The organism is Mycobacterium venezuelense (genome assembly GCF_054919535.1).
The window spans coordinates 112,655-167,538 of the sequence record NZ_JBONDW010000018.1; the positions used below are offsets into that span (position 1 = coordinate 112,655).

Here is a 54,884-nt window from a genome sequence, read left to right on the forward strand (position 1 = left end):
CCATCCGGACCACCGTGGCCAACCAACGAGTCGGCTCGTCGGACCCGCTGTCCGGATCGAATGCCGTCAGCTCGACCGCCTCACCGGTCTCGGGTATGTGGCCGAGCTCCTGCAGAACCAGGCCGCCGATCGTCTCGTATTCGCCTTCGGGGGCGCGGAATCCGGTCTCGGCGGCGACCTCGTCGATACGCAGCAGGCCCGAGACCTGCCAGCCCTGACCGGCGGGCACGACGTCGGGTGTCGCGTCATCGTGTTCGTCGCGGACATCCCCGACGATCTCCTCGATGAGATCCTCGACCGTCACCATGCCCGCGGTCCCGCCGTACTCGTCGACCACCAGGGCGGTCTGCAACCCGTTGGCCCGGATCTGGGTCATCACGGCGTCACCGTCCAGCGTGGATGGCACGGTCGCGACGGGCAGGGCCAGGCCCGCCAGCCGGGTGCGGGCACGGTCGTCGAGCGGCACGGTGAACACCTGCTTGACGTGCACGACGCCGATGGTCTGATCGAGGTCGCCTTCGATGATCGGGAACCTCGAGAATCCGGTCTCGATCGCGGCGGTCATCAAGTCCGCGACGGTGTCGTCGGCATTGAGTGCCTCGATCTTGGACCGTGGCGTCATCAATTCCTCGGCGGTGCGCTCGCCGAACTGCAGCGAGCGGTCGACGAGCAGAGCCGTTGTCTGATCGAGTGATCCGGTGCGTGCCGAGTTACGGACGAGTGATACCAACTCCTGCGCCGAGCGCGCCGAGCGCAGTTCTTCGGCAGGCTCGATCCCGAGCCTGCGCAGAATCCAGTTCGCCGTGCCGTTGGTCAACCGGATCACCGGGGTGAACAACATCGAGAACAGCAACTGGAACGGCGCGGCGGCGCGCGCCGTGGGGACCGGCCGGGCCACCGCCAGATTCTTCGGCACCAGCTCGCCGAACACCATCGACAGCGATGTCGCGATCAGCACGGCCAGAAACAGCGAAAGACCACCGGCGAGGTTGGCAGGCAGGCCCATCGCGTCGAGGCCGGGTTGGATCAACCGTCCGACAACCGGCTCGGCGAGGTAACCGGTGGCCAGGGTGGTGATGGAAATACCCACCTGCGCGCCGGACAGCTGGAAGGACAGTGTGCGGTGCGCGCGCCGGACCATCTGGTCGCGGCGGTCACCGTCGCGGGCGTTCGCCTCGACCGTGCTGCGTTCGAGGGCCGTCAGCGAGAACTCGGCAGCAACGAACACTGCGGTGCCGACGGTCAGAAGCACGACCGCCAATATCGACAACAGCGAGAAAACCACGCTCGAACTCATCGGGATCTCACCTGCGGGGCGCCGGGCACCAGGCCCGGCCAACTAGGAGAGGGGTCGTCAGCTTCGGCGTTCAGGACTGATTGCTGCTCCGCCCGGAATCCCGGTTCAGAACCGGAGGCCTCAGTCGGTGCCTGCGGCACGTGAACCCTTTCGTTCGCGCCGGCCATCGGATCTGGCCGACCATGAATGCAGTGAAGCTCAATACTAACGCGAACGTAGCGGCCGACTGCCGCCAACCGTCGCGTTGTGCCTGCAAATCGGCGCCCTGTCATGCGGTTTACGCAGCCTAACCAAACTCGCGCGGGTAGGGTCATCCCATCCCGTCGGGCAGCCGAAGGCAGGTCCTCCATGACGTCTTTCCTGGCTCAGTCGAAGCCGGTTCTCCGCCTGGCCGGTGCGCTCGGTGCCGTCGCCGCCGTGTTCGCGCTGAGTGCGTGCGGATCGCAGCCGGCGGAATCGGCGGACAAGATCGTGGTGTATTCGGGCCGCAGTGAGGAGCTGGTCGCACCGCTGATCGAACAGTTCACCAACGACACCGGAATCGAGGTGGAGACCCGCTATGCCGGTTCCGGGGAACTGGCCGCGCAGCTGATCACCGAGGGCGACAAATCGCCGGCCGACGTCTTCCTGTCGCAGGACGCCGGCGCACTGGGAGCCGTCACCCAGGCCGGCCTCTTCGCGCCGATCGATGCCGAGACGCTCAAGGCGGTTCCGGACAAGTTCTCGGCTGCCGACGGCACTTGGGTCGGGGTGTCCGGCCGCGCCCGCGTCGTTGTGTACAACCCGACCCTCGCGCCCAACGCGCCGGACACCATCGACGGACTGCTTGCGCCGGAGTGGAAGGGAAAGATCGGGTTCGCGCCCAGTAATGCGTCCTGGCAATCGTTCGTCACCGGACTGCGGGTGATCCGCGGTGACGACGGGGCCCGGCAATGGCTTCAGGCCTTCAAAGCGCAGGAACCCAAGGCATATGAGAACAACGTCGCGGTGCGCGACGCGGTGGACTCCGGGCAGCTGCCGTTGGGCCTGGCCAATCACTACTACCTGTACGAGTTGATCGACGCGAAGGGCCCGCAGGCAGTGACCGCGCGCAACAAGTTCATGGCACCGGCGGATCCTGGCGGCCTGATCAACGTGGCCGGGGTCGGGGTTCTCAAATCCGCGCCGAATCCGCAAGGCGCACAAGAATTCGCGTCGTATCTGGTCGGCACGTCGGCGCAGGAGTACTTCGCGGGCGAGACGATGGAGTATCCCTTGATCGCCGGGGTGGCGCCGTCGGGTGAGATGCCACCGCTGAGTGACCTGCAGCCGCCTGCCGTCGATCTGTCGGCGCTGTCCGATCTGGAGGCCACCCAGGAACTGTTGGTGGAAACCGGACTGCTGACCAACTGACCCGATGAGCGGACGTGGCCGACGTGCTCCGGCGCCGTTGGTGGGTGCGGCGGCGCTGGTCGTCCTCGCCACGTTGGTGCCGCTGGTGTATCTGGGTGAGCGCGCCGCGGAGCGGGGTTGGGCGTTCGTCGTCGACGAACTGTGGCAGGCGCGGACCGCGGCGCTCGTGGGGCGGTCGCTGACCCTGGTCGTCGTGGTCACCGCGATCTGCGTCGTGCTCGGGGTGGGGCTGGCGGTGCTGGTGTCGCGGACCGATCTGCGCGGCAGGCGCGGACTTGCCGTCGCCCTCACGCTTCCGCTCGCCATACCGAGCTATCTGCTTGCCTACCTATGGGTTTCGGTATACCCGGCGGTCGAGGGATTCTGGGGTGCGTGCCTGGTCCTTGTGCTGGTGAGCTATCCGCTCGTGTTCCTCACGACCATGGCGGCGCTGTCGCGGGTGGACCCGGCGTTGGAGGAGGTGGCCCGTTCACTGGGACACGGCGGCCTTTCGGTGCTGTTCCGGGTGACGCTGCGGCAGGCCAGGGGTGCCATCACGGCAGGCGGCCTGCTGGTGGCGCTGTATGTGCTCAGTGACTTCGGCGCGGTGGCCGCGATGCGGTATGAGGCGTTCACGTGGGTGATCTACGGCGCCTACCGGTCCGGGTTCAACCCGTCGCGGGCGGCGGTCCTCTCACTCGTGCTGTTGGTGCTGGCGCTGGTGTTGGTGCTGGCCGAAGCGCGGGCCCGCGGGATCGCCGCATCGCGGATCGGTGGTGGCACCCCGAGGCCCGCGCCGCTCAACCGGTTGGGGCGGTGGTGGCCGCTCGCCGTTGTCGTCCCGGTCTCGGTGCTGGCCGCCGCGATCGGGGTGCCCAGCGTCGCGTTGGTGGGTTGGTTGTCGACCGCGGGCGCGCGGTGGGACGGCGGCGAGTGGGTGGCCGCGCTCGGCGCGACGATCTGGCTCTCGGTCATCGCGGCGGTGGTCTGCACTGTCGCCGCACTGCCCCTCGGTGTGCTCGCGGCGCGTTACCGCGACCGCGCGACCCGGGTACTGGAGGGTGCGAGCTATGTGGCGCACGGACTTCCGGCGATCGTCATCGGCATCTCGATGGTGTCGCTCGGCGTGTTGTTGCTGCGTCCGCTCTATCAGCACGCGCCACTGCTGATCCTGGCGTATGCGGTGCTGTTGGTGCCGTTGGCGGTCGGCTCGGTGCGGGCGGCCGTCGAGACGACGCCGGTGCGGCTCGAGGAGGTCGCACGGTCGCTCGGGCGCAGTCCGCTACGCGCGTTCGGGGCGGTGACCGCGCGTCTCTCGGTTCCGGGCATCGGAGCTGGCGCGGCACTGATCCTGCTGACGTGCATGAAGGAGTTGCCGGTGACCCTGCTGTTGCATCCGACGGGTGTCGACACGCTGGCGACGCGACTGTGGGGCTATAGCTCGGTCAGCGACTACGCCGCCGCCGCACCGTACGCCGCGGCCCTTGTGGTGTTCGCCGCCCTCCCGACTGCCGCGCTCGGATTGTTCAGCGCGGGCCGAAGCGGGGTCCGAAGTGACTGAGGGCGTGGCAGGTGTTGCAGCACTTGGGATTCACAAGTCGTATAGCAGGCGGCAGGTGCTCGCGGGTGCCGATCTCGAAGTGCCCGCCGGCACGATCACCGCCGTGCTCGGACCGTCGGGCTGCGGCAAGACCACACTGCTGCGCATCCTGGCCGGATTCGACGATCCCGATGCGGGAACGGTGCACATCGCGGGGCGGCCGATGGTCGGTCGCGGCCCGGTGGTACCGGCGCATCGGCGGCGGGTCGGCCTCATGCCGCAGGAAGGCGCGCTGTTTCCGCACCTGACGGTCGGCCGCAACGTGGCGTTCGGTCTCGAGGGCCGCAATGGGCTGGCTTCGGAGGTCGCGTACTGGCTCGACGTCGTCGGCTTGCCCGGCCTGGCGAATGCCCGCCCGCACGAACTGTCCGGCGGCCAGCAGCAGCGCGTCGCGCTCGCAAGGGCACTCGCTGCCCGGCCCCGTGTCCTCCTGCTCGACGAGCCGTTCGCCGCGCTGGATGCTGGGCTGCGGACCCGGGTGCGCGAGGACATCGCCGAAATCCTGCGCGGCGCAGGCACTACCGCAGTCCTCGTGACGCACGACCAGACCGAGGCGTTGTCGCTCGCGGATTCGGTTGCGCTGCTGATCGACGGTGCGGTGGCCCAACACGCCGCGCCTGGCGACCTCTATGGGCGGCCGGCCAACCTGGTAACCGCCCGATTCGTCGGCGCCACAGTCGAATTGGCCGGCACGTGCCGTGCGGGTGTGGCGCACACCGCGCTCGGTGCCCATCCGGTTCGCATCGAGGTGGCCGACGGACCGGCTGTCGTGGTGTTGCGGCCCGAGCAGTTACGGATGGGCCTGCCGGTCGGCGATACCGATGCCGGCAACACGGCGCGGGTGTGCGCGAGCCGGTTCTATGGCGCTGACACGGTCGTGCATGTCGCGCTGCGCGACGGAACTGCGCTGCGCTTGCGCAGCCCGGGGGACGCGCGCGTGGCCACCGACAGTGCGGTCACCGTCGAGGTGGCCGGCGACGTGCTGGCCTACCCGTCACCACCCGCTGGGTAACGGATGGCCTTCGGCGAATCCGGCGGCCGATTGCACACCGAGCACCACCTTCTCGTGGAGTTCGGCGAGGTTGGCGGCGCCGACGTAGGTGCACGTGCTGCGTACGCCCGACGTGATGTGATCGAGCAGATCCTCTACACCGCCACGCGCCGGGTCGAGGCCCATGCGGGAACTTGAAATGCCTTCTTCGAACAGCGCTTTGCGCGCCCGGTCGAATGCGCTGTCACCGGCTGTGCGAGCTGCGACCGCACGCTTGGAAGCCATGCCGTAGCTCTCCTTGTACGGCCGGTCGTCGCGGTCGTGCAGCAGATCGCCTGGCGATTCGTAGGTGCCGGCGAACCACGAGCCGATCATCACGTTCGACGCGCCCGCCGCCAGGGCCAGTGCCACGTCGCGCGGGTGCCGGACGCCACCGTCGGCCCACACGTGTGCACCGAGTTGTCTTGCGGCGGAAGCGCATTCGACGACAGCGGAGAACTGTGGCCGGCCGACTCCGGTCATCATCCTGGTCGTGCACATCGCGCCGGGGCCGACGCCGACCTTGACGATGGATGCGCCGGCACTGATGAGGTCGCGGGTGCCTTCGGCCGACACCACGTTGCCCGCCGCGAGCGGCAGGCCGAGATCGAGCGACGCCACTGCCTTGATGGCGTCGAGCATCTTGAGTTGGTGACCGTGCGCGGTGTCGATGACCAGCAGGTCGACCCCGGCCTCGGCGAGCGCCCTGGCCTTGGCCGCGACGTCACCGTTGATGCCGACCGCGGCGGCGATGCGCAGCCGGCCGGCGGCATCGACCGCGGGTGCGTAGATGCCTGCGCGGATCGCGGCGGTGCGGGTGAGCACCCCGGCCAGGGTGCCGTCGGGCTCTGTCATCACGGCCACGTCGATCGGCGCGTGCTCGAGCAGGTCGAACACCTCGCGGGGGTCGGTGCCGACCGGTGCGGTGATGAAGTCGGACAACGCGATGTCCCGAACGCGGGCGAACCGGTCCACGCCTGCGCAGGCGGCCTCGGTAACCAACCCGATCGGCCGACCTTCGAACACCACGACGGCTGCGCCGTGGGCACGCTTGTGCAACAGCGCGGTGGCGTCCGACACCGAGTCGTCGGGGCTCAGCGTCACCGGTGTGTCGACAACCAGGTCCCGGCTCTTGACGAACTCGACGGTCTCGCTGACCGCCGTGATCGGCAGATCCTGGGGCAGCACCACGATGCCGCCGCGCCGCGCGATGGTCTCCGCCATCCGCCGGCCGGCCACCGCAGTCATGTTGGCCACCACAACGGGGATCGTGGTGCCCGAACCGTCGACGGTCGAAAGGTCCACGTCGAAGCGCGACGCCACATCCGACCGGCCCGGGACGACGAAGACATCGTTGTAGGTCAGGTCATAGGGCGGTGTGTGCCCGTCAAGAAATCTCATCGCCACCGAGTCTAGTTGGGCGCCGCCCCGCCGAGCAGACACAGAGTCGCACGAACCAGGCCCTGGTAGCGCGATTCTGTGTCGGCTCGCGGTGGGAAATCAGGCGGGGACTTCGCTGCGGTCGCCGCTCCACAGGGTGTGGAACTTCTGGCCGGGTTCGGCGTCGATGCGGCCGTAGGTGTGGGCGCCGAAGAAGTCGCGCAGGCCCTGGGTCAGTGCGGCTGGAAGTCGCTCGGTGCGCAGTGCGTCGTAGTAGGACAGCGCCGAGGAGAAGCCGGGGATCGGGATGCCCAGCTGCGTTGCGGTCACCACGACGCGGCGCCAGCTGTCGATGGCCGATTCGACGGCGCTGCGGAAGTACGGCGCGGCGATCAGCGTGGCCAGGTCCGGCTCGACGTCGTAGGCCTCTTTGATCCGGTTGAGGAACTTGGCCCGGATGATGCAGCCGCCGCGCCAGATGGTGGCGAGGTCGCCGGGGGTGATGTTCCAGTCGTATTCGGCACTGCCGGCCTGGATCTGGTTGAAGCCCTGGGCGTAGGCGACGATCTTGGAGGCGTAGAGCGCTTGGCGCACGTCCTCGGTGAACTGTGCGGCGTCGGCCGGTGCGGCACCCAGGTCGCCGGAGGCCAGGCCCACGGTGGCCTTGCGCTGGGGCACCGAACCCGACAGGGCCCTGGCGAATACGGCCTCGGCGATGCCGGTGACGGGCACGCCGAGGTCGAGGGCGGATTTCACGGTCCAGCGTCCGGTGCCTTTTTGTTCGGCCTCGTCGACGATCACATCGACGAGCGGCTTGCCGGTCTTGGCGTCGGTCTGGCGCAGCACCTTGGCGGTGATCTCGACCAGGAAGCTGTCGAGGTCGCCTTTGTTCCATTCGTCGAACACGTCGGCGATCTCGCCGGCACTCTTGCCAAGGCCGTCGCGCAGCAGTTGGTAGGCCTCGCCGATCAACTGCATGTCGGAGTATTCGATGCCGTTGTGCACCATCTTGACGAAGTGCCCGGCACCGTCGGGGCCGATGTGGGTGCAGCAGGGCACGCCGTCGACGTGGGCCGAGATCTCCTCGAGGAGCGGGCCGAGGCTCTTGTAGGACTCGGCGGGGCCACCGGGCATGATCGAGGGGCCGTTGAGCGCGCCCTCCTCGCCGCCGGAGATGCCCGCGCCGACGAAGTGCAGGCCACGCTCTCGCATCGCGGCTTCACGCCGGATGGTGTCGGTGTAGAGCGCGTTACCGCCGTCGATGATGATGTCGCCTTCTTCCATGGCATCGGCGAGCTCGTTGATGACGGCATCGGTGGCCTCGCCTGCCTTGACCATGATCAGGACTCGACGCGGCTTTTCCAGTGCGTCGAGGAATTCGGCGATGGTCTCGCTGCGGACGAACTTGCCTTCCGACCCGTGCTCGGCCAGCAGCGCATCGGTTTTGGCCACTGACCGGTTGTGCAAAGCGACGGTGTAGCCATGGCGGGCGAAGTTGCGGGCGATGTTCGAACCCATCACCGCCAGGCCGGTAACGCCGATCTGCGCCGTGCCGGAAGTGCTCGTGTTGGTCATGCAGGAGCCTTTCGTTGTTTTGTTGTAGAGGAACGCCTGACCGGAACGGCCTTATCCCAGGCCGGAGAACAGGCGGTGCAGCTCGGTGAGCCAGGGCACGGCGACCGCGACAGTGGGGACGACGAGTACGGCTACTGCTGCCAGATATGCGATCGCGGACAGGACCAGACTGTTCGGTTTGCCGCCGAGGCGTCGCACACGGATCACGGTGGTTGGCCCGCCCGCGGCAAGCGCTCCGGACGGTGTGCGACCGCCCGCGCACGCGACAAGGGCGCGGGCCAGGGGAGTGGGTCCGGCGGTCCGCACCGCGGCGTCGTCGGCGAGGAGCTCGATCAGCAGGCGCACCGCGTCCAGCGCACTGGCACTGCGGACGAACCGTGGAAATGCGGCGTGCACGGCGGTGAACATCTCGAGGACGAGGTCGTGCCGCGCGCGCAGATGCGCACGCTCATGGGTGAGGATCGCGGTGACCTCGCTGTCGGACAACGTGTTCAGTGTCCCTTCACTGACCACGACCCGGCTGCGCACACCGGGCAGACAGTAGGCCAGCGGCTGCGCCACATCGAGGATGCGCAAGCCGCTGGCCGAGGTACAGAGGTGGGTCGGCACGGCGTCGCGTGACCGGCTCAGTAGGTCGACCATCATGCGGTGATGCGCCCGGCGCCTGCGGGTCGCCACGGCGACCTGGATCACCGCGACACACAGCCGGGCGCCGATGAGCAGGGTCAGGGTGAAGACGACGACATAGAGCAGCCACAGCGGCCAGCCGAGGACTTTGATCTCGCTCGTGATGGTCGCCGTCGGGCGCCCGTCCGGCCCGGGGACGAACAGCCGGCTGGCGATCGCGATGCCCGCGGAGAACGCCGAGAGCACGGCAGCCAGGGCGATCGACTGCCACAGCACGATCGCGGCGCGCGGCGCACGCAGCGGCCATGACGCCCGCGCCAACATCGCCGGCACTGGCCCAACCAGGGCCAGCGCGACGAGGGTGAAGGCCAGCGCGGACACGCCGTAAGTCTCTCTCAGGCGGTGCTGGAATTACCAGTCGGTGGCGGGATCCGGTGTTTGCTTTCGAGCTCTTGAAGCGCGCGCCGCAGCGCAGCGGCCTCATCGGCGCCGACTCGCTCGACGAAGTGCACCAGCGCGGCCTGACGGCTGCCGGAATCCGCGGCCTGGTCGAGGGCGTCGACCATCAGGCCGGCGACCAGTTCATCGCGGCCATGTGTTGGCGCGTAGCGGTGCGCGCGGTCATCGCGGTGCTGCACGACGAGGTTTTTCTTCGCCAGGCGCTGCAGCACGGTCATGATCGTGGTGTAAGCCAAGTCGCGGCGGGCGGCCAGCGCCTCGTGGACTTGGCGCACAGTTTGGGGTTCCGGCGCGGACCAGAGGTGATCCATCACCTCGCGCTCCAATTCCCCAAGACGCGTCAATTTGGCCATGTTCCGTTCACTCTCCTGAGCAGTAAGCCCAGCGTACTACGGGCTTACTACCGCGTGTCGTATCCATCGACGAGCAAGTGCTCCGCCGCCGTCGGCGGGCGTCTACTTCAAGGTCAACGACCATTCACGGGCCGGCTGTGAATCGAGTCACAGGGGGTGGCCCTCGATCATCGCGTGACTATAGTAAGGCTAACCTAAGTCACATTGGAGCCTTCGGAGGTGTCATGACGGTCTTGATCGAGGACCCGCTGATCGCGGGTATGGCCATCAAACGGGCACTGCCGCTGCACGAGTCCAGCCGGCGCCTGCGCGAGCTGTATCCGGAGTGTCCGCGGGTCTACGGTGTTGCCGTCATGGGTGACCTGTCGCGCCGGCGGTGGTGGCCGCTGGCCGAGGCGCTGAGCGGCGATCGGCTGCAGCTGATGTTCGACACCGCGATCGCCGAGACCGACAACCGCGCCGCGGTCGCGCAGCAGATGGCCGCCACGCTCGCGCACGTCGTCATCGGCCGCGTGGTGCCGCTGTTGGTGCTGGAGGGCCGCGCCTGGGACACCGGCTTGGAGAATCTGTGGGTGCATGTCGACTCGGAGGGCGCGATCGACTGGGTGGGCGTGGTCGATCCGATCCTGCGCGCGCTGCCCGACGATCCGCATTTCCGTGCCGGGATGACTCGCATTTCCGATGCCGCGCATGACGGCATCGTGGCGCTGCCGAGTGAGGCCGCGCTGACGACGTGGGTGGCGCACCGCAGTCATCGCGCTCTCGAGCCGCTGTTCGCCCGGTTGTTCGAGATCAGTGGCGGCGCGATGTCCGTTGCGGCCATGTGGCACATGGTCGGTGCGGCCGTCGTGAGCGCGGCCACGCAGGTACCGCTGCTTGCCAATTGCAGTGAACTGGTCAGCATGCGTCGCGGTCAGGCGGTGCTGGACGCCCTCGTCGGCTTCGGTCTGCCGGTCCGCGGCGCCAGTCGCGCAGGGAAGGTCTTGCTAAATTAGGGCAGCCTTGCCTATTCTTTCGGTACGAGGCTAACGGACCGCGCCGGAGTCCTGAGGGCTGCAGAGACCCCCGGTCCACTCGAGGGCGGGTCCCGTGCGAATTGCACGGGACCCGCCCGCATCTTTATGGCGGCCCGCCGTGTAGACACGAGGACTGTGACGACAGACGCGCCCGAAGGGCTGGGCAAGGGATTCGACACCGAATTGGGCCTGACCTATCTCGAGCTGACTCCCGACGGTGGCCGAGCCGAGCTCAAGATCCACGACAAGCTGTTGCAGCCGTGGGGCATCGTGCACGGCGGCGTCTACTGCTCAATCGTCGAGAGCCTTGCCAGCGTGTCCGGACACATCTGGCTGTCGCAGAACGGCGGTGGCACCGTCGTGGGCGTCAACAACAACACCGACTTCCTGCGGGCGATCGGATCAGGAACTGTGACAGCGGTTTCCACGCCGATCCACCGCGGACGCCGCCAGCAGCTGTGGCTCATCACGATCACCGATGAGAACGACCGGCTGGTGGCCCGGGGGCAGGTCCGGTTGCAGAACATGCCTGCCGCCTAGCTGCTTCGGTACGCCGCGCGCGGGTGCGGGCGGCGTGGCAGTATCGCCCACTATGCGTTTAACGCCGCATGAACAGGACCGGCTGCTGATCTCGTATGCCGCAGAGCTTGCCCGTCGTAGGCAGGCTCGCGGTCTTCGGCTCAATCACCCCGAAGCGGTCGCGGTGATCACCGACCACCTACTCGAGGGTGCGCGCGACGGCCGCTCGGTCGCCGAATTGATGGCGAGCGGCCGCGGCGTGCTGACCCGGGATGAAGTCATGGAGGGGGTTCCCGAAATGCTGGCCGACGTCCAGGTCGAGGCGACCTTCCCGGACGGCACGAAACTGGTCACCGTCCATCAGCCGATCGCTTGAGGTGGCTGCTCATGATTCCAGGTGAAATCCTGTTCGGGGACGGCGTGATCGAGATCAATCGCGGGGCTGACCGGCTGACCCTCGACGTCGTCAACACCGGCGACCGGCCGGTTCAGGTCGGCAGTCACGTGCATCTGCCGCAAGCCAACGCCGCTCTGGACTTCGACCGCACCGCAGCACACGGCCACCGGCTCGACATTCCGGCAGGCACCGCGGTTCGTTTCGAACCCGGTGTGGCCCAACGCGTCTCTCTCGTACCGCTTGCCGGGGCCCGTGAGGTGCACGGCATCAGCCTCAACCCGCCCGGCCGATTGGACCCCTCATGACCCAACTCTCCCGGGCCCGGTACGCCGCGTTGTTCGGCCCGACCGCCGGTGACCGGATCAGGCTGGCCGACACCGACTTGTTCGTCGAGATCACCGAGGACCGCAGCGGCGGACCGGGTCTCGCCGGTGACGAGGCGGTGTTCGGCGGCGGCAAGGTGCTGCGCGAATCCATGGGGCAGTCGCGGGCGACGCGTGCCGACGGTGCACCCGACACCGTCATCACCGGTGCGGTGATCATCGACTACTGGGGAATCATCAAGGCCGACATCGGTATTCGAGACGGCCGTATCACCGCTATTGGTAAGGCCGGGAACCCCGACATCATGACGGGCGTACATCCCGATCTCGTGGTGGGTCCTTCCACCGAGATCATCGCGGGCAACGGCCGTATCCTCACCGCGGGCGCGATCGACTGCCACGTCCACCTCATCTGCCCGCAGATCATGGAGGAAGCACTCGGCAGCGGCATCACCACGATCGTCGCCGGCGGGACCGGGCCGGCCGAGGGCAGCAAGGCCACCACCGTCACGCCCGGCTCGTGGCATCTGGCCCGGATGCTGGAATCGCTGGACTCCTGGCCGCTGAATGTCGCCTTACTCGGCAAGGGCAACACGGTCAGCGCCGAGTCGATGTGGGAGCAACTGCGCGGCGGCGCAGCCGGATTCAAGCTGCACGAGGATTGGGGTACGACGCCCGCTGCGATCGACGCGTGCCTGACCGTCGCCGACGCGGCGGGCGTGCAGGCCAACATCCACACGGACACCCTCAACGAGGCCGGATTCGTCGAAGACACTCTTGCCGCCATCAAGGGCCGGTCGATCCACGCCTATCACACCGAGGGTGCCGGCGGCGGGCACGCGCCCGACATCATCACCGTCGTCGGCCACGCCCACGTTCTGCCAAGTTCGACCAACCCCACCCGGCCGCACACCGTCAACACCCTCGACGAGCACCTCGACATGCTCATGGTGTGCCATCACCTGAATCCCGCCGTACCGGAGGACTTGGCATTCGCCGAGAGCCGGATCCGGCCGTCCACGATCGCCGCCGAGGATCTGCTGCACGACATCGGTGCCATCTCGATGATCGGCAGCGACGCGCAGGCGATGGGCCGGATCGGCGAGGTCGTTCTGCGCACCTGGCAGACCGCGCACGTGATGAAACGCAGGCGCGGTGCGCTGGAGGGTGACGGCGATGCCGACAACAACCGGGTGCGGCGCTACGTCGCGAAATACACGATCTGCCCGGCGATCGCGCACGGGCTCGACAGCGAGGTCGGTTCGGTCGAGGTGGGTAAGCTCGCCGACCTGGTGCTGTGGGAACCGGCGTTCTTCGGCGTCCGTCCGCATGCGGTGCTCAAGGGCGGCATGATCACGTGGGCGGCGATGGGCGATGCCAACGCGTCGATTCCCACGCCGCAGCCCGTGCTGCCGCGGCCCATGTTCGGCGCGGCTCCCGCGGCGGCCGCCGCGACCTCGGTGCACTTCGTCTCGCCGCACGCGATCGACGACGGACTCGCCGATCGCCTCGACATTCGGCGGAAACTCGTGGCGACCAAGAACGTTCGGCACGTGGGCAAGGCTCAGATGCCACTCAACGATGCGCTGCCGCACATCGAGGTGGAGCCCGACACGTTCACGGTGCGCATCGACGGCGAGGTGTGGCAGGAACAACCGGCAGCCGAGCTACCCATGGCACAGCGATACTTCCTGTTTTAGATGAGCAGTCTGGCAACACTTCTCACCCTGGCCGACTCGCGATTGCCGACCGGCGGGCATGTGCATTCCGGCGGCGTCGAAGAAGCCGTCACCAGCGGCCTGCTCACCGACCTGACGACATTGCACGCCTATCTGGTCCGGCGTATCCGAAGTCAAGGCCTGGTGGCCGCCTCGCTGGCCGTCGCCGTGCAGTCCGGTGCATTGACGCCCGAAGCCGCCGACGCCGAGACCGACGCCCGCACACCGTCTCCGGCGGCCCGCGACGCGTCGCGGGCTCAGGGCCGGGGATTGGTCCGGCTGGCACGGCGGGTGTGGCCGGGGGAGCGGTGGGCCGCAGTCGGCTCGCGGCCCCATCTTCCGGTCGCGGCCGGGGCGGTGGGCGCGGCGGCCGGGCTGCTTGCCGAACAGACCGCGCTTTCGGTGGTCTACACCACGATGACCGGCTCGGCGACCGCCGCGCAGCGCCTGCTCGCGCTGGACCCGGGTGACGTCGCCGCACTTACCTTCGAACTTTCCGCGCTGTGTGACTCGATCGCCGCAGAAGCCACAGCCGGGCCGGCCGACCTGTCCGATCCACTGCTCGACGTGCTGGCCCAGCGCCACACCGAACGCGAACGCCCGCTGTTCGTCTCCTGAATCACGAAAGGCCCCTCATGCCACCGCATTTCCTCGACGGTGAACCGCACAACCACGCAGAACGCCCGAAACGGGTTCGGCAACCCGGCGAGCCGTTGCGTATCGGCATCGGCGGCCCGGTCGGCTCGGGCAAGACCGCGCTGGTTGCCGCGTTGTGCCGTCAGTTACGCGAGGAACTGTCGCTGGCGGTGCTCACCAACGACATCTACACCACCGAGGACGCTGATTTCCTTCGTCGCCACGCGGTGCTGCCCGACGAGCGGATCGCCGCCGTGCAGACCGGCGGCTGCCCACACACCGCGATCCGTGACGACATCACCGCCAACCTCGACGCGATCGACGATCTGATCGAGGGCAACCCGGCACTGGATCTGATCCTCGTCGAATCCGGCGGTGACAACCTGACCGCGACATTCTCGTCGGGTCTGGTGGATGTGCAGATCTTCGTCGTCGACGTCGCGGGCGGCGACAAGGTGCCGCGCAAGGGTGGGCCGGGGGTGACTTACTCAGATCTGTTGGTGGTCAACAAGACCGACCTGGCACCGTTGGTGGGTGCCGATCTCGACGTGATGCGCCGGGACTCGGCAAAAGTCCGCCAGGACCGGCCGACGGTGCTGATTTCACTCACCGACGACCCGACGGCGGGCCCCGTTCTGTCCTGGGTCCGGGAACAGTTGGAGGCCGCTCGGGCGCAGTCGGTCTGATGCGTTCCGACGTCGTCATCGTCGCGCGCCCCGGCCGGGTGCCGCGCATCGAGGCCACCGGTGGGCTCACGGCCCGCTGCACCGAACCCGACACCGTGCATCTGGTTTCGACGGCGGCCACACCGCTCGGCGGCGACGTGCTCGCGGTGCGGGTGGTCGTCGAAACCGGCGCCAGGCTCCGAATCCGGACTGCCGCCGCGACGTTGGTGCTGCCCGGCGCGCATACGCTGCATTCTGAGGCGCACTGGGATGTCGAGGTAGCCGGCCACCTCGATCTCGATCCTCAGCCGACGGTCGTGGCAGGCGGTTCGCGCCACCGAACCACTACCCGGCTCCAGCTGGCCGACACCGCACATGTGCGGATACGCGAACGCATCCAGATCGGGCGATCGGGTGAGCGCGACGGATTCTGGTCCGGCGCGCTGCACGCCGACATCGTCGGCGACGCATCGACGCCGCTGCTTCGGCACCGGATCGAACTGGGGTGTGGGGCGGTCGGCGACGACGAATTGGCCGCACCGCGCGCGTGCATCAGTGAAATGCGTTATCCCGCATCATCATTCGACGGTGCAGGCACAGTGCTCGCGCTCGCGCGCGGCGGCAGTCTGGCCACCTGGCAAGGTGACCAGCTGCCTGCCGGTCGAGTGCGCTAGGACGCCGCCTTCTCGGTCTCCTGGACCGAGGCCGCGATCTCTTCGAGTTCCTCGATCCGGGTTCGGGCGTAGGCCTGCTGCTCGGTGATGGTGAGCTGGCCGCGCTTGGTGCTCAGGAACGTCACGGTCCACGACAGCAGCGTGACGATCTTGGTCTTGAACCCGACCAGATACACCAGGTGCAGTACGAGCCAGCACAGCCAGGCGAAGAATCCGGCGAACTCGACCTTGCCGACCTTGGCGACCGCCGAGAACCGCGAAACCGTCGCCATCGAGCCCTTGTCGAAGTACTCGAACGGGGCCCGGATCTTCTGGCTGGTGCCGCTGACCTCGCGCTTGATCAGCTTGGCCGCGTACCGGCCGCCCTGGATCGCGCCCTGCGCGACGCCGGGCACACCCTCGACCGCCGCCATGTCGCCGACCACGAACACGTTCGGGTGGCCGGGAACCGTCAGGTCTGGTTGGACCTTGACGCGGCCGGCCCGGTCGAGTTCGACACCGGACTGTTCGGCGAGATCCTTGCCGAGCGGGCTCGCCGACACCCCGGCCGACCACACCTTGCAGGCCGATTCGATCCGCCGGAGGCTGCCGTCGGAATCCTTGACCGTCAGACCGTTGCGATCCACGTCGGTGACCATGGCGCCGAGCTGAACCTCGACCCCCATTTTCTCCAGGCGTGCCTGCGCTTTCTTGCCGAGCTTCTCGCCCATCGGCGGAAGCACGGCAGGTGCGGCGTCGAGCAGGATCACCCTGGCCTCGGTCGGATCGATGTGGCGGAAGCTGCCCCGCAGGGTCTGATCCGCCAATTCGGCGATCTGCCCGGCCATTTCGACACCGGTGGGGCCCGCCCCGACGACGGTGAAGGTCAGCAGTTTCGCCCGGCGGACGGGGTCACTGGACCGCTCGGCCTGCTCGAACGCGCCGAGGATGCGACCGCGAAGCTCCAGCGCGTCGTCGATCGACTTCATTCCCGGCGCGAACTCGGCGAAGTGGTCGTTGCCGAAGTACGACTGCCCAGCGCCTGCCGCGATGATCAGGCTGTCGTACGGCGTCGAGTAGGTGTGGCCCAGCAGCACCGAGTCCACCGTCTGCTTCTCGAGATCGATATGGGTGACGTCGCCCAGCAACACCTGTGCGTTCTTCTGCTTGCGCAGGATCACGCGCGTGGCAGGCGCGATCTCGCCTTCGGAGATGATCCCCGTCGCCACCTGGTAGAGCAGTGGCTGGAACAGGTGATGGGTGGTGCGGGCGATCAGCTTGACGTCGACGTCGGCGCGCTTGAGGGTCTTGGCGGCGGTAAGACCGCCGAAACCCGATCCAATGATGACGACTTTATGCCGATCCGACGCCGTAGCTCCGGGATGGCTCATTGCTGCTCCTCGCGGACGTTTTCCCACTTGATACAACCGATAGGTTAGTCGGCACGATTCCGGTCAGCGCGGTGACGTAGGCAACCGCACTGAATGTTTACCCGGATATCAGCGGTTTCAACGCTTCGCCGACCGCGGTGACACCGCCGGGCACGTAGCCGCCGATGGTCACCGGACTGAGGATCACCCCGTCAACGCCGACGTCGAAGAGCTTGGTCTTGAGCTGTTCGGCAATCTGCTCGGGGTTGCCGAAAACCGCGCGTTGCTTGAACTCGTCCGGGATTGCGTCGGCGCTGATGTTCTCGCCGATCAACGCGATCACCAGCATGCTCGTCTCGAGCGTCGCGGGATCCCTGTCGATCTCCTCGCAGCGCTGCCGGATCACCTCAAGCTTGCGCGGCAGCTCGTCGAACTCCGCGATGATGTTGAGGTGGTCGAAGTGCCGCGCTGCCAGCGGGATGGTCTTCTTCTCGCCGCTGCCGCCGATCATCAACGGAATGTGCTCGCGGAAGCGGGGTTCGGCGAACGCTTCCTGCGTGCGGTAGTAGGCGCCGTCGACCGTCACGCGTTCGCCCTTGAGCATCGGCACGATGATCTGCAGCGCCTCGTCGAGTTTCTTGAACCGTTCGGTGAACGTGTTGAATTCGAAGCCGAGGCTGTCGTGTTCGAGTTCGAACCAGCCCGTGCCGATGCCGAGGATCGCGCGGCCCTGGCTCATCACGTCCAGCGTGGTGATGGCCTTGGCGAGCAGGGTCGGATTGCGGTAGGTGTTGCCGGTGACGAGGGTGCCCAGCTGCACCTTCTCTGTCGCGGTGGCCAGCCCGCCGAGCGCGGTGTACGCCTCCAGCATCGGCTGGTCGGGAGTGCCCAGCCCGGGCAGCTGATAGAAGTGGTCCATCACGAAGACGGAGTCGAAGCCTGCGTTCTCGGCTTCTTGAGCCTGCGCGATGACCGTCGGGAACAGTTCCTCGACGCCGGTGCCGTAGGAGAAATTGGGAATTTGGAGTCCGAGTCGGATTGTCACTTCTCCGACCCTAACGCGTTATCCCAAAGTCGCGAGCGCACCGCGGCTGACGTGCAGCGTCTGCCCGGTGATGTGGCGTGCCGCCGACGTACTCAAAAACACTGCGAGCCGCGCGAACTCGTCGGCGACCGACGGCGGCGTGGTGCCCAGCCCGTCGTAACCGGGCTCGGCGCTGCGGCCGGATGCGACCGCGTTCACGGTGATGCCGCGGGTGCCGAAGTAGTTCGCCTGTCCTGCGGTCCAGTCCGACAGCGCCGCCTTGACCGCGGCTTCCGCACTGCCTTCGCGGGGGCTCTCCGGCAGGACGTTGATGATCGAGCCGCCCGAGCGCAGATGGTCACCGACGATCTGCACCGTCAGCGCCGCCGAGACCACGGTGGCGTCGAGATTGTTGCGCCAGGCCGCGGCCAGGTCGGCCAGCGTGTAGGTGCGGGGATCCTTGGCCTCCCACAGCGGTGCGGGCACGTTCACCAGGGTGTCGAGGTGATGGGGGAACAGGGCGCGGGCCTCCTCGAGGCTCGCCGCGTCGGTGTTGTCGAACACGATCGACTCGACGTCGAGTTCCTTGGCGGCCACTTCGAGATCGTCGCGGCGGGCGCCTGCGATGACCACGTTGTGGCCGGCGTCCCGGAAGCCTGCCGCGATCGCGCGACCGAGTTCGGTATCGCCGCCGGTGACAAGCACCTCCGCCATGATGTACCTCCATGTACTGCCGGGATCGCCACGCCGGTTTGGAAGCGATCAACGACCGATGTTACTGGACAGTAGCTAGGTCGCGAAACTCGACGCGCCATGGCTAGTCCGGCGAGTTCGCCCGCGCGTGTGCAAGGGTTTCTCCAATGACGCAAACCAGTGCCCTGACCACTGCCGTCGTCGGCGTCATCGGACGTTGAGCACTTCGCCCGGCCTGCCGCGCTGGATCTATCTGCCCGCCGCGCTCGGCGCGGCGTTCGTGGTCCTGCCGATCGTGGCGATGGCGGCCCGCGTGGACTGGCCGCGGTTCTGGGCGCTCATCTCCAGCGACACGTCCACCGAGGCACTGCTGCTGAGCCTCAAGACCGCCGCCGCGAGCACCATGCTGTGCCTGGTGCTCGGCGTGCCGCTGGCGTTGGTGCTCGCGCGCAACGACGGTCGCATCGTGCGGCTCACCCGACCGGTGATCCTCTTGCCGCTGGTCCTGCCACCGGTGGTGGGCGGGATCGCGCTCCTCTACGCGTTCGGCCGGCTCGGCCTGATCGGGCGGTACCTGGAGGCCGCGGGCGTGCAGATCGCGTTCACGACGGCGGCCGTGGTGCTGGCCCAGACGTTCGTGTCGTTGCCGTTCCTCGTCATCTCGCTCGAGGGCGCCGCCCGCACGGCGGGGTCGGACTACGAGGTCGTCGCGGCGACGTTGGGTGCGCGGCCCGGCACGGTGTGGTGGCGCGTGACGTTGCCGCTGCTCGGGCCGGGTTTGGTGTCGGGTGCGGTGCTGGCTTTTGCGCGTGCGCTCGGCGAGTTCGGCGCCACGCTGACTTTCGCCGGTTCGCGGGAAGGCATCACGCGGACACTGCCGTTGGAGGTCTATCTCCAGCGGGAAAGCGATGCCGACGCGGCCGTGGCGCTGTCGGTGCTGTTGGTGGCGGTGGCGGCCGTGGTGGTGATCGGTCTGGGCAGCAGGCGGTTGCGCGCCGGAGGCTGGACATGAGCCGGCGTCTGCAGGTCCGCGCCGTCGTCGAGCGTCGCGACCTCGACGTCGACTTCGACGTGGCCGCTGGAGAGGTACTGGCGGTGTTGGGCGCCAACGGCGCAGGCAAGTCGACCACGCTGCACGTGATCGCGGGGCTGGTCGAGCCAGACACAGGCCACGTCCGGGTGGGCGAACGCGTTCTCACCGACACCGCGGCGGGTGTGCAGGTGGCCACGCATGACCGCCGAATCGGCCTGCTCCTGCAGGATCCGCTGCTGTTCCCGCATCTGAGTGTCGAGGCGAACGTCGCGTTCGGACCCCGCAGCCTGCGCCGCGCGTCGAGGACGGCCGCTCGCACCACCGCACACCGGTGGCTGGCCGAGGTGGATGCCGCCGAGCTGGCCGGGCGCAGGCCACGCCAGCTGTCGGGTGGGCAGGCGCAGCGGGTGGCCCTCGCGCGTGCGTTGGCCGCCGACCCCGACGTCCTGTTGCTCGATGAGCCCTTGACGGGATTGGACGTGGCGGCGGCCACCGCGATGCGCAAAGTCCTGCGTCGGGTGTTGACGCGGGACCACCGGTGCGCGGTGCTGATCACTCACGATCTGCTCGACGTGCTCACCCTCGCTGACCGGGTGGTAGTCCTGGAGGCCGGCAAAGTCGTCGAAAAAGGTTCGGTTGCAACAGTTCTGGCAACGCCCCGAAGCCACTTCGCGGCGCGATTCGCCGGTGTCAACCTGATCGGCGGCACCGCCGCGGAGGGCGGGGTGCTGACCACCGCGTGGAACGCGCATTGGCACGGAACCCCTGCTGACGATGTGGTGACGGGTGCGCCCGCGGTCGCGGTGTTCTCCCCGTCCGCCGTCGCGGTGTATCGCGACGAGCCGCATGGCAGCCCCCGGAACCTGATCGCGGTGACGGTCGCGGAGCTCGACAGCCGCGGACCTGGCATTCGGGTGCGCGCCGACGAGCAGCCGGATGGTGCCCCCGGACTCGCCGCAGACATCACCGCCGAGTCCGCAGCCGAGCTGAGCCTGGCGCCGGGGGAGCGGGTCTTCTTCTCGGTCAAGGCGCAGGAAGTCTCGGTCCATCCGGCGCCGTGAGTGGCGAGTAACGGAGCGCTGTCGGGCGCCGATGTTCCGGTCGGATTCGCCGACGTTAAGGTGTTGCGGGCCGCTGTTACGGGGCTCGGGCGTGGCGCCCGCGGCCTTGTCGTGCCAGCAATTTCGACAATTGCGTTGATGTGTGCGTTCTTCGCTCACAGCTATCGTCCAGTAAAACACTCTAAGAGCAACTCACACTTGCGTCACGGCGGTAACACGGTAGTTTCTTCCCCATGGACGAGTCGGACGCGATGTCTCATCGACGCAGAGGCCTGTCGAAGAAGCTGACCCTGGTTGCGATGACCGGCGCGACCGCGGTGGCCGTGGCGCTGCCGTCGGTCGCGCATGCGGAGCCCGTGCCACCGCCGCCTCCTCCGGCGCCGGGTAACACTTTCCTGCCGGCTCCGCCGCCCGCAGATCCGAACGCGCCTCCGCCCGCGCCTGCCGCACCCGGTGCTCCCGCGCCGGCACCCGCGCCTGCCGCACCCGGTGCGCCCGCTCCCGCGCCGCCGCCGGCACCCGCGCCCGGAGCCCCCGGTGCACCTGCGCCCGCGCCCGCCGATCCGAACGCGCCGCCGCCGCCGGCGCCTGAGCCCGGTCGCGTCGACAACGCCGCAGGCGGCTTCAGCTACGTCGTACCGGCGGGCTGGAAGGTCTCGGATGCCACGCAGCTGTCCTACGGGCAGGCGCTGCTGACCAGGATTCCGCCGGAGGGCACACCGGAGCCGCCGAACGACACCAGCGTGCTGCTGGGCCGGCTCGACCTCAAGCTGTTCGCCGGCGCCGAGTCGGACAACAGCAAGGCCGCCGTTCGTCTGGCCTCGGATATGGGCGAGTTCTTCATGCCGTTCCCCGGCACCCGGGTGAACCAGGAGACCGTGCCGCTCGACGCGAACGGAATGCCCGGCGTCGCTTCGTATTACGAGGTGAAGTTCACCGACGCCAACAAGCCCAACGGGCAGATCTGGGCCGGTGTGGTCGGCGCGCCGACGCCGCCGGGAACGCCACGCGGTCAGCGAGCGCCCGAGCGGTGGTTCGTGGTGTGGCTGGGCTCGGCCAACAACCCCGTGGACAAGGGTGCCGCGGCGGCGCTGGCCAATTCGATCCGGCCGTGGGCGCCTCCTCCGCCGCCGCCCGTTGACCCCAACGCGCCGCCACCGCCGCCCGCGGACCCGAATGCGCCGCCCGCGCGGCCGGGGGTGGGTGTTCCGGTTCCGGTCACCGACGCGCCGCCGGAGATGTTGCCCCCGGCCTGACCGGCCGGGGTCTTACGGCCCGACGTACGGCACGTTGCCGGCGAGGTTGTTGACATTGAGCAGGTAGCAGTTGGTGCCACCGAAACCCATTGCTCCCGCGGTCACGCAGCGCTGGAACGTGCCGTCCTGCGCGATCGGCCCGTCACACGTGGTGCCGCCGCCCCAGGGTGTCCAGCCGCCTTGGCATCCGGCACTCGCCGGTGACGCCGTCGCCAACGCGATGCCGCTCGCTGCCAATGCGCCGACCGCTAATCCGATCAGTGCCTTCATCGATGCCTCCTACGTCAAAGGCCTGGTGTTTGCTGGCAGCGCGCTGTGGCTAGTGTGACCAGTGGGGCATAAGGTGCTGATGTGAGATAGCCGCCGACGGATCAGCTTCGGCTGAACTGCTCGGTGCGGGCGGCCTGCCCGCATCGCGCACCGGTGCGTCTACGCTGCACATCGCAACCTTCCCAACCCGGCGGCGTCATACCCGGTCGGCGCCGCGCGTATCCACAGCGAGTTGCCAGATATTGACGAGGGTAGCCAGATAACGGCCCGGCGACAATGTGATATCGGTTTGCCAGGGCTGGGTTTCGCTGTCGGCGGACGGTCGGTGGACCGAACGCTGATCGTTCCCAATTCGCCGACTTAATTGTTTCCCAATTCGCCGACTTAATTGTTACGTTCGGCGGGTAGACCTGAGAAGTGGCTCAGCGAGCCCTGCTGGGCATACCCAGTGACAGGTAGGAGACCTGCAATGGATGTTTTGGCAGCTACGGAGATCCTCGCCCGTTCCACGACGTTGACCAGTGTGGGCTGGATCGGCTACATCATCATCGGCGCGATCGCGGGCTGGATCGCAGGCAAGATCGTCAAGGGCGGCGGCTCCGGGATTCTGATGAACATCGTCATCGGCATCGTCGGTGCGCTCATCGGCGGCTTCCTGCTGAGCTTCTTCCTCGACACCGCGGGCGGAGGCTGGTGGTTCACGCTGTTCACGGCCATCCTCGGATCGGTGATCCTCTTGTGGATCGTCGGCTTGGTGACCAATCGCACGTAGCCGCGCTGCGGTCATGACGACGGAGACCATGGCCGCATGGCAGGTGGTGCGGCCCGGCCCGGTCGAATCGCGACCGCTGCAACGCGTCACGCTCCCGAGGCCGGAACCCGCGGCAGGCGAACTGCTCGTCGCGGTTCGGTCGTGCGGTGTCTGCCGGACAGACCTGCACGTCGCCGAGGGTGATCTGCCCGTGCACCGGCCGCGGGTGGTACCCGGGCACGAGGTCGTCGGCGAGGTGGTCGCGCTCGGTCCCGACGCCGAAGGATTCAGCGTGGGAGACCGGGTCGGGATCGCGTGGCTGCGCCACACCTGCGGCGTGTGCGACTACTGCACCCGTGGTCGGGAGAACCTGTGCCCGCGGTCACGGTACACGGGCTGGGATGCCGACGGCGGGTACGCCGAATTCGCCACGGTGCCTGCGGCCTTCGCGCACAAGCTCCCGCAGGGCTATACCGATACCGAGCTCGCGCCGCTGCTGTGTGCCGGGATCATCGGGTACCGCGCGCTGGCCCGCACCGACCTGCCCGCCGGCGGGCGGTTGGGACTCTACGGCTTCGGCGGGAGCGCCCACCTGACCGCCCAGGTCGCTTTGGCGCAGTGCGCAAGGGTCCACGTGATGACGCGCGGCGAGCAGGCCCGCGACTTGGCGCTCGCGCTGGGCGCCGCCTCCGCGCAGGGCAGTGCGGACATGCCGCCCGAACCGCTCGACGCCGCCATCCTGTTCGCCCCGGTCGGGGATTTGGTGCTGCCCGCGCTGGCCGCTCTCGACCGCGGCGGCGTGCTGGCGATCGCGGGCATCCATCTCAGCGACATCCCGAGCCTGAACTACCAGAAGCACCTGTTCCAGGAGCGCGAGATCCGGTCGGTCACTGCCAATACGCGTGCGGACGCTCGAGATTTCTTGTCGTTCGTGGCCGACCATCGTGTCCAGGTCACCACGCCCGAGTACGCCTTGGACCGCGCCGACCAGGCCCTTGCCGACCTCAGCGCCGGCCGCATCGCGGGTGCGGCGGTGCTGTTGCCCTAGTGCTACCCCGCGTCCCGGGCCCGCGCCATCGTCACGCCCGCCAATGTCACGCTGGCGTGGCAATCGGCGCCAACAGCCACGCCAGCGTGACAAACGCCGGCCGAGAGCCGCTCAGAGCGCCGCGAGCGCAGCGCCCAGTCTGCCGGCCAGGTCGCCGCGGCCGTAGGCGTACAGCGGCCCCGCGCCGTCGCGCAGCAGCCGGACCAGCCGGGCCATGCCACGCGGGCTCACCGGCAACGGCGAGTGCAGACGCAGGGTGATGGCGTCGATGACCGGCTCGGCGGCTTCGATGTTCTTGCGGTGCAGTGGGATTCGCGAGGAGAACACCAGCCTGTGGTCCGCGGCGTCATGTACCGCGCGCCGCAGTGTGCGGGCGATGGCTTCCCGCTCGGCGATCGAGGTGAGCCGGGCGGCTCGCACCGCGATCGGGCTGCCCGGCGGTGTCGGGGCGCCGACGGCCAGGCGAGCGTCGAGCTGGCCGGCCCGGAGCCGAGCGACGAGGCGGCATCGCAACGAAGGCCGGGAGTCGATTTGTCCGTCGACGACGCGGTTGCGCGGGGTGGCTGGTGTCGTCGAAATTCGGTTGTCGTTCATCGCCGTTACCTCGTATTTTCGGGTTTGTCCGACCCGTAGATCGTGACTATCTAAAACCCTACGCCGGTCATGGGTGACCGGTCAAACGTTTTAGATAGTCACGTTGGACTAGACTGTGCTCATGACTCAATGGGCAGGCGACTCCGAGACCAAACCCGCTCCGGGTCCGCTGTCGCGTATCCAGGCCCTTGTCAACACCGTCGAATTACCGGCCGGACCTGACCGTCTCGCCGATGCTGCGGATGCGACGCCGTGGCTCGTCGCCAATGGGCTGCTGCGCGACGGCGCGACCCCGACGGAAGGTGAACTCGACCTACTGCGAGAGGTACGGGAAGCCTTGCGGGCTTTAATCGTTCACAATGCGGGTGGCCCGCCTCCGGCCCCGGCATCGCTTGCCGCCTTGCGTAACGTCGCGGCGGGAGCAGCGATCCGCGCCGAGCTAGGTGACGGCAGCTCCGTGGAGCTTTTCGCCGCCGGTGACACCGTCGCCGAGCGGCTCGTCGAGCTGTTGCTCGTGGTGCGCGACGCCCAGCGGGACGGGACCTGGGCGCGCCTCAAGGCCTGTGCGAACGACGAATGCGTCTGGGCGTTCTACGACCGTTCCCGCAACCACGGCGGTATGTGGTGCGACATGGCCGACTGTGGCAACAAACTGAAGAACCGCGAGTTCCGGGCGCGCAGGCGTGCCGAAAGCCGACGCGCTGCCGTCGGGTGACTCAGGTCGACAGATGCCAGACCAGCGCCGCCGCCAACGCGCCGACGCCGTTCAGCGACCAGTGCAGCGCGATGGGCGCGATGAGGCTACCGCTGCGCTTGCGCAGCCACGTGAACACGAATCCGGCGATCGCGGTGGCCACCACGGCCAGCACCACGCCGGCGATCATGCCGAAGACGCCGCCACCGAACAGCCGGGTGAAGCCGACGTTCTCACTGGTCAAGCCGAGTGAACTGGCGATATGCCAGAGGCCGAACAACAGCGATCCGCCTGCCGCGACCCCGCGAAAGCCCCAGGCCCGGTTCAGCGCTCCGTGCAGGACGCCGCGAAACGCCAACTCCTCGGGGATCACGGTCTGCAGCGGGATGATGACCATCGACGCGAGCAGCGCACCGGAGATGGTCGCGTAGTTGTCGTTCATGAACATCGGCCGAGTCCACGGCAGCATCGTCCCGATCGCGATCACCGAGACCACGAGTGCCACCGCCGCCAACGCATAGCCGACGCCGGCGCGCCAGTGCTCACGACCCAAACCCAGTTCGGCCCAGCCGAGTCCGCGAGCCCGCACCAGGATCAACAGACCGATCGCGGCCGCCGGGACGGTCGCGACGCTCGCCCATGGCGTCGTGAAGTGGGCGATCAGGTTGGTCAGCGTCAGGATGACGACGACGATGCCGATGTCGGCATAGATCCGGAAATGGTGCAGTGCCGACAGCTGAGCGACCAGCGGGTGAGGGTGCGCGGCCACGGCGCTCGGGTCAGACATAACCCCGGCAGTCTACCGGTAATCGGCAACAGCCCAGGTCAGTCGGCTTTCCACTGTGAATCCCAGGTCCAGCCCGAGATCGCGGGGTCGTCCTCGCCGTGTTCACGGGTGTAGCTGCGGGCGGCCAGCCGGGCGTCGACCATCTCCTGACGCAGGGTCGCGGCGCTCGCGGCAAGCCCCTCGACCCGGTCGATGACGTCCATGACCAGATGGAACCGGTCGAGGTCGTTGAGCATCACCATGTCGAACGGCGTCGTCGTGGTGCCACGCTCCTTGAACCCGCGCACGTGGAGCTGGTCATGGTTGGCGTGCCGGTAGGCCAGCCGGTGGATCAACCATGGATAGCCGTGGTACGCGAAGATGACCGGCTTGTCGGTCGTGAAGATCGAGTCGAATTCGCGGTCCGACAGTCCGTGCGGATGCTCGGACTCCGGTTGTAGGCGCATGATGTCGACGACGTTGACCACGCGGACTTTCACCTCGGGCAGCCGTCGGCGCAGGATGTCGGCCGCAGCCAGGGTCTCCAGTGTCGGGATGTCCCCGGCGCACGCGAGCACCACGTCGGGCTCGCCGGTCGTCGTACTCGCCCACTCCCAGATACCGATGCCGCGCGTGCAGTGGGCGACTGCTTCCTCCATGGTGAGATAGGTCAGCGCCGGCTGTTTGCCCGCGACGATGACGTTGACGTACTGGCGGCTGCGCAGGCAGTGGTCGGCGACCGACAGCAGAGTGTTGGCGTCCGGCGGCAGGTACACCCGGACGACCTCGGGCCGCTTGTTGGCGACGTGGTCGATGAAGCCGGGGTCCTGATGCGACGCGCCGTTGTGGTCCTGACGCCACACATGTGAGGTCAGCAGATAGTTCAGCGAGGCGATGGGCCTGCGCCATGACAGGTGCGAGCTGCTCGACAACCATTTGGCGTGCTGGTTGAGCATCGAGTCGACGATGTGCACGAACGCCTCGTAGCAGCTGAACAGACCGTGGCGGCCGGTCAACAGATACCCCTCGAGCCAGCCCTGGCACATGTGTTCGGAAAGCACCTCCATCACCCGGCCGTCGGGCGCGAGGTTCTCGTCGTCCGGGCTGGTCTCCGCTTGCCAGGCCTTGTCGGTGGTTTCGAACACCGCCGAGAGCCGGTTGGACGCGGTCTCGTCCGGGCCCATCAACCGGAACCGGTCGGGATTGCGCGCGATCACGTCGCGCAGGAACGTGCCGAGCACTCTGGTCGCTTCGGCGGTGCCGGTCGCCGGCTTGTCGACGTCGACCGCGTAATCGGTGAAGTCGGGCAGGTCGAGATCGCGCAACAGCAGCCCGCCGTTGGCATGCGGGTTGGCACTCATCCGGCGCTCGCCCGCTGGGGCGAGCGCACGCAGTTCCTCGCGCAGCACGCCGGTGTCGTCGAACAACTCCTCGGGGCGGTAACTGCGCATCCACTCTTCGAGCGCGGCCCGGTGCTCGGCGTTCGTGCGCGTTTCCGCGAGTGGCACCTGATGCGAGCGCCACGTGCCTTCGACCTTCTTGCCGTCCACGGTCGCCGGGCCGGTCCAGCCTTTGGGGGTGCGCAGGATGATCATGGGCCACAAGGGGCGGCCCGGCTCGCCGTCGAGGCGCGCCGCACGCTGGATCGCAGCGATCTGGTCGAAGGCCTCGTCGAGTGCGGTGGCCATCTGCTGGTGCACATTTGCCGGATCGTCTCCGGCAACGGTGATCGGCCGGTACCCGTAGCCGTAGAACAGCGATTCGAGCTCCTCCTGCGGAATGCGGGCCAACACTGTGGGATTCGCGATCTTGTAGCCGTTCAGATGCAGGATGGGCAATACCGCGCCGTCGGTGACCGGGTCGAGGAACTTGTTGGAATGCCAGCTCGTGGCCAAGGGGCCGGTCTCGGCTTCGCCGTCGCCGACGACGCACGCCACTACGAGGTCGGGATTGTCGAAAGCCGCGCCGTACGCGTGCACGAGTGCGTACCCGAGTTCGCCGCCCTCATGAATCGAGCCCGGCGTCTCGGCCGCCACGTGGCTGGGGATTCCGCCAGGGAAAGAGAACTGGCGGAACAGCTTTCGCATGCCCTCGGCGTCCTGGCCGATGCCGGAGTAGACCTCGCTGTAGGTTCCCTCGAGATAGGCGTTGGCCACCAGGCCGGGACCGCCGTGACCCGGCCCGGTGATGTAGATGACGTTGGAATCGCGATCGCGGATGATGCGGTTGAGGTGGGCGTAGATCAGGTTCAGCCCGGGAGTCGTACCCCAGTGGCCGAGAAGTCGAGGCTTGATGTGCTCGGGCGACAGCGGCTCGGACAGCAGCGGATTGTCGAGCAGATAGATCTGGCCGACCGACAGGTAGTTGGCAGCGCGCCAGTACGCATCGAGCAGTTCGAGTTCCTTGTCGGTCAGGGCCGGGGTGAGGGTCGCGTCGCTCATAGCTCCATGGTGACGGGTGCGGGTGAATAGTGCGTGCGATCCGAGTACCCGAACACACGCCGGATAACCAACACCCGGAGATACCCTGGCCGTCGTGCTGGGATTCGCGTTGCCACAGTTCGGTGAGTCGGCTTCAGCGGCCGCAGGCGAACTCGCCCGGTTCGCATCGACGGCCGAGCAGCTCGGTGCCGGCAGTCTGTGGGTCGGAGACCGGTTGCTCGCGGCCGTGACCCCCAGCGTCGGGTACGCCGGGGCCGCGACCGTTCCCGAGCAGTTCCGGGCCTGCCTCGACCCGTTCACCGCGTTGTCGGTCGCCGCCGCGGTTACCCGGTCGGCCCGATTGGGCAGCAGCGTCTTCGTCGCGCCGTGGTACCCGCCGGTGCAGTTGGCGCGCCAGCTCACCAGTATCGATGTGGTCAGCGGCGGCAGGCTGCTACCCGGATTCGGCATCGGCTGGTCGCCCGAGGAATATCAGGCGGCGGGTGCGCAGTTCGCCGGCCGCGGTGCCCAACTCGACGAGATCCTTGACGTGCTCGAAACGTTATGGACGACAACGCCGGTCGCGCACAACGGCGTGCGCTGGTCGGTGGCGGAATCGTGGGTCGAGCTCAAGCCGGTTCAGCGACCGCGGCCGCCGGTCTACCTCGGTGCGTTCACCACCGCGGGGCTGCGGCGCATCGGCCGTAGGGGAGATGGTTGGTTGCCCGCGGTGTTCGTACCCGGTGGGGTGAGGCCGGAGGCCTTGCGGCGCCAGCGTCAGTTGATCGATGCCGCAGCCGAGGCGGCCGGCCGGGATCCGGCCACGATCGCCACGCACGTGCGGATCAACGTGGCGGCCGGTAGCACCGTCGAGCAGGTCGCCGAAGCGGTGCGGTTGCTCGCCGACAACGGGTATCCCGACGCGTTCGTCGACCTCATGTACGTCGAAACCGGCACAGACGCCCTGCTGGACTGGGTCGAAAAGCTGGCCGGGTGACATCAAACGCTCTCTGGTGCAACGCTCTTCGCCGATTCGACGCCGCAGCGCCGACCGCGCGACCGGCGATTGGGCCCTTCGGCTAGTTTCTACTGCATGTCAATCGATCCGAGGACGCCGGTGCTGGTCGGCTACGGCCAGATCAACCAGCGTGAGGACAACCCCGATGTGGAGCCCGTCGACCTGATGGCCGCGGCGGCCAGGGCGGCGGTCGATCCGCGGGTGTTGCAGGCGGTCGACTCCGTGCGCGTGGTCAATCTGCTCTCGTGGCACTACCGCGATCCGGGTCTGCTACTCGCGCAACGCATCCGGGCAGAGAATGCCACCACCCGTTACACCGGGGTCGGCGGCAACGTGCCGCAGACCCTTGTCAACGAGGCGTGCCTGGACCTCATCGCCGGACACGCCGGGGTGGTGCTGATCGCGGGCGCCGAGACATGGCGGACCCGCACCCGATTGCGGGCCCGCGGAGCGAGGGCGGAGTGGACCCGTCAGGACGACTCCGTCCCGGAGGCGCCCGGCGCACACGAGGGTGTGCCGATGGCAGGCGATGCCGAGCTGCGCATCAACCTGGACCGCCCGGCCTTCGTCTATCCGATGTTCGAACAGGCGCTGCGCATCGCAGCCGGCGAAACGCCCGATCGGCACCGGCGCCGCATCGGCGAGTTGTGGTCGGATTTCAGCGCGGTGGCCGCCGGGAACGGCCATGCGTGGAGCCGGGACCGGTTGACCGCAGAACAGATTTCCGAACCGGGCCCGGACAACCGGATGATCAGTTGGCCCTACCCAAAGCTGATGAACTCCAACAATATGGTCGACCAAGGCGCCGTCCTCGTCCTGACCACGGCGGAGAACGCGACGTATCTCCAGATCCCCAGGGAACGTTGGGTTTTCCCGTATGCGGGGACCGACTCTCACGACACCTACGCGATCGGCGAACGGGCCGAGTTGCACCGCTCGCCGGCGATCCGGATCGCCGGGCGCCGGGTGCTCGAGCTCGCCGGGGTCGGGGTCGACGACATCGACCTGATCGACGTCTATTCGTGCTTCCCCTCAGCCGTCCAGGTCGCGGCCAACGAACTCGGGCTGCCGCTGGCCGATCCGTCGCGTCCCCTCACCGTCACGGGTGGCCTGACCTTCGCCGGGGGCCCGTGGAACAACTACGTGAGCCATTCGATCGCCACCATGGCCGAAAAGCTCGTCGCCAATCCCGGTACATGCGGCCTGATCACCGCCAATGGCGGATATCTGACCAAGCACAGCTTCGGTGTGTACGGAACCGAGCCGCCGCAGCATGAATTCCGTTGGGAGGATGTGCAAGCCGCCGTCGACGCCGAACCGGTCCGCAAGCTCGCGGTCGAGTGGTCCGGCACGGGCACCGTCGAATCGTGGACCACGCCGTTCAACCGCGAAGGGTTGCCGGAGAAGGTCTTCCTTGCCGTGCGCACCCCCGATGACGCGCGCACGCTGGCGCGCATCACCGACGAGTCGGAGGCGGCGGCAACTGTGGCAGAAGACATCGCCGGGGCGCAGGTGCGGGTGCACCCCGACGGCACTGCGACGTTGCTGTAGCTACTTGATCGTGTAACCGCCGTCGATCACCAGGTCGGCGCCGTTGATCATCTCGGCGGCATCGGACGCCAAGAAGACGGCGGCGGCCGCGATCTCGTCCGGGTAGGCGAAACGCCCGGTGGGTATCAGCTTCTTGAGTGCATCGCCCTTGGGTCCGTCCCAGGCGCGGTGCCCCAATTCCGTCAGCACCACGGTCGGCGAGATGGTGTTGACCCGCACGCCGCGGCCAGCCCATTCGGCGGCAAGGACTTTCGAGACCCCGACCACACCGAACTTGGAGGCGCAGTACGCCACGTGCTGATCGAGCGCGACGGTCGCGGCCTGCGAAGCCATGTTGATGATCGACCCGCCACCGGCCTGCAGCATGTGGTTACCCACCGCCTGGCACATCAGGAATGTGCCGCGCAGGTTGACCGCGATCGTGGTGTCCCAGTCCGCGAGCGACAGTTCCTCGGCCGGTGCCAGGCGCGCGATGCCCGCGCTGTTGACCAGGATGTCGATGCGCCCGAACTCTTCGACAACCGATTCGACCGCCTCGCGCACCGACTCGGGTTCGGCGACGTCGCAGTGAAATCCACGGCTGTCGGGGCCAAGCTCGGACGCGGCCTGCTCAGCGCCCGACGTGTTGAGGTCCAGAGCGGCGATGCGGGCACCCTTGGTGGCATAGGCCGCGGCGATAGCCGCGCCGATACCGGATGCCGCGCCGGTGACCAGCGCCGTCTTGCCGTCCAGCCGGAAGTCGAAGTCCACTGTGCGCGGCTGTGTTTGCGTCATCGAAGAACTGATCCTTTCGGGTTTGTCGCTAGTCGAGTACCGCGGCGGCGATATCGACATCGGTGACCAGGGACGAGACCATGCCCGACTGCAGTACTGCGCGTGTCGCGGCGATCTTCTCGGGCCCGGTCGCGATGGCGATGACCGTCGGGATGGCTCGCAGGGTGGCTTCGTCGATGCCCATGCGCCGGTCATCGAGTCCGGCGAGTCGGTTTCCCTCGGCGTCGAGCAGAAGTGCACATGTCTCGGCGCATACTCCGGCGGCGTCGAGTTGACGTACTTCTTCGGTGGACAGTGAGCCGTACACCTGCGACGCGCCCTCGGTCCAGGCGCCGACGGATACGATCGCGCAGCTCACTTTGGGGTGCTGATCGAAGGTTTCCTGGATCTGCTGTGTGTTTGCCAGGCTTGCGGCGGTTCGGGCGTCGGACACCACGAGTGGGGCGTACATGGGCCACGAGCGTCCGCCGCTGACTTCGCTGATGCGGCGCACGAGGTCGGCGCCGTTGTGGTTGATGGCCCCGGCCATGCCGGTGAGTTGCACGACGTCGCACTGCGGCAGCGTCGTCAGATGGTCGGCGATGTGGGCCAGCGTGCGGCCACAGTCGACGCCGACAACGTCGCCGTCGCGCAGAATCGACTGCAGGAGTTCGGCCATCGCTTTGGCGACGGCCGCAACGCGTTCGGCGGTGTTTTCGGCGTCGGCCGATCCGTCTTGATTGTCTGCTCCACAGACGACCGCATACGCGTGTTCGAGCCCGTATTGCCGTTGTAGGGCGGTGGACAGGTCCACGTCGATCGCACCGGGATTGTGGATCTTGATCTCGACCATTCCGGACTCGAGCGCCTCGTCGAGCATTCGCGCGACCTTGAATCGCGAGATCCCGAACTCCTCAGCGATCTGAATTCGGGTGCGTCCTTCGAGGTAGTAGCGCCGCGCGATCACCGCGCGCTGGAACAGCTCGTCCGGGCCCATGCCGCGTCCCCTTCCGTCCACCCCGATGCTGAGTGCACATATGTGCAGTCGCGTTGACATATGAGCATAGAGCATTGCATGATCCACATCACAAACCATCAGATGAGTGGGTGGGTTGACAGATGAGCGACCCAGCCGAGGAGGCAGAACGCGCATGCGGACCGATGACACCGACCTGGCGACGCTGGCCGGCGTGGTGTTATCCCGGGAGTCTGCTGCGGTTGCCGCGCTGGCCGGACACGTCGAATCGGATGTCGTTGCGATAGCTCGGCGCATGCTCGCGATCACCGGCAAAGTCGTCACCACAGGCTCGGGGACGTCCGGCATCATGGCCGAACGGCTGGCTCACCTGCTGTCGGTGTGCGGCACTCCCGCCGTGTACCTCCCGTCGATGGATGCCCTGCACGGCGGCATGGGTGCGATCACCGAAGACGACCTGGTGCTCGCCATTTCGAAGACCGGGCAGTCCGGCGAGCTCACCCGGTTGGCTGAGCGGCTGACCGGCAGGCGAGTCGCGGTGGTTGCGATCACCGAGAGTCCTGATTCTCCCTTCGCGGGAGCGGCCGGAACGGTCGTCGCGCTGCCGCCGACCGCGCCCGACGCCGACCCCGGCGACATGATCGCCATGGCGAGCACCCTCGCGGTCGGCGCCTGGGGCGACGCGCTGGCAGTCGTGGCGATGGCACTGCGCGGCCACACGGTGCGCGACGTCGTCGACAGTCACCCGGCAGGCGGGGTCGGGGCCCGCGGACACGCGGCCGGTGACGCTCCGGTGGTGCGCACATGACCGAACTCGCTGTGCTCGGGGTGGATTCGTCCACCCAGTCGTGCAAGGTCGAGGTGCGGGAGCTGACCAGCGGCCGCCTGCTGGGGCACGGCTCGGCCGGGCATCCGCCGGCGTTTCCGCCGAGCAGCGAGCAGCATCCGCTGGAGTGGGTGTCGGCTTTCGTCTCGGCGACCCGCGCGGCGTTGCGCCGCTGCGCGCAGATGCCCGTCATCAAGGCGATCTCGGTCGCCGCACAGTGTCACGGGCTGGTACTGCTCGACGAGCACGGAAATCCGTTGCGGAAAGCCAAGCTCTGGAACGACACGACGGGGTCGTCCCAACTGGCCGCGCTCGTCGACCGCATCGGCGCGCAGCGCTGGATCGACAGCATCGGGTCGATGCCGACGGCGGCGTTCACGATCGCCAAGCTCGCCTGGATCGCCGAACACGAGCCGGCCGTACTCGAACGCAGTGCCTCGATGCTCTTGCCGCACGACTACCTGACGTACTGGCTGACCGGTGCCCGGGTGACTGACCGTTCCGATGCCTCCGGAACCGGCTACTTCGACACCCAAGCCGGACAGTGGATCGGTGAGTACCTCGAGCTGGCGGGCGGGCCACGGAACTGGCCGCACATGTTGCCCACCGTGCTGGGCCCGTGCGAGCCGGCCGGGACGCTGCGGCCCGTGGCCGCCCAAGAGCTCGGGCTCGACGCCGCCGTCGACGTGATCGTCGGCCCGGGCGGCGGTGACCAACACGCCGCCTATCTCGGGCTCGGCCTCAACGACGGCGATCAGTACATCGGGATCGGCACGTCCGGTGTCGTCGCGACATCTTCGCGCACAGCGGTTTTCGACCCCACCGGAATGGTCGACGGCGTGGCCGACCTCACCGGTGGCTATCTGCCGCTCGTCAGCACGCTCAACGCGGCGCGCGTCGGCGATGTCGCGGCCCGACTGCTCGGCACCGATCTCGCCGGCCTGGCCGAGCTTGCGCTCACCGCTGGCGACAGCCCCGGCCCGGTGCTGGTGCCGTTCCTCGACGGTGAGCGCAAACCCGATCGTCCTTCGGCGCGGGGCGCGTTCGTCGACCTCACGTCGCACACCACCCGCGAAGAACTGGCCCGCGCATTCGTCGAGGGCCCATTGCTGTCGCTGATGAGTGCGCGAGACAACCTGCGCGCGTGCGGTGTCGACGTCAGCGGTGGAGCCGTCGCCGTCGGCGGCGGGGCACGCTCGACGGCCACCCTGCAGTTGTTGGCCGATCTGTTGGACGACGAGGTGTGCGTGCTCGACGCCGACGAGGCGACCGCCCGCGGCGCTTGCGTTCAGGCCGCCGCGGTGGCGGGGGAGTTGGACGTTGCCGGATTGACCGATCTGGCCAAGCGCTGGCAACCGCAGGTGCACACCCGCGTCGCACCGCGCCGTACGGGCCGTGACCTGTCAGCGGTCCGGGGCCGCTGGGCCGAGGTGGCGCGTTCGCCCCTGCTGGACTCGGGGCGCCAATCGTGATCGCGCCATGGCACACCGGATATCCCGGGATGCTCACCGGATCCGTCTATGCCGCACCGCCATCGGAGCGCATCGCCTTCGCCCGCGAACTCGCCGGAGCCGGGATGTCCGTGCACGTCGACATGATGGACGCCGGTGAAGGTTTGCCCGCCGGAGTCAGTCTCGCTGAGCTCAACGACATTTCGAGGAGGCTCGAGCCGTCGCAATTCGATGTGCATCTGATCGGTTCCGCCGAATTCGCCGACGACATGCTGCCTGCGCTCCTGGACATGCGCCCGGGTCGGGTGTTTCTTCCCTGGACGGCATTCGACGAGCAGCGGGCGGCCGATATCCGAAATGCGGGCAGCACGGCCTGGATTGCGGTCTGGGAGGAATGGACGGGCTGGAGCGATGGCCTGCCGCCACCGTGGCCGGCCACCCCGGACGGTGCGCTGGTGATGCTGATCGAGCCGGGAACCAAGGACCGTTGCCATCCCGAGCGACTGGATGTCGCAGCGGCGTGCGCCGTGTGGCTGCCCGTCATCGTCGACGGAGGGATCACCGAAGATATTGCGCCGCTGTGTGTTACGGCCGGCGTCGAGGCCATGGTGGTCGGACGGGCGCTGCTCGCCGAAACGCCTGGGATAGAGAAAGGGATATGACATGAACGCCGTCGCAGCCGGTTCCCCCGGCACCATGCGCGCCAGCGTGATGACCGGTGTGGGAACCCTCGTCGTCGAGGACCGGCCGGTGCCGACACCGGGACCGCGCGAGGTGCTGGTCGAGGTCGCCGCGGTCGGGGTGTGCGGATCCGATGTGCACTACTACCGCCACGGCCGCATCGGCGATTTCGTGGTCGAGGACCCGATGATCCTCGGGCACGAATTGTCCGGGCGCATCGCCGCTGTCGGCGACGGCGTCGACCCCGGACGCGTGGGCCAGCGCGTCGCGGTCGAACCGCAGCATCCGTGCCGTCGCTGCAAGCAGTGCACGGCGGGGCGCTACAACCTGTGCCCTGAGATGAAGTTCTACGCCACGCCGCCCGTCGACGGCGCGTTCTGCCGCTACGTCACGATCGACGACGACATGGCCCACCCCGTACCGGATTCCATGTCCGACGACGCCGCGGCGCTGCTCGAGCCGCTGTCGGTGGCGATCGCCACGATGCGCAAAGCCGGCATCGTCCCGGGCTCGTCCATCCTGATCGCGGGCGCCGGTCCGATCGGCGTGATCTGCGCACAGGCCGCGCGGGCGTTCGGCGCGTCGCGCATCGTCGTGTCGGACCTGGTGGTATCGCGTCGTGAACGCGCACTGCAGTTCGGCGCGACCGAGGTGCTCGACCCCACGGTCGACGACGTCGCCGCGCTCGATCCGAAGGTGGACGCATTCGTCGACGCGAGCGGTGCCGCGCCCGCGGTGGTCAGTGGTATCAAGGCGGTCGGACCGGCGGGCAAGGTGGTGCTCGTCGGCATGGGAGCCGACGACGTGACGTTGCCGGTCGGCTACATCCAGAACTGGGAGATCACCGTCACCGGGGTGTTCCGGTACACCGACACCTGGCCTGCCGCAATCCATCTCGTATCGTCCGGCGCGGTCGACCTCGACGCGCTCGTCACCGGGCGCTATGACCTCGACCATGTCGCCGATGCGCTCGACAGCGACACCGACCCCGCCAGCCTCAAGTCGATTGTGAATCCGTCATGACAGATATCTCCAATGCTCCACGCGTGCGGAGTTCGCCCTTCGATCTCACCGGCCGCACCGCCCTCGTCACCGGCGGCAACCAGGGCCTCGGACTTGCGTTCGCGTTCGGCCTTGCCGAGGCGGGTGCGCAGGTAGCCATCGCGGGCCGCAGCGCAGAGCGCAACGAGAAGGTCGTCGCCGAAGCCGCCGCCCAAGGCCACAAGTTCCACGCCATCACCGCCGACATCACGCGCGCGGCCGACGTCGAGAACATGACTGCCGACGCGATCTCGGCGCTCGGGCATCTCGACATCCTCGTCAACAACGCGGGCACGTGCTATCACGGCGAATCCTGGTCGGTCACCGAGCAGCAGTGGGACGACGTGTTCGATCTCAATGTGAAGGCACTGTGGGCCTGTTCGTTGGCCGTGGGTGCGCACATGCGTGAGCGCGGCAGCGGTTCGATCATCAACATCGGGTCGATGTCGGGAATGATCGTCAACCGGCCGCAGATGCAGCCGGCCTACAACGCGTCCAAGGCCGCGGTGCACCACCTCACCAAATCGCTTGCCGCCGAATGGGGTCCGTTGGGTATCCGGGTCAACGCGCTGGCGCCCGGCTATTGCAAGACCGAGATGGCGCCGGTCGACAAGCCGGAGTTCAAGCGGCATTGGATCGATGACACCCCGATGCTGCGCTACGCCATGCCCGAGGAGATCGCGCCCAGCGTGGTCTTCCTCGCGAGTGACGCGGCCTCGTTCATCACCGGTTCGGTGCTGGTCGCCGACGGCGGGTACACCGCATGGTAGAGGCCGGCGCGGTGAACAGGAGAGTCGTCGTCAACGCACTCGACGACGTGGGCATCGAGACGGTCGCCCTGGCCGAGCCCGGACCGGGCGAGACGCGCGTGCGTACCACGGTGGTCGGTATCTGCGGCTCCGATCTGCACGCCGCCTGCGGCCGCCATCCTTTCATCGAACTGCCCTACCGGCCGGGTCATGAGGCGGTGGGAGTTGTCGAGGCCGTCGGCCCCGGCGTCGACGAATCGTGGATCGGTGCGCGCGTCACGATCGAGCCGAACCTGGCCTGCGGCCAGTGCACCCAGTGCCGGGCCGGTCGCTACAACATCTGCCGCGAGCTTCTGGTGTTCGGCTGCCAAACGCCTGGTGCGCTTGCGGATACGTTCGTGATCGGCGCGGACCGGCTGGTCGCACTGAACGACGGCCTCGACGACCGCCACGCGATCCTGATCGAGCCGCTCGCCACGCCGGTGCACACCGTCCGGCGCGCCGCCGAGGTCGTCGGCGATCTCAGGGACCGGCCCGTCGTCGTGATCGGCGCAGGCCCCATCGGCCTGTTCACGTTGCTCGCGGCGCAGCACGCGGGCGCCCGGGTCGTGGTCGCCGACCTGCTCGAATCGAAACGGGCCAGGGCACAGCGGCTGGGCGCCGCCGGCACGTTCGACCCGGCCGCTCCAGACGCCGTCGCGACCGCGCTCGAGCTGCTCGGCGGACCGGCCGCGGTGGTGATCGATTGCGTGTCGCGCGAAAGCTCGGTCGCGCAGGCGGTCGAACTGGTCGACAAGGGCGGTGCGGTGATGATCGTCGGGGTCGCCGAGGGTGCGACTCCGGTGCCGCTCGGCTTGATCCAGGACCGCGAACTGGCGCTGATCGGCAACCTGATGTACGTCCGGGAGGACTTCACGGCCGCCGTCGACCTCCTGGCCTCTGGCGCCGTCCCGATCGACGAGTTCATCAGCGCTGAGTTCGATTTCGAAGATTCCGCCAAGGCGTTCACCGCGTCAGCCGACGCGGAGAACGTGAAAGTCCTCGTCACCGTGGGGAGTTCGGCATGACAGCCTTACTCGAATGCACCGACATCCAGAAGAGTTTCGGTGGCGTCCCGGTGCTCAAAGGCATCACGCTGCAGCTCGAACCGGGCACCGTGACGGCGCTGGCCGGCGAGAACGGGGCGGGCAAGTCGACGCTCATGAAGATCGTCTCCGGTCAGTACAGCGCCGACCACGGCACGGTTTCGGTGCAGGGCAACCACCTCTCGACCGGCAACACGCGTGACGCCGTCAAACACGGCGTGGCCATCGTCCCGCAAGAGCTGGCCTCCATCGAGGACATGACCGTCTACGAAAACCTCTTCGTCGGACGCGAACTCAAACGTGGGCCGTTCCTCAACCGGCGGGCGATGATCGCCGAGGCCAAGGAGACCCTCGCGGTGTTCGACGTCGGGATCTCGCCGACGGCCAGGATGGGCAGCCTGCCGGTCGGATTGCGACAGATCGTCGAGATCGTCAAGGCCGCGCGTACGGGCGCCAAAGTCGTGATGCTCGACGAGCCGACGTCGGCGATCTCCGAGCGCGAGGTCGAAGGCCTCTACAAGATCGTGCGCCAGCTGCGGGACCGCGGCGTGGCGATGGTGTACACGACCCACAAGATGGCCGAGATCCGCGCGATCGCCGACCGCGTGGTGGTACTGCGCGACGGCGGGCTGATCCTCGACAAGCCGATCGACGGCGTGTCCGACGACGACATCGTCACCGCGATGATCGGCCGCGAACTCGACACGCTTTTCCCCGAACGTCCGAACCCCGGCACCGACACCGTGCTCGAGGTGCGCGACCTGCAGGTCGAAGGCGCTTCCGGCCCAGTGTCGTTCACCGTCAAGGCCGGTGAGATCGTCGGGTTGGCGGGCCTTGTCGGCGCCGGACGCACCGAACTGCTGGAGGCGATCTTCGGGGCACGCCACAGCTCAGCAGGCGACGTCATCGTGCGGGGCCGCGCGATCAAGCGAAACCAGCCGGCCGCGGCCATCACCGCCGGTATGGCGATGGTGCCCGAGGATCGCAAGCTGTCGGGGGCCGTGCTGTCGATGAGCGTGCTCGACAACGGCACGCTGCCGCGGCTGTCGTCGTTCAGCGTGGCCGGCTGGTTGCGCGGCAAGGCCCGCACCCAGGCGGTTTCGGACGTGATGTCCTCGGTGCGGCTGCACAGCCGGGGCCTCGGACAGGAAGTCGGGACGCTGTCGGGCGGCAATCAACAGAAAGTGGTTCTGGCTCGCTGGCTGACCGGGGACGTCAACGTCCTGCTGCTCGATGAGCCCACGCGCGGCGTGGACGTCGGCGCGCGCAGCGAGATCTACCGCATCATCACCGAATTCGCCGCACAAGGCATGGCGGTGGTGATGGCGTCCTCGGACATGCCGGAGGTGGTGGGGCTGTCGCACCGCGCGTTCGTCATGCGGGGAGGCCTCCTCGTCGGCGAGCTCGACCGCGATGCCCTCGACCATCCCGAGGTTCAGGAGTCGGTGTTCCGCTTGGCCACCGCCCTCGATGCCAAAGAAGAACAGACAAGCCAGGAGATCGGATCGTGACCACACAACTCAAACCGGAAGACGCGGTGCCGGATTCGTCCGGAGCCACGGTCGTCTCGGCAACCACCGGTGAACCGGTCCGCCTGTTCTCCAAGGACTGGTTCGCCGGCATCGCGGTGCGTTACGCGATGGTGTTCGTGATGCTGCTGGTCATCGCGTACTTCAGTTACCGCAGCGCACGTTTCGCCACACCCGACAACCTCGTCACCATTCTCGTGGCGGCGGCCCCGTTCGCGCTGATCGCGCTCGGGCAGACCCTCGTGATCCTGACCGGCGGCATCGACCTGTCGGTCGGCAGCGTGATCGCGGTGTCGGCGATGGCCGGTGCGGCAACCGCAAAGGCTAACCCCGGCCAGGTCTGGATGACGGTTCTGGTCGCGATGCTCGTGGGGCTGGCCGTCGGCTGCATCAACGGTTTCCTGGTGTCGCGCATCAACGTTCCGCCGTTCATCGCGACGTTGGGCACGCTGACCGCGGGCTCGGGTATGGCGTACGTGATCGGCGGCGGTGCACCCATCAACGGGCTGCCCGCCGAATTCGGCGCGATCGCCAACACCAAGATCCTCGGGCTGCAGATTCCGGTGCTGCTGATGATCGTCGGCATCGTCGCGCTGGCCATCATCATGAAGCGCACCACCTACGGCATGCGCGTCTATGCCGTCGGCGGTAACCGCAACGCCGCCGAGATCGCCGGTATCAACGCCAAGAACGTGTTGTTCAGCGTGTACGCGTTCTCGGGCCTGCTGGCCGGCCTGTCCGGTGTCATGCTCGCGTCGCGCGTCATCTCCGGGCCGCCCAACCTCGGGCAGGGTTACGAGCTCGACGCGATCGCGGCGGTCGTGATCGGCGGGGCGAGCCTCATGGGCGGGCGCGGCACAATCTGGGGAACCGCGTTGGGCCTGCTGATGATTCAGACACTCAACAACGGCCTGGACATTCTCGTCGTCCCGGCCTACTGGCAGGACGTCATCAAGGGCGTGCTGATCGTCGCGGCCGTCGCCGTCGACGTGTGGTCGTCCCGGCGCCGAACTTGACGGCGCAGCATCCGGCATCACGCATCCGACACCACTGGAAACAAAGGAAAGAAGGCACATGAAACTGGGAACGAAGATGTTCGCGGTTGCCTCGGCCACCGTGCTGGGCTTCGGGATGACAGCGTGTGGCGCTGGCGACCCCGAGGCCAACAGTGACACCACCCGCATCGGCGTGTCGGTGTACGACATGAGCTCGTTCATCACCGCGGGCAAAGAAGGCATGGAGGCCTACGCCAAGGACAACAACATCGAACTGGTCTGGAACTCGGCCAATCTCGATGTGTCCACCCAGGCGAACCAGGTCGACTCGATGATCAACCAGGGTGTCGACGCCATCATCGTCGTTCCGGTGCAGGCGGATTCGCTCGGCCCGCAGGTGGCATCGGCCAAGGCGAAGGGCATCCCGCTGGTACCGGTCAACGCCGCGCTCAACAGCCCCGATGTGGCGGGCAACGTGCAGCCCGACGACGTGGCGGCGGGCGCGCAGGAGATGCAGATGATGGCCGACCGTCTCGGCGGTAAGGGCAACATCGTGATCCTGCAGGGCCCGCTCGGACAGTCCGGTGAGCTCGACCGCAGCAAGGGCATCGAGCAGACGCTCGCCAAGTACCCCGACATCAAGGTGCTGGCCAAGGACACCGCGAACTGGAAGCGCGACGAGGCCGTCAACAAGATGAAGAACTGGATCTCGGGCTTCGGACCGCAGATCGACGGCGTGGTCGCGCAGAACGACGACATGGGTCTCGGCGCATTGCAGGCGCTCAAGGAATCCGGCCGCACCGGTGTGCCGATCGTCGGCATCGACGGCATCGAAGACGGTCTGAACGCCGTCAAGAGCGGCGAATTCATCGGCACCTCACTGCAGAACGGCACCGTCGAACTGTCCGCGGGTCTGGCTGTCGCCAACGCGCTCGCGAAGGGCGAAGAGGTCAACACCGAACCCGTGTACATCATGCCGGCGATCACCAAGGAGAACGTCGACGTCGCTATCGAGCACGTGGTGACCGAGCGGCAGAAGTTTCTCGACGGGCTCTCCGAGCTCACCGCGCAGAACCTCAAGACCGGCGACATCGCCTACGAGGGCATCCCGGGGCAGAAGCAGCCGTAACCACTGATTTCCACTGGCGATAAGAGAGCGAGAACCAGACACATGAGACTTACGACCAAGGTCGCCGCGATTGCGTCGGCCGGAGTGCTGGGCTTCGGCATGACGGCGTGCGGTGCCGGCGACCCCCAGGCCAACAGCGACACCACCCGCATCGGCGTCACGGTGTACGACATGAGCTCGTTCATCACCGAAGGCAAAGAGGGCATGGACGCCTACGCCAAGGCCAAGAACATCGAGCTCGTATGGAACTCGGCCAACAACGACGTGTCCACCCAGGCCAGCCAGGTCGATTCGTTGATCAACCAGGGCGTGGACGCCATCATCGTCGTTCCGGTGCAGGCGGATTCGCTCGGCCCGCAGGTCGCGTCGGCCAAGGCCAAGAACATTCCGCTGCTCGCGGTGAACGCCGCACTGGAGACCCCCGACCTGGCGGGCAACGTGCAGCCCGACGACGTGGCGGCGGGTGCGCAGGAGATGCAGATGATGGCCGACCGCCTCGGCGGTAAGGGCAACATCGTGATCCTGCAGGGCCCGCTGGGCGGATCCGGGGAGATCAACCGCGGCAAGGGCATCGACCAGGTGCTCGCCAAGTACCCCGGCATCAAGGTGCTGGCCAAGGACACCGCGAACTGGAAGCGCGACGAGGCCGTCAACAAGATGAAGAACTGGATCTCGTCCTTCGGCAACCAGATCGACGGTGTGGTGTCGCAGAACGACGACATGGGGCTGGGCGCTCTGCAGGCGCTTAAGGAGGCCGGCCGCACCGGTGTGCCGATCGTCGGCATCGACGGCATCGAAGATGGCCTCAACGCCGTCAAGAGCGGTGAATTCATCGGCACCTCACTGCAGAACGGCACGGTCGAGCTGTCGGCCGGCCTGGCCGTGGCCGACGCACTGGTGAAGGGCGAGCAGGTCAAGACCGACCCGGTCTACGTCATGCCCGCCATCACCAAGGACAACGTCGACGTCGCGATCCAGCACGTGGTGACCGAACGGCAGAAGTTCCTCGACGGTCTGGTCGAGCTCACCGAGCAGAACCTGAAGACCGGCGACATCGCCTACGAGGGAATCCCGGGCCAGAAGCAGCCCTGATCCGTCGCACACGACTGTGGGCCCCGCGCACGCTTTTTCGAAGATTTGCGTGCACGGGGCCCACGCTCGTTTTGGGCTCCTACCGCGCGGCCAACTCCCGCTGCGCGAGAGTCAGCACCTCATCGGTCGTCGGTGGGCTCGGCGGGTGGAGCGACAGACACCACGGCGTCTGGATCTTGTGAAAGGCGTTGCCCTCCAAGGCCAGATAGAACTGGCCGGAGCGCAGTCGGCTGATGTCGGGCACGAGGCCGCCTTTCACCCGCGCCATCTCCCTGGCCACCGCGATCTGCGCCGGCGAATTGAGCAGCCCGTAGAACTGGGTGGCCGCATTGCCCGGAATGTGGTTGTGCAGGCCTCGTGGAGCCTGCGTGGCGAACACCAGACCGAGCCCGTATTTGCGGGCCTGCGATGACAACGCCAGCGTGCTGTGGGTGCAGGCAGTCATGTGAGTCGACGGTGCGAAATTCTGTGCCTCGTCCATCACCATGAGCCCACCGAGCGGTCGATCGCCCGCCGGGTTGCGTTTGATCCAGGCGAACAACGCCATCTGCAACTGGTTGACGAATCCTTCGCGTTGTTGCTCGCTGGTCAGGCCGACCATGCTGATGACCGAAACCCGCGCCCGGTAACCCGGTGACGGGGTCAGGAGAACACCCGGATCGGCCGCGGTACCGGCGCCACCGAACAGGGGATCGTTGACCGTTGCGGCACGCAGGTTCTGGCCGAGCTCGGCGGCCAGTTTGTGCGCGCCGCCCAACGCGCTGACGCCGTCGGGCAGGTCGCTCAGCAGATCGATGAAACCGCTCAACGTCACCGAGCGCCCGGCACCGTAAAACCGCAACGCCTCACGTAACACGGCCCGAGATCGGTTGGCCCTTGCGGTGTTTCCGACGATGAGTGCCCGCGGTTCCAGCGCCGCGACCGCGGATTCGACGGCGTCGGAGAACTCGTCTGCGTCGTCGATCACGCTCGCGAAATCGGGCAGCGGCTGAAACGACAACGGCCGTCCCGTCGCACGGCGCGGTGTCCACACCACAACCTCGGTATTGGACAGGTACTCGTCGCTGCGGGCGTCGTCGGCAGGATTCCAGCCGGGTGGCGGCTCGGGCCACCGGCTGCCCAACCGCGACAGATCGTTGTTCGGGTCGAGCACGATCGACGAAACACCGCGCAGCGCACACTCTTCCACGAGCCGCCGGATCAGCACGGTCTTGCCCGATCCCGACCCGGCGAATATCGCGGTGTGTTTGCGCAGCGCGGCCAGGTCGACCGAGACCGGCTGCCCGGTGGTCGCGTCGACGCCAAGGGTCACCGCGGTGGGTGAGTGCTCCACGTTTACCGGGGCCGGTTCCTCGTCGTGCACGGGCTCGTCGACGACTTCGGGCATCGGCGGCGCCTCGTCGCCCGCGACGTCGCCGAGCGCGGCGCGAAGCAGCGCGATCCCGTGGCCGGGCCTGCGTTTTCGCAACCACTCGGGCAGGTCGGGATGGTTGTCGGCGATCAGGTCGCGCAGCGCCGTCATCGTGCGCAGGTCGTCGTCGCTCATCTGCAGCACGCGTCCGCCCGCCGCCTCGAACTCGGCGATCATCGCGGCCGTCTTGGCGCCCTTGGGCCACGGGTTGTTGCGCAGCAGGAACAGTCTGCGCCGGTCCGGGTTGGAACCGGTTGCCTCCCAAGCCTTCCGGATACGGTTCTGGACAGCGACGGCGTTGCCCGAGGAAACGGCGCGAAACGCCCAGTGGCGCTCGTCGTCGGTGGCGGCGTCGAGGCTCTGCCGGAGCCGGGCGTGCAGCACCACGCGCTGGCCGGGCGGTGGGTCGGGGCGGAATGCCTGCTCAGCTTCGCCGAGTTCGGTGATCCAGGCCTCCAGCGCCGCCGACAGCAGGCCGGGCATCGTGGTGTCTTCACCGTCGGGATCGAGTGCCGCGGCAGGAACCGCGCGCCGACGGTATTCGGCGAACCGGCGGTCGAGCTCGCCGGTGTCGCCGCGCGGCGCGTCACCGGCGTTCCGTTCATGCGGTTCGGCGACCTCACCCGTCAGCCGCGCCAGCTCCTCGACGGTGTCGCGCTCAAGGCAGCGGCGCACGTGTGCGTCCGCTCGCTTGAGCAACTGCCGCGGCGTGTATTGCGTCGCCTCATCGAAGGCCGACGGCAGGATCGGCCAACTGGGGTACGGCGCGGAGAATCCCACGGCGCTGTAGCTGGCGGTGAACCGCCGTTCCAGGATCGCGCGGCCGACATCAGGGGTCGGCAAACCCTGCAACAGCCCCGTGGTGCGGAACCGGTCCTGAACCGTGGCGGTCGCCCGGTCCTGGATGGCCTCCCACGCAGCGGGCAGGCAGGCGACCACCGGGACGGTGCGGCGCATCGTCTGCCGCACCGACATCAGCCCGTGTGCGACGTGCTCGAGATCGCGGCTGTCGGCGTCCGGCTGGTCGCCGGCGTTGTCGGTGCGTTCGGGTGACTGTGCCAACAGCGTGTCGATCTGGTCGAGCGCCAGGACGGCAGGTCCCGCGAGGGCGATCAGCCGGGAGATGTCGCGTACCGATTCCTGCGGAGTCAGGGTCGGCGCAGGCAGGCCCCACACGTCGCGTTCGCCGCGGCCGAAGTCGTCGTTGGCATTCACGTTCCCGATGAGATGAGCCTCGCCGATGTCCTGCAGTTCGAGATCGGTTGCCGCAAGCAGCACCATCGCGCGCAGCGTGTGGTGGGCCCGCTTGACGGTCTGCCGACGCGCCTTGTGCAGTGCGTTGACGAAGTCGGTGAGCACGTCGGGCGTCAGCTCGTCGTCGCCGATGACCGCCCTGCGGTTGGCCCGGGAGATGTGGGCAATCGAGGACAGCTCCCACAGCAGGTCCTTGAGCTGGGTTTCGCGCTCGGATCCGGGGCGGCCGAGGCTTTCGAGAATTCCGGCCCGCGCCGACTGCCAGAAGCTGGCCGCGTCGAGAAGCTCCACCAGGAAGAAGAATCCGCCTGCCGTTTGTACCTGTTCGCGTACCTGGCCGAGCAGGTGGGTCTTGCCCGAGCCGGCGGGTCCGCGTACGACGACGCCGAGCGGGCTGGAATCGGCGTCGCGTGCGGCATCGCCGAATGCGGCCATGACATCGGCCATCGGCCGGTCGTGCAGCCCGCCGACGTGCAGGGCGCCCTGGGAATGCCACAGATCGTCGGCGGTCGGCGCCCACGTGAGTCGCAGCGCGCTGAGCGCTTCGCGTTCCTGTAGTTCCATCAGGACTCGATCGCCATCAGATGTTTGTTCTGGTCGCCTATCTGTATCGCGGCGGCTCGGTCGGCAGCGGTCAGCACCTTCTGGTTCTCCTCGGGTATGAGACTGACGCCGGGCTGCTGGTACAGATTGACCAGCGCCGCGTCGACCGCGTCGCGGGCCAGCTCCGGTACTGCCTCGCGCAGCCGGACCAGGCTCACCCAGCCGCCGGGACGGGCGGCGAGCCGGGTGTAGGCGGTCCGCAACTGATCCTCGGGCGGCGCCTGCGGCAGGAACACATCGGCAGGCGCGAGGTCGGCTCGGTCAAAGTAGCGGCCGAGGGCACCGAGCACGGTGTAAAGCGCCCTGCCTTGGCCGGTGGACCGCGCCGGGGTGGGGGAGCCGAACAGTTCCCGGCACAGTGCCCAGCCGGAGTCGGTCAATTCATGGACGAGGGGCCGGCCGGTCGTCGTCTCGATCAACCCCAACTCGTTGAGCCGCACTCGACCCGGCTTGTCGAGTTTGGGGCCCAGGCGCTCCAGGTCCGGATTGGGAACCGGACGCGACTCGGCCATCAGCACCAGGAGAACCGCCTGTTCGGTGCCGGTCAGTTCGTCGGGGGCAACGTTCACTGCAGACTCACCTTCCTGACTGTCGGCTCATTCTGGCGCGACTCAGCTCCGCACGCCGCGCCACGGCGCCTCCTGCACGTTACAGCCGACCGCTACGGTGACGACAATATTGTTGAACCGCACCCGCATTCGCGGCGGATGCGTTTTGCCCGCACAGCTACCCGGCGTTGAGCGGCCTGCCGGTGTCGGCCAGGCGCTCGGGGTCGACCGCGACACGCGAGCGGATCAGGGCTTTGACGTCGTCGAGCACATCCCACACGTTGACGTTCATCCCGGCGAGCACGCGGTTGTCGGCGTCGAGCCAGAACGCGACGAATTCGCGACCGTCCACGTCGCCGCGGAACACGACACGCTCATAACGGGGCGCGTGGCCGACGTACTCCATGCCGAGGTCGTACTGGTCGGTGAAGAAATACGGCAGCTCGTCATATTGGGCCGTCCTGCCGAGCATCCCGGCGGCGGCCACGGCCGGCTGCTTGAGGGCGTTCGCCCAGTGTTCGGTGCGGATACGCACGCCGAACAGGGGGTTGTGTGCGGCGGCGATGTCACCGACCGCATAGATGTCAGGATCGCTCGTGCGCAATGCGGCGTCGACGAGTACGCCACCGTCGCCGGTGGCAAGCCCGGCGCGTTCGGCCAGGCCGATGTTGGGCGCCGCGCCCACCGCGATCAACACGGCGTCGGTCGCGACGGTGGATCCGTCCCCGAGTCGCAGCCCGGTCGCGGTGCCACCTTCGGTCGTGACCTCTTGTACGGTCTGCTCCAGGCGCAAGTCGACGCCGTGGTCGCGGTGCAGGCGCGCGAAGATCGCGCCCACTTCGGCACCGAGCGCGCCGAGCAGGGGCAGCCTAGCGGTTTCGACGACCGTCACGTTCACGCCGCGCTGACGGGCGCTGGCCGCGACTTCCATGCCGATCCAGCCGGCGCCGACGACGGCCAACGAAGAACCCTCCGACAGCGCGGAATTCAAGGCGGCGGCATCGTCGATCGTGCGCAGATAGTGCACGCCGGCCGCGTCCGTGCCGGGTATGGGCGGGCGTTTCGACGCCGACCCGGTGGCGAGCAGCAACTTGTCGTAGCTCATCGTGGTGTCGTCGAGCAGGGTGATGGTGTGGTCGGCGGGGTTGACGGCCGTGACCTCGGTGCCCAGCCGGAGGTCCACCTGGTGGTCGCGGTACCACGCCGCGGAATCTACGGTGAAATCCTCCAGGGATTTCTTGCCCGCCAGATACTCCTTGGACAGCGGCGGCCGCTCGTAGGGCAACTTGTCCTCCGCGGCGAACAACACGACATGACCGTCAAAGTCGTTGTCCCGCAGCGCTTCAGCAGCCTTGGCGCCGGCGAGGCCGCCACCGATGATCGCGAATGTGGACGATGTTGTCATGCCGACTCAGCCTACTCGCGCGCCAACAACTCCTTGAGCTTTCCGGCGTTGCGCACGGCGTGACCGCCGAGGTCGTTGTTGAAGTACACGACGACGCGATGGCCGTCGGCATCCCACTGCCCGATCGTATCGGCCCACCAGTGCAATTGGTCGTCCGGATAGGAACCGGCATACATCGCGGCCTGCTCCGGTCCGTGCAGACGGACGTACACCAGGTCGCTCGTGGCCACGGGGTCGCACACCAGTCCCGGCCCGCTCATCACGACGTAGGCGGCCCGGTGTGTGCGCAGCAGTTCGTACACGGCGGGGTCGTGCCAGGATCGGTGCCGCAGCTCCATCGCCACCGGGATGCGATCGGGCATCGCCGTCAGAAAGCCGGTGAGCAGATCGTCGTCGCGTTCGATCGCGGGATGGAGTTGGACCAGCAGAGCTTCGCCGCGGTCACCGAGTTCGGTCCAGCAGCGCTCGAACCGTTCGATCCACGGCTCCGGCGAGCGTAGCCGGCGGTAGTGCGTCAAACCCCGATGCGCCTTGACCGACATCGTGAAACCGGCTGGTAGCCGCTGCCTCCAGCCGGCGAACGTGGTGTCCTTGGGCCAGCGATAGAAGCTTGCGTTCAGTTCGACGGTGTCAAAGGCTTCGGTATAGCGGTCGAGCCGCTTGGCGGTCGGCGTGCCGGGCGGATAGAGCACGCCGTTCCAGTGGTCATACGACCACCCCGATGTGCCGATCCGGATCATGAGCCTCGCTAAGGGACGTCGGTGTACTGCAGGGTGTAACCGTCGCCGGAGAAGGTGAAACCTTTGCCGGTGAGTTCGCGCACGCACGACACCCCGGTCTCCTCCTGCACATTGCACCGAAAACCGGCCACCGCAAGCACTTTGCCGAACGGCAGTACCGCGGCGGTGTCCAACGAGAACTGCGTTTCCTGTAGCACCACGAACGCGGCGTCGTGATCGCGGTCCACCACGATCGCGTTGGGGGTGGTGGGCTCGCCGTCGACGAGGACATCCGGTGCCCCGGTGATGCCGATACGGGAGTCCAATCCGTTCGCCGATTCGCAACCGGCGCGGTCACGGGGCAGGATCGCGCACAGCCATCGTCCGCTCGGGGTGCTGAAGTAGTACGCGGTGCGGCCGTCCACCGGGGACGCATAGTCGGCCGCGTTCACCAGGTTCGCGGTGCCGAACTGAGGAACCGGCGCGGTCGTGGACGGCGCGGTCTGCTGGGGAGTGTCGCCGGTGTTGACGACGGTTCCGGAGGTACACCCGGCGAGGGTTACCGTCGCCGAGACGAGGACCGCCGTTCGCATCGCCATGCAAGCCTTCACGGCGCCTGACCCTAGTCAACTGCGCGTGCCCTGATCGCGGTAGCGTCCAGAATTCGTGACCACAGGTGCGCATCGGCGCCGAGACCCCGTGACGGCGGGCTTGCTGACCGCGGGCATCGTGGGTGGCCTGCTGATCACCGTGGTCTCCCTGACGCTCGCGTTCACCAGGCCCGGCTTCGACGTCACCCGGCACGGCAATTCGATGCTCGCCCTTGGTGATTTGGGCTGGGTGCAGACGGCCGACTTCATCGTCTACGGCTTGCTGATGGTGGCTTTCGCCGTCGGTGTCAAGCGAGGGACGGCAGGGGCGCCGGGCGGGACATCCGCCGCGGTATGCGTGGCCGTCTACGGCCTGCTGGGCAGCGTCGTGGTCGGCCTCAATCCGGCCGATCCCGGCTTCGGGTTCCCGCCAGGAGCGCCGGACGGCTACCCGGGAGCCGATGAGCTCAGCGTGCCGGCGAAAGTGCACGGCATCGCCGGTCTGATCGGCTTTCTGGCCATCACGTGCGGGTGTATCGCGTTCGCCCGCTATTTTGCGCATGCCGCGGACCGGCTCTGGGCGCTGGTATCGGCGGCGGTGGGCTTGGCAGTGTTCGGGGTCGTCGTCTACCTGGGGCTGAATTCCGGTGCCGAGACAACGACGTTCAACTACATGCCGACGTGGGTCGTCGGCACGGTGTTGTGGCTGTATATCGCGGCGGTCGCGGCGCGGCTTCGGTCACGGTCGGCTGCTCCAGGCTGACCTTGCGGCTCAGGATCCGTCGCATGTTGCGAAAGTCGTTCAAATCAGCGGCCGGCCGGTGCGTACCCGGCGGCGCACGTCGGCCAGGAGCAGGAAGCTGCCGCCCTGCCGGATGAAGATCGGCAGGAACCGGTTGCCGAACGCGACCAGCAGGAACAGCCATTCGAAGAGCCGTTGCCGACCGCGGCCCCAGCCCAGGCCCAACGCGTCGCGGAAAACCGGGGCCAGAAAGCCCGCCGTGAGGAATTTCAGCAGCGGCCGGAACGGCAAGCGCAACAGGGGGTTGATCATCTTCAGGTTCACCAGATCGCGCAGGTACCGCGCGACCACCTCGTCGACGGCGACCTGCTCACATGCGGTGTCCCAGTACGTGTCGAACTCGGCCCGGGTCGCGGGCCACTGCTCGGCGCTGACCTGCAACGTGGTGCCGAGCGTGGCGGCCGACGCGTAGAACTGCTCGGCCTGTTCGGCCGTCATCTGACCGCGCAGCAGTTGGTACGTGTCCTCCAACCCGACGAACAGGCAGGCCGCCACCCACATCTGCAGGTCGCGGTCAAACGCGTTGTACCGCACGGGGCTTGCCGGCCCGGACCTGACCTGGCGGTGTGCCACGTCGACGGCCTCCCGGAAGGCGACCCGGTCTTCGGGGCGACCGAGGATGGCCACGGCGAGGTACTGGAATGTCGTGCGGGCCCGCTTCCACGGGTGCTTGAGCAGATTGCCGGAGTCGACTTTGCTCTCGACGACGCCGTACCCGACGCCGGGGCGGGCCAGCTGCATGATGACATTCGCGGCCCCGGCTGCGAAAGCCCAGAAATCCATGGCGTCAGCAATGGTGACCGGGCCGTCATCCCAACGAGCCGTGCGTCTGCTGACCGTAATCCGGTTGGTGTGTGTGGTGTCCCCGACCGACATGTGCGTCGCGTCCCGTCAGCTCATGCACACGTTGCTGAACAGCAGTACCGGCCACGACACGATCGAGCCGAGGAACGACACGACGGCGTCGACCCGGCCCATCCCGCGCAAATGTTCGGTGTGGGTCAGCGACCAGACCATCCCGATGATCAGATAGGGGACCGCCAGGATGATCGCCGTCCCGATCCATTCGGCGATCGTCATCTGGAAGCTGAGGATTTTTCGTACTGCGGTCAGCATCTACCAGTGCCACCCTTCGTTGCCAGGCGTCCCTATGTTAATGACGATTCTGTCAGGGTGGTGGTAAACGGATGAGATTGCGCCGAACTCAGGCGGTGACGTGGGCGGGTGGTCGCATCAGTTCGGCGCGCAGATCGTCATCCAGTGACGTCCGTACCAGCGCCGCGGCCAACTGCGCTGTCCTGCCCGCTGCCAGCCGTTCCAACGCGGCCGGGTCGCCGGGCAAACCGAGGTCGCGTGCAGCGCCGAACGCACGGTCGTCGAAGAACGGCCGCACCCACGTCCAGGTGTCCTGTACTTCACGCAGGAAGATGTCGGCGCCGGTGTCACCGATTCCCTTGAACTCTTTCAACAACCGCCTCGCGGCGGCGGTATCGCGGTCAGCCGCCTCGGCGAGCCGCCGCAAATCACCGTGGTAGCGATCATCGACCGTCGTGGCGATGTCGGTCAGTCGAGTAGCCGAGCTCTCGTCGTAGCGGACGTAGTGCGCGCGGCCGAACGCCCGGATCATGTCGTGTCGCTCGGCAGCCAGCACGGCGTGGGGTGTGCGCAGCCCGCTGCGGAACAATTCGCGGCCGGCCTGGGTGGCGATGCCTGCGTCGATCGGTTTGCTGGCGAGCATGCACAACACCAGCAGTTCGAACAGCGGCATCGGCTTGTCGGCCATCCGGATACCTGCCTGCTCGGCGTAGGTGTTCCCGGCAGTGTTCAGCAGCCGGCGAACCAGGTCCCGCTGCGTGGTCGACATGTCTCTGCGCCTACCCGGCCGCCCGGCGGTGGAAACATCCTCACTTGGGCGGAAGGCTCTTGGCGAAACCGACGCCACGCGTGACCCAACCCTGCAGTTGGCGCTTGGTCTTCAGGCCGTCGGGATGCACGCGCAGCCAGCCGCGCATTTCTCGGCCCGCCATGACCATCGGCTCGACATGGTCCCGGCGCAGCAGTTGTGCGGACTCCTCGATCGGCACCCGCACCATCAGGCCACCCTCACGGATGGCGGCCACCGACATGTTGCCGTTGATCAGAAACGCGAGGCCGCCGAACATCCGCTTCTCGTCGACGCCGCGTTCGGTGGCGACCAATTCCCGTATGCGGTCGGTGAGTTGGGGATCGAAGGCCATGTCAGTCGAGGTCGACGCGGATGGTCAGCAGGTCGCTGCCCATGGCCCGGACCACCGCACTGTTGAGCGCCGGTAGCTTCTTCAGCCGAGCCACCGCGTCGTCGTCAGGAAGCAGATGGGCGACACCGGTGCGCCACTTGCCGTTGACGCGCACGCGCACAGCGGGATTCGCCTTGATGTTGAGCACGTAGTGCGAGCGGTCGCCGTGCTCGGACACCATCCAGAACTGGTTGTCGATCACCCGGCCGCCGACCGCGGTGTGCCGAGGTTGACCGGACTTGCGGCCGATGGTCTCAAGCATGGTGATCGGTAGCTGGCGGCCGACGGGGTTGACGACTCGGCGCTGCGTGGCGTGCACGATGCGGCGTTTGAGATCCGAGAAATCGATCATGCCGCCCAAATGTAGGCGGTCAGCCGTGCCCGTGCAGCGGCATTCCCGCAGCGGCCATCAGTGCCTCACCGAGCGCCTCGTTCTGCGTCGGGTGGGCGTGCACGAACCTCGCCGCCTCGCCTGGCTTGATCTGCAGGTTGTAGATCAGCTGCGCTTCGCCGATCAGTTCACCGACGCGTTCGCCGACCAGATGGATGCCCACCACCGCGCCCGACGGTGCGAGCACGAGCTTCACCGTGCCGGATGTCTTGAGGATCTGGCTCTTGCCGTTGCCCGCGAGGTCGTGACTGGCTGTCTCGACTTTGTCGCCGAACCGGACGCGCGCGTCAGCCTCGGTGAGGCCGACCGACGCGATTTCGGGTCGGGAGTAGGTGACGCGCGGGATGCCGGTCTCGTCGATCGGGTCCGGATTGCGCTGCGCGAGTTCTTCGGCGACGAAGATGCCCTGCTGGAATGCGCGGTGCGCGAGTTGGATGCCCGCCACGATGTCACCGACGGCGTACACGGTGGGCACCGTCGTGCGCAGCCGGTCGTCGGTCACGACGAACCCGCGGTCCAGCGCGATGCCGGCTTCATTCAGCCCCTCGGTGCGGGGTACGCGGCCCACAGCGACCAGTAGCACGTCGGCCTCGAGCACGGCGCCGCCCTCGAGTGCGACCGCCACGCCGCCGCCGGACTGCTCGACGCCGGTGACACGAGCGCCGGTCTTGGCAGTGATCTTGCGGCGACGGAAGGCGCGTTCGAGATGTTTGGAGACGGTCTCGTCCTCGTGCGGGACCAGTCGGGTTTCGGCTTCGACGACGGTGACCGCGGTGCCGAACGATGCCCACAGACTGGCGAATTCGACGCCGATGACGCCGCCGCCGAGGATCACGGCACGCTGCGGGATCGACTGCAACTCGAGTGCCTGGTCGCTGGTGATCACCCGCTCGCCGATCTCGATGCCGGGCAGCGGTTTCGGTGCGGAACCGGTCGCGAGCACGATCGCGCTTCCGGTGACCGTCTGGCCGCTGACGTCGACGGTGTTCGGGCCGGTGAGGCGGCCGCGGCCGGTGAGCACCGTGACGCCTTGTGCGGGCAGCAAGGCCTGCAGGCCCTTGTGCAGGCGCGTGACCACGCTGTCCTTGTACGCGTGCAGCCGCTCCGGGTCGACGCCGTCAAATGCGGCATTCACGCCGAATTGTGCTGCCGCTCTGGCGTTGTCGGCGATCTCGGCCGCGTGTAGCAGGGCTTTGGTTGGGATGCAGCCACGGTGCAGGCACGTGCCGCCGACGCCGCCCTCCTCGATGAGGATCACCGACAGACCCAGCTGGGCGCTACGCAGTGCGGTGGCGTAGCCGCCCGGTCCTCCACCGAGAACGACGACGTCTGCCGAGGTGCTTGTCATGAAATCTCCTTCTGGGCTTGGGCGTAGAGCTGGCCGGCGCGGTGGAATGACGGTCATCGGTC

55 protein-coding genes (1 of these 55 cut by a window edge) are annotated in these 54,884 nt (G+C 67.6%); 30 read left to right on the top strand and 25 right to left on the bottom strand.

Features of this window, described 5'->3' with window-relative positions; translation table 11 throughout:
- A protein-coding gene (locus tag ACRCUN_RS25900; RefSeq protein ID WP_462144472.1) for a hemolysin family protein crosses the window boundary here: on the bottom strand, positions 1-1,297 show its 5' portion. The gene continues 77 nt to the left of window position 1, outside the view; 1,297 of the gene's 1,374 nt are visible here — the first part of the coding sequence; its start codon is at positions 1,295-1,297; its stop codon lies off the left edge, out of view.
- 348 nt (positions 1,298-1,645) lie between these two features.
- Between ACRCUN_RS25900 and ACRCUN_RS25905 the strand changes: the two genes are divergently transcribed.
- The 3 genes from ACRCUN_RS25905 to ACRCUN_RS25915 are packed head-to-tail and all read left to right on the top strand — an operon-like array spanning position 1,646 to position 5,280.
- The gene (locus ACRCUN_RS25905) at positions 1,646-2,689 is read left to right on the top strand and encodes an iron ABC transporter substrate-binding protein (RefSeq protein ID WP_462144473.1); all 1,044 of its coding nucleotides are present in this window, start codon (positions 1,646-1,648) and stop codon (positions 2,687-2,689) included.
- Positions 2,690-2,693: 4 nt separating this feature from the next.
- On the top strand, positions 2,694-4,229 hold the full coding sequence (locus tag ACRCUN_RS25910) for an ABC transporter permease (RefSeq protein WP_462144474.1): 1,536 nt from the start codon (positions 2,694-2,696) through the stop codon (positions 4,227-4,229).
- A 4-nt stretch (positions 4,230-4,233) separates the two neighbouring features.
- A complete protein-coding gene (locus tag ACRCUN_RS25915) occupies positions 4,234-5,280 on the top strand; it encodes an ABC transporter ATP-binding protein (RefSeq protein ID WP_462144475.1) in 1,047 nt (348 codons plus the stop codon).
- On the opposite strand, the gene ACRCUN_RS25920 is transcribed toward ACRCUN_RS25915, so the two are convergent.
- The 4 genes from ACRCUN_RS25920 to ACRCUN_RS25935 form a co-directional block, all read right to left on the bottom strand.
- On the bottom strand, positions 5,263-6,699 hold the full coding sequence (locus ACRCUN_RS25920) for a GuaB1 family IMP dehydrogenase-related protein (protein ID WP_462144476.1): 1,437 nt from the start codon (positions 6,697-6,699) through the stop codon (positions 5,263-5,265). The genes ACRCUN_RS25915 and ACRCUN_RS25920 overlap by 18 nt on opposite strands.
- A gap of 99 nt (positions 6,700-6,798) precedes the next feature.
- On the bottom strand, positions 6,799-8,253 hold the full coding sequence (gene gndA / locus ACRCUN_RS25925; protein ID WP_067851870.1) for an NADP-dependent phosphogluconate dehydrogenase: 1,455 nt from the start codon (positions 8,251-8,253) through the stop codon (positions 6,799-6,801).
- Between the two features lie 51 nt (positions 8,254-8,304).
- The gene (locus tag ACRCUN_RS25930) at positions 8,305-9,261 is read right to left on the bottom strand and encodes a M56 family metallopeptidase (protein WP_462144477.1); all 957 of its coding nucleotides are present in this window, start codon (positions 9,259-9,261) and stop codon (positions 8,305-8,307) included.
- Between the two features lie 14 nt (positions 9,262-9,275).
- On the bottom strand, positions 9,276-9,692 hold the full coding sequence (locus ACRCUN_RS25935) for a BlaI/MecI/CopY family transcriptional regulator (protein ID WP_462144478.1): 417 nt from the start codon (positions 9,690-9,692) through the stop codon (positions 9,276-9,278).
- 224 nt (positions 9,693-9,916) lie between these two features.
- Here ACRCUN_RS25935 and ACRCUN_RS25940 point away from each other — a divergent pair, with 224 nt between their 5' ends.
- From ACRCUN_RS25940 to ACRCUN_RS25975, 8 genes are all read left to right on the top strand, one after another.
- On the top strand, positions 9,917-10,687 hold the full coding sequence (locus tag ACRCUN_RS25940) for an iron reductase (RefSeq protein ID WP_462144479.1): 771 nt from the start codon (positions 9,917-9,919) through the stop codon (positions 10,685-10,687).
- Positions 10,688-10,843: 156 nt separating this feature from the next.
- Entirely contained in the window at positions 10,844-11,248 is a 405-nt protein-coding gene (locus tag ACRCUN_RS25945; protein ID WP_462144480.1) for a PaaI family thioesterase, read from the top strand.
- 52 nt (positions 11,249-11,300) lie between these two features.
- Positions 11,301-11,603, top strand: coding sequence for an urease subunit gamma (locus ACRCUN_RS25950; protein ID WP_462144481.1), 303 nt, complete (start codon positions 11,301-11,303; stop codon positions 11,601-11,603).
- 11 nt (positions 11,604-11,614) lie between these two features.
- Positions 11,615-11,929 (top strand): urease subunit beta, encoded by a 315-nt coding sequence (locus ACRCUN_RS25955; protein ID WP_462144482.1) that lies wholly within the window; start codon positions 11,615-11,617, stop codon positions 11,927-11,929.
- On the top strand, positions 11,926-13,647 hold the full coding sequence (locus ACRCUN_RS25960; RefSeq protein ID WP_462144483.1) for an urease subunit alpha: 1,722 nt from the start codon (positions 11,926-11,928) through the stop codon (positions 13,645-13,647). Before ACRCUN_RS25955 ends, ACRCUN_RS25960 begins: the two co-directional genes overlap by 4 nt.
- On the top strand, positions 13,648-14,283 hold the full coding sequence (locus ACRCUN_RS25965) for an urease accessory protein UreF (RefSeq protein WP_462144484.1): 636 nt from the start codon (positions 13,648-13,650) through the stop codon (positions 14,281-14,283).
- A gap of 17 nt (positions 14,284-14,300) precedes the next feature.
- Entirely contained in the window at positions 14,301-14,987 is a 687-nt protein-coding gene (gene ureG, locus ACRCUN_RS25970) for an urease accessory protein UreG (RefSeq protein WP_462144485.1), read from the top strand.
- Positions 14,987-15,640 carry an urease accessory protein UreD gene (locus ACRCUN_RS25975; RefSeq protein WP_462144486.1) on the top strand — a complete coding sequence of 218 codons (654 nt, stop codon included), beginning with the start codon at positions 14,987-14,989 and terminating at the stop codon, positions 15,638-15,640. Before ureG ends, ACRCUN_RS25975 begins: the two co-directional genes overlap by 1 nt.
- On the opposite strand, the gene ACRCUN_RS25980 is transcribed toward ACRCUN_RS25975, so the two are convergent.
- The 3 genes from ACRCUN_RS25980 to ACRCUN_RS25990 form a co-directional block, all read right to left on the bottom strand.
- Positions 15,637-17,010 (bottom strand): type II NADH:quinone oxidoreductase Ndh, encoded by a 1,374-nt coding sequence (locus ACRCUN_RS25980; RefSeq protein ID WP_462144487.1) that lies wholly within the window; start codon positions 17,008-17,010, stop codon positions 15,637-15,639. The genes ACRCUN_RS25975 and ACRCUN_RS25980 overlap by 4 nt on opposite strands.
- Positions 17,011-17,107: 97 nt before the next feature.
- Entirely contained in the window at positions 17,108-18,034 is a 927-nt protein-coding gene (locus tag ACRCUN_RS25985; RefSeq protein WP_462144488.1) for an LLM class F420-dependent oxidoreductase, read from the bottom strand.
- 18 nt (positions 18,035-18,052) lie between these two features.
- Positions 18,053-18,727, bottom strand: a complete 675-nt coding sequence (locus ACRCUN_RS25990) for an SDR family oxidoreductase (RefSeq protein WP_462144489.1) — start codon at positions 18,725-18,727, stop codon at positions 18,053-18,055.
- Between the two features lie 196 nt (positions 18,728-18,923).
- Here ACRCUN_RS25990 and ACRCUN_RS25995 point away from each other — a divergent pair, with 196 nt between their 5' ends.
- The 3 genes from ACRCUN_RS25995 to ACRCUN_RS26005 all read left to right on the top strand — a co-directional run bounded on the left by ACRCUN_RS25995 (position 18,924) and on the right by ACRCUN_RS26005 (position 22,056).
- Positions 18,924-19,718, top strand: a complete 795-nt coding sequence (locus ACRCUN_RS25995; RefSeq protein WP_462144490.1) for an ABC transporter permease — start codon at positions 18,924-18,926, stop codon at positions 19,716-19,718.
- Positions 19,715-20,800 carry a sulfate/molybdate ABC transporter ATP-binding protein gene (locus ACRCUN_RS26000; protein WP_462144491.1) on the top strand — a complete coding sequence of 362 codons (1,086 nt, stop codon included), beginning with the start codon at positions 19,715-19,717 and terminating at the stop codon, positions 20,798-20,800. The genes ACRCUN_RS25995 and ACRCUN_RS26000 overlap by 4 nt, the downstream gene beginning before the upstream one ends.
- Before the next feature lie 233 nt (positions 20,801-21,033).
- Positions 21,034-22,056, top strand: coding sequence for an alanine and proline-rich secreted protein Apa (locus tag ACRCUN_RS26005; protein ID WP_462144492.1), 1,023 nt, complete (start codon positions 21,034-21,036; stop codon positions 22,054-22,056).
- 12 nt (positions 22,057-22,068) lie between these two features.
- Here ACRCUN_RS26005 and ACRCUN_RS26010 read toward each other — a convergent pair whose 3' ends face one another.
- A complete protein-coding gene (locus tag ACRCUN_RS26010) occupies positions 22,069-22,326 on the bottom strand; it encodes a CDGP domain-containing protein (RefSeq protein WP_462144493.1) in 258 nt (85 codons plus the stop codon).
- Positions 22,327-22,795: 469 nt separating this feature from the next.
- Between ACRCUN_RS26010 and ACRCUN_RS26015 the strand changes: the two genes are divergently transcribed.
- Positions 22,796-23,098, top strand: a complete 303-nt coding sequence (locus tag ACRCUN_RS26015) for a GlsB/YeaQ/YmgE family stress response membrane protein (RefSeq protein WP_085150620.1) — start codon at positions 22,796-22,798, stop codon at positions 23,096-23,098.
- Positions 23,099-23,111: 13 nt separating this feature from the next.
- Positions 23,112-24,125: a zinc-binding alcohol dehydrogenase family protein gene (locus tag ACRCUN_RS26020; RefSeq protein WP_462144494.1), complete on the top strand. Its 1,014-nt coding sequence runs from the start codon at positions 23,112-23,114 to the stop codon at positions 24,123-24,125.
- Between the two features lie 111 nt (positions 24,126-24,236).
- On the opposite strand, the gene ACRCUN_RS26025 is transcribed toward ACRCUN_RS26020, so the two are convergent.
- Positions 24,237-24,719, bottom strand: coding sequence for a hypothetical protein (locus ACRCUN_RS26025; protein WP_462144495.1), 483 nt, complete (start codon positions 24,717-24,719; stop codon positions 24,237-24,239).
- A gap of 121 nt (positions 24,720-24,840) precedes the next feature.
- Here ACRCUN_RS26025 and ACRCUN_RS26030 point away from each other — a divergent pair, with 121 nt between their 5' ends.
- Positions 24,841-25,434 carry a CGNR zinc finger domain-containing protein gene (locus tag ACRCUN_RS26030; protein WP_462144496.1) on the top strand — a complete coding sequence of 198 codons (594 nt, stop codon included), beginning with the start codon at positions 24,841-24,843 and terminating at the stop codon, positions 25,432-25,434.
- A 1-nt stretch (position 25,435) separates the two neighbouring features.
- Here the strand turns inward: ACRCUN_RS26030 and ACRCUN_RS26035 are convergent, their stop codons facing one another.
- Positions 25,436-26,200 carry a CPBP family intramembrane glutamic endopeptidase gene (locus ACRCUN_RS26035; protein WP_462144497.1) on the bottom strand — a complete coding sequence of 255 codons (765 nt, stop codon included), beginning with the start codon at positions 26,198-26,200 and terminating at the stop codon, positions 25,436-25,438.
- A 38-nt stretch (positions 26,201-26,238) separates the two neighbouring features.
- Complete coding sequence (locus ACRCUN_RS26040) at positions 26,239-28,620, bottom strand: phosphoketolase family protein (protein ID WP_462144498.1); 2,382 nt, start codon at positions 28,618-28,620, stop codon at positions 26,239-26,241.
- Positions 28,621-28,714: 94 nt separating this feature from the next.
- On the opposite strand from ACRCUN_RS26040, the gene ACRCUN_RS26045 reads away from it, so the two are divergent.
- Positions 28,715-29,596: a TIGR03619 family F420-dependent LLM class oxidoreductase gene (locus tag ACRCUN_RS26045; protein ID WP_462144499.1), complete on the top strand. Its 882-nt coding sequence runs from the start codon at positions 28,715-28,717 to the stop codon at positions 29,594-29,596.
- Between the two features lie 96 nt (positions 29,597-29,692).
- A complete protein-coding gene (locus ACRCUN_RS26050; protein WP_462144500.1) occupies positions 29,693-31,168 on the top strand; it encodes an acetyl-CoA acetyltransferase in 1,476 nt (491 codons plus the stop codon).
- Here ACRCUN_RS26050 and dthD read toward each other — a convergent pair whose 3' ends face one another.
- Both dthD and ACRCUN_RS26060 read right to left on the bottom strand, forming a co-directional pair.
- Complete coding sequence (dthD, locus tag ACRCUN_RS26055; protein WP_462144501.1) at positions 31,169-31,942, bottom strand: D-threitol dehydrogenase; 774 nt, start codon at positions 31,940-31,942, stop codon at positions 31,169-31,171.
- A 28-nt stretch (positions 31,943-31,970) separates the two neighbouring features.
- Positions 31,971-32,918 carry a sugar-binding transcriptional regulator gene (locus tag ACRCUN_RS26060; protein ID WP_462144535.1) on the bottom strand — a complete coding sequence of 316 codons (948 nt, stop codon included), beginning with the start codon at positions 32,916-32,918 and terminating at the stop codon, positions 31,971-31,973.
- A gap of 154 nt (positions 32,919-33,072) precedes the next feature.
- On the opposite strand from ACRCUN_RS26060, the gene ACRCUN_RS26065 reads away from it, so the two are divergent.
- Genes ACRCUN_RS26065 through xypA form a run of 10 tightly spaced genes read left to right on the top strand, consistent with a single transcriptional unit; the run spans position 33,073 to position 43,475 of the window.
- Positions 33,073-33,705, top strand: a complete 633-nt coding sequence (locus ACRCUN_RS26065; RefSeq protein WP_462144502.1) for an SIS domain-containing protein — start codon at positions 33,073-33,075, stop codon at positions 33,703-33,705.
- Positions 33,702-35,195 (top strand): FGGY family carbohydrate kinase, encoded by a 1,494-nt coding sequence (locus ACRCUN_RS26070; protein ID WP_462144503.1) that lies wholly within the window; start codon positions 33,702-33,704, stop codon positions 35,193-35,195. Before ACRCUN_RS26065 ends, ACRCUN_RS26070 begins: the two co-directional genes overlap by 4 nt.
- Positions 35,192-35,836, top strand: a complete 645-nt coding sequence (locus tag ACRCUN_RS26075) for a beta/alpha barrel domain-containing protein (RefSeq protein WP_462144504.1) — start codon at positions 35,192-35,194, stop codon at positions 35,834-35,836. The genes ACRCUN_RS26070 and ACRCUN_RS26075 overlap by 4 nt, the downstream gene beginning before the upstream one ends.
- Before the next feature lies 1 nt (position 35,837).
- Entirely contained in the window at positions 35,838-36,878 is a 1,041-nt protein-coding gene (locus ACRCUN_RS26080; RefSeq protein WP_462144505.1) for an NAD(P)-dependent alcohol dehydrogenase, read from the top strand.
- Positions 36,875-37,666 carry an SDR family NAD(P)-dependent oxidoreductase gene (locus ACRCUN_RS26085; protein ID WP_462144506.1) on the top strand — a complete coding sequence of 264 codons (792 nt, stop codon included), beginning with the start codon at positions 36,875-36,877 and terminating at the stop codon, positions 37,664-37,666. The genes ACRCUN_RS26080 and ACRCUN_RS26085 overlap by 4 nt, the downstream gene beginning before the upstream one ends.
- Positions 37,660-38,712, top strand: a complete 1,053-nt coding sequence (locus ACRCUN_RS26090) for a zinc-dependent alcohol dehydrogenase (RefSeq protein WP_462144507.1) — start codon at positions 37,660-37,662, stop codon at positions 38,710-38,712. Before ACRCUN_RS26085 ends, ACRCUN_RS26090 begins: the two co-directional genes overlap by 7 nt.
- Positions 38,709-40,241 (top strand): sugar ABC transporter ATP-binding protein, encoded by a 1,533-nt coding sequence (locus ACRCUN_RS26095; protein WP_462144508.1) that lies wholly within the window; start codon positions 38,709-38,711, stop codon positions 40,239-40,241. The genes ACRCUN_RS26090 and ACRCUN_RS26095 overlap by 4 nt, the downstream gene beginning before the upstream one ends.
- Entirely contained in the window at positions 40,238-41,275 is a 1,038-nt protein-coding gene (locus tag ACRCUN_RS26100; RefSeq protein WP_462144509.1) for an ABC transporter permease, read from the top strand. The genes ACRCUN_RS26095 and ACRCUN_RS26100 overlap by 4 nt, the downstream gene beginning before the upstream one ends.
- Positions 41,276-41,333: 58 nt before the next feature.
- Entirely contained in the window at positions 41,334-42,383 is a 1,050-nt protein-coding gene (thpA, locus tag ACRCUN_RS26105) for a sugar ABC transporter xylitol/D-threitol-binding protein ThpA (protein WP_462144510.1), read from the top strand.
- Positions 42,384-42,425: 42 nt separating this feature from the next.
- Complete coding sequence (gene xypA / locus ACRCUN_RS26110; protein WP_462144511.1) at positions 42,426-43,475, top strand: sugar ABC transporter xylitol/L-sorbitol-binding protein XypA; 1,050 nt, start codon at positions 42,426-42,428, stop codon at positions 43,473-43,475.
- A 79-nt stretch (positions 43,476-43,554) separates the two neighbouring features.
- Here xypA and ACRCUN_RS26115 read toward each other — a convergent pair whose 3' ends face one another.
- The 5 genes from ACRCUN_RS26115 to ACRCUN_RS26135 form a co-directional block, all read right to left on the bottom strand.
- Entirely contained in the window at positions 43,555-46,704 is a 3,150-nt protein-coding gene (locus tag ACRCUN_RS26115) for a helicase HerA domain-containing protein (RefSeq protein ID WP_462144512.1), read from the bottom strand.
- Positions 46,704-47,312, bottom strand: a complete 609-nt coding sequence (locus ACRCUN_RS26120; protein ID WP_462144513.1) for a hypothetical protein — start codon at positions 47,310-47,312, stop codon at positions 46,704-46,706. Before ACRCUN_RS26120 ends, ACRCUN_RS26115 begins: the two co-directional genes overlap by 1 nt.
- Positions 47,313-47,469: 157 nt before the next feature.
- A complete protein-coding gene (locus tag ACRCUN_RS26125; protein ID WP_462144514.1) occupies positions 47,470-48,696 on the bottom strand; it encodes an NAD(P)/FAD-dependent oxidoreductase in 1,227 nt (408 codons plus the stop codon).
- Positions 48,697-48,707: 11 nt separating this feature from the next.
- Complete coding sequence (locus ACRCUN_RS26130; RefSeq protein WP_462144515.1) at positions 48,708-49,436, bottom strand: DUF72 domain-containing protein; 729 nt, start codon at positions 49,434-49,436, stop codon at positions 48,708-48,710.
- Between the two features lie 8 nt (positions 49,437-49,444).
- Positions 49,445-50,008, bottom strand: a complete 564-nt coding sequence (locus tag ACRCUN_RS26135; protein WP_462144536.1) for a hypothetical protein — start codon at positions 50,006-50,008, stop codon at positions 49,445-49,447.
- 73 nt (positions 50,009-50,081) lie between these two features.
- Here ACRCUN_RS26135 and ACRCUN_RS26140 point away from each other — a divergent pair, with 73 nt between their 5' ends.
- Positions 50,082-50,768, top strand: a complete 687-nt coding sequence (locus ACRCUN_RS26140) for a DUF998 domain-containing protein (protein ID WP_462144516.1) — start codon at positions 50,082-50,084, stop codon at positions 50,766-50,768.
- 39 nt (positions 50,769-50,807) lie between these two features.
- Here ACRCUN_RS26140 and ACRCUN_RS26145 read toward each other — a convergent pair whose 3' ends face one another.
- The 6 genes from ACRCUN_RS26145 to lpdA form a co-directional block, all read right to left on the bottom strand.
- Positions 50,808-51,683, bottom strand: coding sequence for an oxygenase MpaB family protein (locus ACRCUN_RS26145; protein ID WP_462144517.1), 876 nt, complete (start codon positions 51,681-51,683; stop codon positions 50,808-50,810).
- 15 nt (positions 51,684-51,698) lie between these two features.
- Complete coding sequence (locus ACRCUN_RS26150; RefSeq protein ID WP_462144518.1) at positions 51,699-51,923, bottom strand: hypothetical protein; 225 nt, start codon at positions 51,921-51,923, stop codon at positions 51,699-51,701.
- Positions 51,924-52,011: 88 nt separating this feature from the next.
- Positions 52,012-52,671 carry an endonuclease gene (locus tag ACRCUN_RS26155; protein ID WP_462144519.1) on the bottom strand — a complete coding sequence of 220 codons (660 nt, stop codon included), beginning with the start codon at positions 52,669-52,671 and terminating at the stop codon, positions 52,012-52,014.
- Between the two features lie 40 nt (positions 52,672-52,711).
- Positions 52,712-53,044 (bottom strand): TfoX/Sxy family protein, encoded by a 333-nt coding sequence (locus tag ACRCUN_RS26160; RefSeq protein WP_462144520.1) that lies wholly within the window; start codon positions 53,042-53,044, stop codon positions 52,712-52,714.
- A gap of 1 nt (position 53,045) precedes the next feature.
- Complete coding sequence (locus ACRCUN_RS26165; protein WP_462144521.1) at positions 53,046-53,435, bottom strand: nitroreductase family deazaflavin-dependent oxidoreductase; 390 nt, start codon at positions 53,433-53,435, stop codon at positions 53,046-53,048.
- 19 nt (positions 53,436-53,454) lie between these two features.
- Complete coding sequence (gene lpdA / locus ACRCUN_RS26170) at positions 53,455-54,822, bottom strand: dihydrolipoyl dehydrogenase (RefSeq protein WP_462144522.1); 1,368 nt, start codon at positions 54,820-54,822, stop codon at positions 53,455-53,457.
- Positions 54,823-54,884: the final 62 nt, after the last annotated feature.

What these genes read in the sequence shown, in the direction of transcription:
- ACRCUN_RS25975 (WP_462144486.1), top strand. Translation starts at nt 14,987, where the DNA reads ATGCGTTCCGACGTCGTCATCGTCGCGCGCCCCGGCCGGGTGCCGCGC.
- ACRCUN_RS26085 (WP_462144506.1), top strand. Translation starts at nt 36,875, where the DNA reads ATGACAGATATCTCCAATGCTCCACGCGTGCGGAGTTCGCCCTTCGAT.
- lpdA (WP_462144522.1), bottom strand. Translation starts at nt 54,822, where the DNA reads ATGACAAGCACCTCGGCAGACGTCGTCGTTCTCGGTGGAGGACCGGGC.
- ACRCUN_RS26145 (WP_462144517.1), bottom strand. Translation starts at nt 51,683, where the DNA reads ATGTCGGTCGGGGACACCACACACACCAACCGGATTACGGTCAGCAGA.
- ACRCUN_RS26020 (WP_462144494.1), top strand. Translation starts at nt 23,112, where the DNA reads ATGACGACGGAGACCATGGCCGCATGGCAGGTGGTGCGGCCCGGCCCG.
- ACRCUN_RS26035 (WP_462144497.1), bottom strand. Translation starts at nt 26,200, where the DNA reads ATGTCTGACCCGAGCGCCGTGGCCGCGCACCCTCACCCGCTGGTCGCT.
- ACRCUN_RS26095 (WP_462144508.1), top strand. Translation starts at nt 38,709, where the DNA reads ATGACAGCCTTACTCGAATGCACCGACATCCAGAAGAGTTTCGGTGGC.
- thpA (WP_462144510.1), top strand. Translation starts at nt 41,334, where the DNA reads ATGAAACTGGGAACGAAGATGTTCGCGGTTGCCTCGGCCACCGTGCTG.
- ACRCUN_RS26160 (WP_462144520.1), bottom strand. Translation starts at nt 53,044, where the DNA reads ATGGCCTTCGATCCCCAACTCACCGACCGCATACGGGAATTGGTCGCC.
- ACRCUN_RS26065 (WP_462144502.1), top strand. Translation starts at nt 33,073, where the DNA reads ATGCGGACCGATGACACCGACCTGGCGACGCTGGCCGGCGTGGTGTTA.
- ACRCUN_RS26050 (WP_462144500.1), top strand. Translation starts at nt 29,693, where the DNA reads ATGTCAATCGATCCGAGGACGCCGGTGCTGGTCGGCTACGGCCAGATC.
- ACRCUN_RS25935 (WP_462144478.1), bottom strand. Translation starts at nt 9,692, where the DNA reads ATGGCCAAATTGACGCGTCTTGGGGAATTGGAGCGCGAGGTGATGGAT.
- ACRCUN_RS25965 (WP_462144484.1), top strand. Translation starts at nt 13,648, where the DNA reads ATGAGCAGTCTGGCAACACTTCTCACCCTGGCCGACTCGCGATTGCCG.
- ACRCUN_RS26060 (WP_462144535.1), bottom strand. Translation starts at nt 32,918, where the DNA reads ATGGGCCCGGACGAGCTGTTCCAGCGCGCGGTGATCGCGCGGCGCTAC.
- ureG (WP_462144485.1), top strand. Translation starts at nt 14,301, where the DNA reads ATGCCACCGCATTTCCTCGACGGTGAACCGCACAACCACGCAGAACGC.
- ACRCUN_RS26135 (WP_462144536.1), bottom strand. Translation starts at nt 50,008, where the DNA reads ATGCGAACGGCGGTCCTCGTCTCGGCGACGGTAACCCTCGCCGGGTGT.
- ACRCUN_RS25960 (WP_462144483.1), top strand. Translation starts at nt 11,926, where the DNA reads ATGACCCAACTCTCCCGGGCCCGGTACGCCGCGTTGTTCGGCCCGACC.
- ACRCUN_RS26030 (WP_462144496.1), top strand. Translation starts at nt 24,841, where the DNA reads ATGACTCAATGGGCAGGCGACTCCGAGACCAAACCCGCTCCGGGTCCG.
- dthD (WP_462144501.1), bottom strand. Translation starts at nt 31,942, where the DNA reads ATGACGCAAACACAGCCGCGCACAGTGGACTTCGACTTCCGGCTGGAC.
- ACRCUN_RS25950 (WP_462144481.1), top strand. Translation starts at nt 11,301, where the DNA reads ATGCGTTTAACGCCGCATGAACAGGACCGGCTGCTGATCTCGTATGCC.
- ACRCUN_RS26130 (WP_462144515.1), bottom strand. Translation starts at nt 49,436, where the DNA reads ATGATCCGGATCGGCACATCGGGGTGGTCGTATGACCACTGGAACGGC.
- ACRCUN_RS26080 (WP_462144505.1), top strand. Translation starts at nt 35,838, where the DNA reads ATGAACGCCGTCGCAGCCGGTTCCCCCGGCACCATGCGCGCCAGCGTG.
- ACRCUN_RS25955 (WP_462144482.1), top strand. Translation starts at nt 11,615, where the DNA reads ATGATTCCAGGTGAAATCCTGTTCGGGGACGGCGTGATCGAGATCAAT.
- ACRCUN_RS26005 (WP_462144492.1), top strand. Translation starts at nt 21,034, where the DNA reads ATGGACGAGTCGGACGCGATGTCTCATCGACGCAGAGGCCTGTCGAAG.
- ACRCUN_RS26000 (WP_462144491.1), top strand. Translation starts at nt 19,715, where the DNA reads ATGAGCCGGCGTCTGCAGGTCCGCGCCGTCGTCGAGCGTCGCGACCTC.
- ACRCUN_RS26115 (WP_462144512.1), bottom strand. Translation starts at nt 46,704, where the DNA reads ATGGAACTACAGGAACGCGAAGCGCTCAGCGCGCTGCGACTCACGTGG.
- ACRCUN_RS26150 (WP_462144518.1), bottom strand. Translation starts at nt 51,923, where the DNA reads ATGCTGACCGCAGTACGAAAAATCCTCAGCTTCCAGATGACGATCGCC.
- ACRCUN_RS25910 (WP_462144474.1), top strand. Translation starts at nt 2,694, where the DNA reads ATGAGCGGACGTGGCCGACGTGCTCCGGCGCCGTTGGTGGGTGCGGCG.
- xypA (WP_462144511.1), top strand. Translation starts at nt 42,426, where the DNA reads ATGAGACTTACGACCAAGGTCGCCGCGATTGCGTCGGCCGGAGTGCTG.
- ACRCUN_RS25990 (WP_462144489.1), bottom strand. Translation starts at nt 18,727, where the DNA reads ATGGCGGAGGTGCTTGTCACCGGCGGCGATACCGAACTCGGTCGCGCG.
- ACRCUN_RS25980 (WP_462144487.1), bottom strand. Translation starts at nt 17,010, where the DNA reads ATGAGCCATCCCGGAGCTACGGCGTCGGATCGGCATAAAGTCGTCATC.
- ACRCUN_RS26125 (WP_462144514.1), bottom strand. Translation starts at nt 48,696, where the DNA reads ATGACAACATCGTCCACATTCGCGATCATCGGTGGCGGCCTCGCCGGC.
- ACRCUN_RS26040 (WP_462144498.1), bottom strand. Translation starts at nt 28,620, where the DNA reads ATGAGCGACGCGACCCTCACCCCGGCCCTGACCGACAAGGAACTCGAA.
- ACRCUN_RS26010 (WP_462144493.1), bottom strand. Translation starts at nt 22,326, where the DNA reads ATGAAGGCACTGATCGGATTAGCGGTCGGCGCATTGGCAGCGAGCGGC.
- ACRCUN_RS26070 (WP_462144503.1), top strand. Translation starts at nt 33,702, where the DNA reads ATGACCGAACTCGCTGTGCTCGGGGTGGATTCGTCCACCCAGTCGTGC.
- ACRCUN_RS25940 (WP_462144479.1), top strand. Translation starts at nt 9,917, where the DNA reads ATGACGGTCTTGATCGAGGACCCGCTGATCGCGGGTATGGCCATCAAA.
- ACRCUN_RS25905 (WP_462144473.1), top strand. Translation starts at nt 1,646, where the DNA reads ATGACGTCTTTCCTGGCTCAGTCGAAGCCGGTTCTCCGCCTGGCCGGT.
- gndA (WP_067851870.1), bottom strand. Translation starts at nt 8,253, where the DNA reads ATGACCAACACGAGCACTTCCGGCACGGCGCAGATCGGCGTTACCGGC.
- ACRCUN_RS26015 (WP_085150620.1), top strand. Translation starts at nt 22,796, where the DNA reads ATGGATGTTTTGGCAGCTACGGAGATCCTCGCCCGTTCCACGACGTTG.
- ACRCUN_RS26155 (WP_462144519.1), bottom strand. Translation starts at nt 52,671, where the DNA reads ATGTCGACCACGCAGCGGGACCTGGTTCGCCGGCTGCTGAACACTGCC.
- ACRCUN_RS25920 (WP_462144476.1), bottom strand. Translation starts at nt 6,699, where the DNA reads ATGAGATTTCTTGACGGGCACACACCGCCCTATGACCTGACCTACAAC.
- ACRCUN_RS26025 (WP_462144495.1), bottom strand. Translation starts at nt 24,719, where the DNA reads ATGAACGACAACCGAATTTCGACGACACCAGCCACCCCGCGCAACCGC.
- ACRCUN_RS26090 (WP_462144507.1), top strand. Translation starts at nt 37,660, where the DNA reads ATGGTAGAGGCCGGCGCGGTGAACAGGAGAGTCGTCGTCAACGCACTC.
- ACRCUN_RS26165 (WP_462144521.1), bottom strand. Translation starts at nt 53,435, where the DNA reads ATGATCGATTTCTCGGATCTCAAACGCCGCATCGTGCACGCCACGCAG.